This is a genomic window from Paenibacillus sp. J22P51, assembly GCF_059692215.1.
Genome location: NZ_JCAUAZ010000001.1, coordinates 57672 through 115342, shown reverse-complemented (window position 1 = coordinate 115342; position 57671 = coordinate 57672). Strand labels below are relative to the sequence as shown.

General features: G+C 41.8%; 36 protein-coding genes (2 of these 36 cut by a window edge). 32 read left to right on the top strand and 4 right to left on the bottom strand.

What is annotated here, in order from left to right; all coding sequences use genetic code 11:
• The 3 genes from AC58QC_RS00365 to AC58QC_RS00355 all read left to right on the top strand — a co-directional run.
• Positions 1-1370: the 3' portion of a glycoside hydrolase family 36 protein gene (locus tag AC58QC_RS00365; protein ID WP_497413226.1), read on the top strand. 412 nt of this gene lie to the left of the window's left edge; the window shows 1370 of its 1782 coding nt (coding positions 413-1782); its start codon lies off the left edge, out of view; the stop codon is at positions 1368-1370.
• 38 nt (positions 1371-1408) lie between these two features.
• Complete coding sequence (locus AC58QC_RS00360; RefSeq protein ID WP_497413225.1) at positions 1409-3763, top strand: glycosyl hydrolase family 95 catalytic domain-containing protein; 2355 nt, start codon at positions 1409-1411, stop codon at positions 3761-3763.
• Between the two features lie 322 nt (positions 3764-4085).
• Complete coding sequence (locus tag AC58QC_RS00355; RefSeq protein ID WP_497413224.1) at positions 4086-8012, top strand: discoidin domain-containing protein; 3927 nt, start codon at positions 4086-4088, stop codon at positions 8010-8012.
• A gap of 81 nt (positions 8013-8093) precedes the next feature.
• Here AC58QC_RS00355 and AC58QC_RS00350 read toward each other — a convergent pair whose 3' ends face one another.
• The gene (locus tag AC58QC_RS00350; RefSeq protein ID WP_497413223.1) at positions 8094-8804 is read right to left on the bottom strand and encodes a FadR/GntR family transcriptional regulator; all 711 of its coding nucleotides are present in this window, start codon (positions 8802-8804) and stop codon (positions 8094-8096) included.
• 121 nt (positions 8805-8925) lie between these two features.
• Between AC58QC_RS00350 and AC58QC_RS00345 the strand changes: the two genes are divergently transcribed.
• The 22 genes from AC58QC_RS00345 to AC58QC_RS00240 all read left to right on the top strand — a co-directional run bounded on the left by AC58QC_RS00345 (position 8926) and on the right by AC58QC_RS00240 (position 44950).
• A complete protein-coding gene (locus AC58QC_RS00345; protein WP_497413222.1) occupies positions 8926-10080 on the top strand; it encodes an ABC transporter substrate-binding protein in 1155 nt (384 codons plus the stop codon).
• Entirely contained in the window at positions 10077-11234 is a 1158-nt protein-coding gene (locus tag AC58QC_RS00340) for a CaiB/BaiF CoA transferase family protein (RefSeq protein ID WP_497413221.1), read from the top strand. The genes AC58QC_RS00345 and AC58QC_RS00340 overlap by 4 nt, the downstream gene beginning before the upstream one ends.
• A 12-nt stretch (positions 11235-11246) precedes the next feature.
• Positions 11247-12413, top strand: coding sequence for a CaiB/BaiF CoA transferase family protein (locus AC58QC_RS00335; RefSeq protein WP_497413220.1), 1167 nt, complete (start codon positions 11247-11249; stop codon positions 12411-12413).
• Positions 12406-12930: a MaoC family dehydratase gene (locus AC58QC_RS00330; RefSeq protein WP_497413219.1), complete on the top strand. Its 525-nt coding sequence runs from the start codon at positions 12406-12408 to the stop codon at positions 12928-12930. Before AC58QC_RS00335 ends, AC58QC_RS00330 begins: the two co-directional genes overlap by 8 nt.
• Before the next feature lie 6 nt (positions 12931-12936).
• Positions 12937-13770: an amidohydrolase family protein gene (locus AC58QC_RS00325; RefSeq protein WP_497413218.1), complete on the top strand. Its 834-nt coding sequence runs from the start codon at positions 12937-12939 to the stop codon at positions 13768-13770.
• A 22-nt stretch (positions 13771-13792) separates the two neighbouring features.
• A complete protein-coding gene (locus tag AC58QC_RS00320; protein WP_497413217.1) occupies positions 13793-14233 on the top strand; it encodes a MaoC/PaaZ C-terminal domain-containing protein in 441 nt (146 codons plus the stop codon).
• A 17-nt stretch (positions 14234-14250) separates the two neighbouring features.
• Positions 14251-15351, top strand: coding sequence for a Gfo/Idh/MocA family protein (locus AC58QC_RS00315; protein ID WP_497413216.1), 1101 nt, complete (start codon positions 14251-14253; stop codon positions 15349-15351).
• 309 nt (positions 15352-15660) lie between these two features.
• Positions 15661-19203, top strand: coding sequence for a discoidin domain-containing protein (locus AC58QC_RS00310; protein ID WP_497413215.1), 3543 nt, complete (start codon positions 15661-15663; stop codon positions 19201-19203).
• A gap of 221 nt (positions 19204-19424) precedes the next feature.
• A complete protein-coding gene (locus tag AC58QC_RS00305; protein ID WP_497413214.1) occupies positions 19425-21773 on the top strand; it encodes an AraC family transcriptional regulator in 2349 nt (782 codons plus the stop codon).
• A 338-nt stretch (positions 21774-22111) separates the two neighbouring features.
• Complete coding sequence (locus AC58QC_RS00300; RefSeq protein WP_497413213.1) at positions 22112-22891, top strand: ABC transporter permease subunit; 780 nt, start codon at positions 22112-22114, stop codon at positions 22889-22891.
• A gap of 10 nt (positions 22892-22901) precedes the next feature.
• A complete protein-coding gene (locus AC58QC_RS00295; RefSeq protein ID WP_497413212.1) occupies positions 22902-23795 on the top strand; it encodes a carbohydrate ABC transporter permease in 894 nt (297 codons plus the stop codon).
• 34 nt (positions 23796-23829) lie between these two features.
• Positions 23830-25635 (top strand): glycoside hydrolase family 36 protein, encoded by a 1806-nt coding sequence (locus tag AC58QC_RS00290; RefSeq protein ID WP_497413211.1) that lies wholly within the window; start codon positions 23830-23832, stop codon positions 25633-25635.
• A gap of 94 nt (positions 25636-25729) precedes the next feature.
• Positions 25730-27304, top strand: a complete 1575-nt coding sequence (locus AC58QC_RS00285; protein WP_497413210.1) for an ABC transporter substrate-binding protein — start codon at positions 25730-25732, stop codon at positions 27302-27304.
• Between the two features lie 274 nt (positions 27305-27578).
• Entirely contained in the window at positions 27579-29357 is a 1779-nt protein-coding gene (locus AC58QC_RS00280; protein ID WP_497413209.1) for a glycoside hydrolase family 36 protein, read from the top strand.
• 129 nt (positions 29358-29486) lie between these two features.
• Positions 29487-31805 carry a DUF5703 domain-containing protein gene (locus AC58QC_RS00275; protein ID WP_497413208.1) on the top strand — a complete coding sequence of 773 codons (2319 nt, stop codon included), beginning with the start codon at positions 29487-29489 and terminating at the stop codon, positions 31803-31805.
• A gap of 342 nt (positions 31806-32147) precedes the next feature.
• Positions 32148-35654, top strand: coding sequence for a discoidin domain-containing protein (locus tag AC58QC_RS00270; protein ID WP_497413207.1), 3507 nt, complete (start codon positions 32148-32150; stop codon positions 35652-35654).
• Between the two features lie 232 nt (positions 35655-35886).
• Positions 35887-38241 carry a glycoside hydrolase family 95 protein gene (locus tag AC58QC_RS00265; protein WP_497413206.1) on the top strand — a complete coding sequence of 785 codons (2355 nt, stop codon included), beginning with the start codon at positions 35887-35889 and terminating at the stop codon, positions 38239-38241.
• A 249-nt stretch (positions 38242-38490) separates the two neighbouring features.
• Positions 38491-40851: an AraC family transcriptional regulator gene (locus AC58QC_RS00260; RefSeq protein WP_497413205.1), complete on the top strand. Its 2361-nt coding sequence runs from the start codon at positions 38491-38493 to the stop codon at positions 40849-40851.
• 209 nt (positions 40852-41060) lie between these two features.
• Positions 41061-42038, top strand: a complete 978-nt coding sequence (locus tag AC58QC_RS00255; RefSeq protein ID WP_497413204.1) for an ABC transporter permease — start codon at positions 41061-41063, stop codon at positions 42036-42038.
• Between the two features lie 24 nt (positions 42039-42062).
• Positions 42063-42950 (top strand): carbohydrate ABC transporter permease, encoded by an 888-nt coding sequence (locus AC58QC_RS00250; protein WP_497413203.1) that lies wholly within the window; start codon positions 42063-42065, stop codon positions 42948-42950.
• Positions 42951-43025: 75 nt separating this feature from the next.
• Positions 43026-44579, top strand: a complete 1554-nt coding sequence (locus tag AC58QC_RS00245; protein ID WP_497413202.1) for an ABC transporter substrate-binding protein — start codon at positions 43026-43028, stop codon at positions 44577-44579.
• A gap of 41 nt (positions 44580-44620) precedes the next feature.
• Positions 44621-44950, top strand: a complete 330-nt coding sequence (locus tag AC58QC_RS00240) for an L-rhamnose mutarotase (RefSeq protein ID WP_497413201.1) — start codon at positions 44621-44623, stop codon at positions 44948-44950.
• 85 nt (positions 44951-45035) lie between these two features.
• Here AC58QC_RS00240 and AC58QC_RS00235 read toward each other — a convergent pair whose 3' ends face one another.
• Entirely contained in the window at positions 45036-45926 is an 891-nt protein-coding gene (locus AC58QC_RS00235) for a helix-turn-helix domain-containing protein (protein ID WP_497413200.1), read from the bottom strand.
• Positions 45927-46070: 144 nt separating this feature from the next.
• Between AC58QC_RS00235 and AC58QC_RS00230 the strand changes: the two genes are divergently transcribed.
• From AC58QC_RS00230 to AC58QC_RS00215, 4 genes are all read left to right on the top strand, one after another.
• Positions 46071-47354: a DUF455 family protein gene (locus AC58QC_RS00230; RefSeq protein WP_497413199.1), complete on the top strand. Its 1284-nt coding sequence runs from the start codon at positions 46071-46073 to the stop codon at positions 47352-47354.
• Positions 47347-47661 carry a 2Fe-2S iron-sulfur cluster-binding protein gene (locus tag AC58QC_RS00225; RefSeq protein ID WP_497413198.1) on the top strand — a complete coding sequence of 105 codons (315 nt, stop codon included), beginning with the start codon at positions 47347-47349 and terminating at the stop codon, positions 47659-47661. Before AC58QC_RS00230 ends, AC58QC_RS00225 begins: the two co-directional genes overlap by 8 nt.
• Positions 47662-47715: 54 nt before the next feature.
• Positions 47716-49962, top strand: coding sequence for a hypothetical protein (locus tag AC58QC_RS00220; protein ID WP_497413197.1), 2247 nt, complete (start codon positions 47716-47718; stop codon positions 49960-49962).
• Positions 49963-50266: 304 nt separating this feature from the next.
• Complete coding sequence (locus AC58QC_RS00215; RefSeq protein WP_497413196.1) at positions 50267-51523, top strand: S8 family peptidase; 1257 nt, start codon at positions 50267-50269, stop codon at positions 51521-51523.
• Positions 51524-51613: 90 nt separating this feature from the next.
• Here the strand turns inward: AC58QC_RS00215 and AC58QC_RS00210 are convergent, their stop codons facing one another.
• Together AC58QC_RS00210 and AC58QC_RS00205 are read right to left on the bottom strand one after the other, a co-directional pair.
• Entirely contained in the window at positions 51614-53167 is a 1554-nt protein-coding gene (locus tag AC58QC_RS00210) for a response regulator (RefSeq protein ID WP_497413195.1), read from the bottom strand.
• Positions 53164-54993, bottom strand: a complete 1830-nt coding sequence (locus tag AC58QC_RS00205) for a cache domain-containing sensor histidine kinase (protein WP_497413194.1) — start codon at positions 54991-54993, stop codon at positions 53164-53166. Before AC58QC_RS00205 ends, AC58QC_RS00210 begins: the two co-directional genes overlap by 4 nt.
• A 190-nt stretch (positions 54994-55183) precedes the next feature.
• Between AC58QC_RS00205 and AC58QC_RS00200 the strand changes: the two genes are divergently transcribed.
• From AC58QC_RS00200 to AC58QC_RS00190, 3 genes are all read left to right on the top strand, one after another.
• A complete protein-coding gene (locus AC58QC_RS00200) occupies positions 55184-56509 on the top strand; it encodes an ABC transporter substrate-binding protein (protein ID WP_497413193.1) in 1326 nt (441 codons plus the stop codon).
• A 125-nt stretch (positions 56510-56634) separates the two neighbouring features.
• Positions 56635-57513 carry a carbohydrate ABC transporter permease gene (locus AC58QC_RS00195; RefSeq protein WP_497413192.1) on the top strand — a complete coding sequence of 293 codons (879 nt, stop codon included), beginning with the start codon at positions 56635-56637 and terminating at the stop codon, positions 57511-57513.
• A protein-coding gene (locus AC58QC_RS00190; protein ID WP_497413191.1) for a carbohydrate ABC transporter permease crosses the window boundary here: on the top strand, positions 57510-57671 show its beginning. The gene runs 654 nt beyond the window's last position; 162 of the gene's 816 nt are visible here — the first part of the coding sequence; it begins with the start codon at positions 57510-57512; its stop codon lies off the right edge, out of view. The genes AC58QC_RS00195 and AC58QC_RS00190 overlap by 4 nt, the downstream gene beginning before the upstream one ends.

The following is a 57671-nucleotide window of genomic DNA, read 5'->3' as shown; positions in this document are numbered from 1 at the left end:
GAGAATTTCGTATAAATGAAGATCGACTTGAGATTGTTCTTGATTTAGAGGGTCTAACGCTTCAGCCAGGTCAAAGAGTAGAGCTTGAAGAGTTTCAAGTATTTCAAGGAACGGATCGTGAACAGCTGCTAATCGATCTAGCTACGCAGCTCGACCAGCGACATCCGAAGTTGGATTATGCTGAACCGCCGACTGGTTGGTGCTCGTGGGCCTGTTATGGTCCAGGAGTTACGGAACAAGATGTTGAGGCTAATTTGAAAGCGATTACGGAACGAAATCTAGATCTGGAATTTATACAAATTGATGACGGATATCAGGCATATATGGGCGATTGGTTCACTAAGCATCCGGACTTTGGGAACGATGTTAAACAGATTTGCGACAAGATATCTGCTGCAGGATTCAAGCCAGCCATCTGGGTTGCTCCTTTTATTGCGGAAGAGCAATCGGCTTTATTTAAGGAACATCCGGATTGGTTTGTTATGGATCAAGAAGGCAAACCGCTGCCATCCGACCGAGATTCTTTCGGAGGCTGGAGAAGCGGCCCTTGGTATATGCTCGATGGTTCGCATCCGGAGGCGCGGGAGTTTCTCCGAAACTTGTTCAAAACCATGAGAGAAGAGTGGGGATGCACCTATTTCAAGCTGGATGCGAACATGTGGGGAGCACTTCCATTTGGGAAGAGATATGATCCTTCCTATACAAGTATTCAAGCTTATAGGCATGGCATGGAAGCAATTCTCGAGGGAGCTGGAGTCGATAGCTTCGTGCTCGGTTGCAATGCACCGATGTGGCCTTCGCTAGGATTGGTGCATGGGATGCGAATCGCCAATGATATTTTCCGGACGTGGAACAGTTTTCATGATGTCGCGAAGGAGAACTTTTGGCGGAATTGGCAGCATAATAAGCTGTGGATCAACGATCCAGACTGTGTACTGCTCCAGAACTTAGAGATGGATCAACTAGGTCCAGACGGAAATATGGTGAAAGTCAGATCGGAAATGACCCCAAGTGAGTTCATTTTCCATGCGACATTTATTTATGCGACAGGAGCTATGGTACTGTCAGGTGACAAAATCGTTGATTTGTCAGATGTGAATACGGCTCTATTGAAAAAAATGATTCCTCCAACCCGTACAGCTGCGAGATTTGATGATTTGAGCTTTCGAATTGGCAGAGTGCAGCAGATGGATAGAGTTCTCGTGTTCCTTTTTAATTGGGAGGATCAACCTAGTAGCTTTGAAGTGCAGTTAACGAAAAATAACTGTTGGATTGAAGATTTCTGGACTGGTAAATTCTTAGGTGTTCATAATAAGAGAATAAAGATCGAACTCGGAAGCCATGAAGCGAGATTGTTGATATGTTCTTAGGCTCGTAAGTCAGTACTAGTAGTGATAGGAGTGAAAGTATGCCCAGAAACTTATTGAAGAATATGTATCCATCATCGTATTGGGGAGCTAAATGGCGAGAGGCTATACCCGTTGGCAATGGAGTGCTTGGGGCTTCTGTGTACGGCGGCGTTTATAAAGAGACGGTTTTACTGAATCATGCGGATTTATGGACACAAGGAATTACGGCGGAACTCCCCGACATAAGCGGCAAGCTCCCGCTAGCTCGGAAACTGTTACTTCAGGGAAAAGCTGAAACGGCTGACCATGTGCTATCCCATGCTTTAACCGAAGCTGGATATAACGCTGAACATGCGCTGCCTCTGCCTTTAGGTGATTTACATATCATCATGCATGAAAGTAAAGGTTTTCAAGATTATAGCAGGACGTTAAATATGGAGACGGGTGAAGTAACCGTTTCTTGGCTAGAAGGCACCGCTAGATATGAACGGGTTTTATTTGCATCCCGTACGGATGACATCCTTGTGTATGAACTTCGTTGTTCAGAGCCTGGTCATATCTCATGTATCATGAAATTTGATTTACATGGCAATGGAGAACCCGAGCAATTCAGAACGGCTTTGGAGCTTTCATTAGCGGAGAATAAACAATCTTATAGCGAAGAAAACAATCTCTACTATGCCGTGAAAAATGATAACGGAGCAGATTTTGGAGCCGTTGCTAGAGTTGTGTTGGATGGCGGAAGCATGTCTGATAAGAATGGTTCCTTACAAATCAAAGATGCAAATCGGGTGTTGATAGTAATTCAATTATTCGTGGAGGGTGAAAGGAAACAGCGTTGGCAAGAGTTGAGAAATGAATTGAATGGCATTGTTGCTGATTATTCAACTCTTTTGGAGCGCCACGTTCGTGAACATTCTCGCTTATTTCATGCAATGAAGTTTGATCTACATGCTGGGGACAGAGATCGATGTAATGAAGAATATCTGATGGATGCATATAAGGGCAAACAATCATTGGCGTTGATGGAAAAAATGTGGTCATTTGGACGTTATCTGCTGATTTCCAGCACTCGTGAAGGCGGACAGCCTTGCCATTTGTATGGATTGTGGTGTGGCGAATATAACGCAATGTGGGCGTTCCATATGGTCAATCTAAATCTACAAATGATTTATTGGCAAGTGCTAAGCGGTAACATGCCAGAGCTGCTGCATCCAGTATTTGATTATATGGATGGTAAGTTGGAAGATTTTCGTACCAATGCTAAGCAATTATTCGGTTGCAGAGGGATCTTTGTTCCAGCACCGACCACACCTGAATCCGGTTTGTTGAAAATTATATACCCCCACATTATCCATTGGATTTCGGGTGCAGGTTGGATTGCTCAATTCTATGTGAAATATTATCAGTATACGTTAGACGAAGAATTTCTTCGTGGGCGAGCCTTGCCGTTTCTCTATGAGACAGCACTGTTCTATGAGGATTATTTCACGATTGGCGAGGATGGATTCATTGTCATTAGTCCGTCCGTATCACCGGAAAACACGCCGCGTAATTACGTGAAAGAGTCGAATCTGGACGGTTATGAATCTGGCGGTGTTATGGAAACTACGATGAATGCGACTATGGACTTTGCAGTTGCTAAGGAGGTTCTAACGAGTTTAGTTACCTTGGCCCCTTTGGTAGGAATGTATGAGGGTGAAATTGCGAAGTGGAGCGATATGTTGGCACGAATTCCGGCTTATCAAACGAATGAAGATGGGGCGATTCGTGAGTGGATGCATCCTGATTTTGACGATAATGATCAGCATCGGCATTTGGCGCACATCTATCCGTTATTTCCAGGTTCTGAAATCGATATGGATAGTTCTCCAGCGCAGTATAATCCTTTCGTTAAAGCGGTTGAAAACCGTTCAAATGATGTAACGCTGAGAGAGCAATGTGCTTGGTCGTTTATGTATATAGCAAATGCTTATGCGCGTATGGGGAAAGGCGAGGAAGCAATCCAGTGTTTTGACAAGCTAAGCAGAGCCAATTTATTGAGTAATCTATTTACGCTGTGTAATGATTGGCGAGATATGGGTCTGACGTTTGAATTACCAATGGCACCTTTTCAAATTGACGCAAATATGGGGTGGTGCGCTGTCGTACAAGAAATGCTGATGCTCTCCACGCCAGGGAAAATTCGTGTTCTCCATGCTTTGCCTCAAAGCTGGGAGCGGGGAGAGGCAGGACCGATGCTGGCGCATGGCAGTATAGAAGTTACACTTGCATGGAATCTAAGCCGTAAAGAAGTGCAAGTAAATCTATGTGCAACGAAGACAGATCAGACGATTGAGTTGATTGTGGTGGATCAAAGAACACAGGTTGAGCTTAAAGCCAATTCTCCTGTGCAATTAAAGTTCATCTTGTAAATTAGGGATTATCGATTACTCAGAGGTTATTCCAAGAGGTCTGAAAGGATCTAGGGGATAGCCTCTATTTCAGCCAAAATAATTAGACAAATTAACCAAAATTTTTAAAATATGAAGCGTTAAATCCTTCGTATATAATGAGTCTTGTCAAAAACTTTATTAGAGGAAGGGGGATGATACTACGAAAGGGAAAGCGTGAAATAAAAGTTTTTTTCTTTTTTATTCATTATTGTAACCGCTTACATTATACGCAATACTTCACATGGAGGTTCGGTAATGATGGCTGATGGTTCAATATTATGAGTAAAGGGAGCGAAATTAAATGAAATTTAAAACACTTTTCACCGCATTCTTAGCTTTTATGCTATGTATCACTATGAATTTAACGGTAAGTGAAAAAGCTAATGCGGCTGTACAGTCTACATATTACGTTTCTCCGACGGGCAGCGGCACGAGTTGTACGCAGGTCAGCCCTTGTTCGCTTCAGGGTGGGCGAGATAAGGTCAGAACTGTAAATCAGAGTATGACCGGAGACATTGTAGTCTATCTCTTGGATGGCACCTACTCGCTGACGTCAACGTTTCAATTAACTGAAAGCGGATCCATTCATGACTCTGGTACTAACGGATATAACATTATTTATCAAGCATATCCAGGTGCCCACCCTGTTATTAGCGGCGGGAAGTCTTTGACAAATTGGGCGCTGCATGACTCGAACAAAAATATTTATCGTACCTATGTAGGATCATCCACAGGAATCCTACAAATGTACGTCAATGGCGTTCGTACAACTGTTGCGCGCGGTGAATCGAAACCAAGTGGCTTTACATTAGCTTCAGATACCACGAATAGTAATGTAAAATACATGCTTTTGGACGCCTTTAAGGTATATAACGGGTCAACAGTAACCACTGTCAATGATGACGCCCCAGGCATTACCTACACGGGAACGGGGGGATGGACGGATGATAATAATCGGAGTCAGTTTGGTGATTTCAACGGTGATTCACATCATACGCCCTATCATGCACATTCAGCGCAATATACGTTTACGGGAACAGGTATTGATATAATTGCCGGAAAGAATTCGAACTTTGCAAGTCACATTCAAGTATTTATTGACGGAGTACTGGATCAAACGGTCAGTGAATACAACAGTACATTATTATCACAACAGACCATATTCAGCAAATCGGGTTTGTCCGCTGGTCAGCATACCATTAGAATGCTTAGCTATTCCGATGCCGATTTAATTGTCACGAACCCAAACTACGCGAATATGTCAACATGGAAAAATGTGAATCAAATTAGATTTCATAACACCCAAACATTTCAGAACCATTCGTGCCCCATATCATCTATAACATCAGATGGATTGATTTACTTGCAAAACCCTTGCGGGACGGGCTTGATGAACGCGAATCAGCAGTCATTCGGTCCAATGTTAGTCGCTTTTGCAAGCAGTTACGGCTACTGGATTGAAAATGCCTACGAGCTTTTGAGTAACCCGGGTCAATTTTATTACGATGTTTCCGATCAATACATGTATTACATTCCAAGAAGCTATGAGAACTTATCTACGGCGAGTGTGATTGTTCCACAAGTAGAACAGCTTGTTAGCGGTCTGGGCACTGCTGCAACCCCTCTACACAATGTTCAGTTTATCGGGTTGACTTTTGCCTATGGGACGTGGTTAGATCCTCTATCTAGTAATGGTTTTGTCGGTTTTCAAGGCGTTAATTATTGGAATGCCGCTTACAATACGGCAGCCAATCATAATGAATTTTGGGAATCGATGAATCATATCGGTGGCAACGTCAATTATAAATATGCCAACAACATCGTCATAATAGATAATGCCTTCACCCACTTGGGCGGGACGGGTCTTGTATTTGAGAACGGGACTCAGAATAACAATATCATCGGAAACAGCTTCTCCGATATTTCTGGCGCTGGCATTCAGATCGGGGTCGTGAATGATTTCTGGCAAACAAGTTCTTCTGAACAAACGGTGGACAATACGATATCGAATAACTATATTACCAACGTAGGCGTACAGTATCCTCAGGCGACGGGTATTTTTGCAGGCTACAACAAAAATCTGCAGATCCTTCATAATGAATTGGATAATTTACCTTACTCGGGAATTTCAGTCGGCTGGGGCTGGGGTCAGGAATCAACCTATTCAACACACCAATCAGCAACACCTTATTCCCAGAATAATACGGTCAGTTATAACAAAGTTTCTAATGTCTTGCAAACACTATCTGATGGAGGCGGGATCTACACGTTAAGCCGGCAGCCAGGGTCAACGATGTCTAACAATTTCATTACAGGTGTATGGGGTTATTTAACGGGAATCTACTTGGATAACGGTACAAATAATTATAATGTCACCAGCAATGTTATTAAAAACTACGTTCAACAATGGATTTATATTGCTAGTGGAACCTGGGGGGCTCCTAACAATACGACAGCCAATAACTACTCGGACAACAGTTCGATTACTGGTTGGGGAAATGGGAATACGTACGTCAGCGATGGTAATTGGCCAACTGCAGCAGTTAACATCATGAATAACGCTGGGCTGGAACAGGAATATCTATATTTAAAAAACAGTGCCGGTGTCTCGGTCGATGACAGTAATTCGAATATAATTTACACCGGGAATTGGACATTTGATGAAAATAGGAAAGCATCGGGAGCAGTCGATTATAGAAATACAGGGCATTATACGACAGCATCGGGTGCTTATCTGCAGTACAAGTTTGTTGGAACGGGTATCGATGTCATTGCCGAAACTAATTCTAATTATTCGAATAATGCACAGGTATATATCGATGGAACGCTACAAACGTCTACCATCAACGAAACTAGCTCTAGTCTGTTAAGTCAGAAGAAAGTGTTTCGTGTATCGGGCTTAACGCCGGGGCTGCATGAGATTAAAATCGTGAATGGCGCGAATCAGAAATGGCTTCTGGACGCCTTTGTTGTGTATGGAAGCCGAGCTTCGCTCTCGCAAGGAAAATCTGCAACAGCATCCGATACGTATTCCAGCACCTATGATGCTTCTAAAGCTGTTGACGGCGATTCCTCTACGCGTTGGGCGCAGCAAGCTGGCGTGTTAGGTTCTCCATGGTTAAAGGTAGACTTGGGTGCCAATTACGCAATCTCTAATGTTAATACGAATTTCCACCAGGGGTCTGGACTAGGATTTAAGTATAAAATCGAGTATTCCACGAATGATGTAGACTACACCATGTATGCGGATAAAACGGCAAGCTATACGTCACAGGCGGTTAACTGGGATACAAACTTCGGATCGATCACGGCAAGATATATGAGAGTCACAATAACAGATTCTCAGAGTCAAGGTGGAAGTATTTCACAATTTGATGTGTTTGGTTCAGTGGCGCCACCACCGACACCTATCTCCCAAGGTAAAACGGCAACAGCATCCGATACATATTCGAGCACCTATGATGCATCCAAGGCTGTTGACGGCGATTCGTCTACGCGCTGGGCACAGCAAGCTGGCGTATTAGGTTCGCCTTGGCTCAAGGTAGACTTGGGTGCCAATTATGCGATCTCCAGCATTAACACGAATTTTCATCAAGGGGCTGGACTAGGATTTAAGTATAAAATCGAGTACTCAGCGGATGATGTAAATTACTCAATGTATGCGGATAAGACGACAAGTTTTACATCGCAGCCGTTTAACACAGACACAAACACTGGATCGATCACGGCAAGATATATGAGAGTCACAATAACAGATTCTCAGAGTCAGGGTGGCAGTATTTACCAATTTAATGTGTATGGTTCACCTTCGTCGCCGCCGCCAACACTGATCTCCCAAGGAAAAGCGGCAACGGCATCTGACACTTATTCAAGCACCTATGCGGCATCCAAAGCCGTTGACGGCAGTTCGTCTACGCGCTGGGCGCAGCAAGCTGGCGTGTTGGGTTCGCCTTGGCTTAAGGTAGATTTGGGAGCCAATTATGCGATCTCCAGTATTAACACGAATTTTTATCAGGGATCGGGACTAGGATTTAAGTATAAAATCGAGTATTCCACGGATGATGCAAGCTACTCGATGTATGCGGATAAAACAGCAAGCTTTACGTCGCAAGCGTTGAACACGGACACAAACACTGGATCGATCACGGCAAGATATATGAGGATTACGATAACGGATTCTCAGTCTCAAGGCGGCAGTATCTATGAATTTCAAGTATTTGGACAGTAAGATGAGCTAAACTGCAGTATCAAATTGAAAACGGAGCCCGCAAACCGCGGTGCTCCGTTATTGTGCGATAGGCAATGCATTTTAGGCTTTGCCGATAATGTTGTCATAGAACCGTTTTGATTTTTCGAAAAAAGCTTGGACCGAGTTTTTGATCAGTTTCTTATCCTTGGACTGTATAGCATACATCAATGAGCTGCGTATTTCTGTGCTGCTTTCGATCGCTCCAGGTACTTTCAATAGCTTCAAACTTGTTTCTCTACGTAAATGAACAACGGTTTGCATCAATTTGGCATAAATGCGATTACCGCAAATTTCTCCCATGTAAATATCAAACTGATCTAAGAGATCTAAAAACTCAGCTGGATTTTGTTGATTTTTTGCTTCGACAAGAGCATCAAGAATCAGGAGAAGATGATCTTGTTCATCTTGTGTTGCGCTTTGAGCAGCAAGGAGATATACCTCGGATTCAATTAGTTTTCGAGCTGCATACACTTCATGCAAGTTATGAATTTCACTATAAAACATCCAAGTAATCGTTTCAGGTGAAAAAGGCGCTTGTTGTTCGTTTACGAAGCTGCCTTCACCTGCTTTTATGGTAAGCAGACCGACAAGAGACAATGCGCGAAGTGCTTCACGAACGCGGCCCCTGGTTACCTTGAATTGCTCAGCCAGATCTCTCTCATTAGGGAGTTGATCACCAGGTTGAAGTTGACCTGAAGTAATGAGAGCGGCAATTTGCTCCATAATTTGCTCAGTGACTGTCACTTTTTTGACTGCTTTTATATCTAACATTTCGGTAGGACCTCCAAATGTTGAAATTCATTCTTTGTAACTCAACTATACAGAAAATGATTGAGGATAACAAGGAGTTGTGGTATTGTGGTACTACCAGATAAATAAAGGAGCTAAACCGATGACAAAAAAACTTCGTGGCATTACTTGGAACCATACAAGAGGTTATGTTTCAGTTGTAGCTGCTTCGCAACGATATATGGAGCTGCATACAGATGTAGAAATTACGTGGGATAAACGTTCACTACAACATTTTGCGGATTATCCGATTCAAATGTTAGCCGAGCAATATGATTTATTAATTATTGACCATCCATGGGCTGGGTTTGCTGCGGATAAAAACATTTTGGTTCCCTTGGATCAGGTGCTTCCACGTGAGTTTATGGCTGATCAGGCCGCAAATTCAGTTGGTAAATCACACTTAAGCTATAATTTTGACGGTTATCAAAGTGCATTAGCTGTTGATGCAGCAACACCTGTAGCATCCTATCGCCCGGATTTATTCGCAAATGATGGGTTAAATTTGCCAGATACGTGGGATGACTTGATTGGATTAGCTAAGCGAGGTAAGGTTGCTTTTGCTGGAATTCCGATTGATACACTTATGAATTTTTATATGCTTTGCTACACGCAAGGGGAAGAGCCTTTTATCAATAAAGAAAGCGTTGTCAGTACAGATATGGGGCTTAAGGTGCTGGATCAGCTTCGAGAACTTACGAATTACTGTACAGAGGAAATGTTAGATTGGAATCCAATTAAGGTCATGGAAGCGATGTCTACGCGTGATGATATTTATTATTGTCCTTTTGCTTACGGATATTCCAATTATGCCAGACGAGGTTACTCCAAATACGCAGTGCGATCTACTGACATGGTATCTATCGGGGATCATGGGAAACTAAGATCAACCTTAGGCGGAACGGGGCTCGCTATTTCAGTCAATTGCAAGCAAATGGATGATGCATTAGGCTTTGCTATGTTTACAACAAGTAGCGATATCCAAAAAACTATTTATTTCGAGAGCGGCGGTCAGCCAGGACACAGAGAAGCATGGTTGGATGAAGAGGTTAACCGTCAAACGCAGAATTATTACAAAGATACGTTGCCCGCATTGGATCGCGCTTATATGCGTCCTCGATACAGTGGATATTTTCACTTTCAAGATCATGCAGGTGATGTAGTCCGAGATTATATTCGTCATGGCGGTAATCCCAAAGAAGTATTGGCAAAGATGGATATTTTATATCGTGAATCGCTGAAGGAGGAGCATCAGTGAAACCGCTTGAAGGACTTTTAGTGCTGGATTTCAGTCAATATCTTTCCGGACCATCTTCTGCACTGCGTCTTGCGGATCTTGGCGCCAGAGTGGTTAAGGTAGAAAGACCAGGAACCGGTGACGCTTGCCGCCAATTGTCATTAAATAACTTATTGTCGGATGGTGATAGCGTGCTATTCCATTCGATCAACCGTAATAAGGAAAGCTATGCAGCGAATTTAAAAGACCCTGATGATCTCATCAAAGTTAAAAGGTTAATTGAACAAGCGGACGTGATGATTGAAAATTTCCGCCCTGGCACAATGGAAAAGCTAGGTTTAGATTATGAAAGTGTGAAACAAATCAATCCCAAAATCGTCTATGGCAGTGTTACCGGATATGGGAAAGAAGGACCTTGGAATGGCAAGCCAGGCCAAGATTTGTTAATCCAATCGTTATCCGGTTTAGCTTATCTCAATGGAAATGCGGATCAACCTCCGGTTCCTTTCGCACTTGCTGCAGTAGATTTGTTTACAGGGGCACATTTAGTTCAAGGCATTCTTGCTTGTCTTGTACGTCGTGGCCGCACAGGTATTGGCGGGCTGGTGGAAGTTAGTCTGCTTGAATCGATTTTGGATTTCCAGTTTGAGGTACTGACCACACATCTCAATGATGGCGGGCAACCTCCTGTGCGTAGCTCCGTGAATAACGCACATGCCTATTTAGGGGCTCCATACGGAATTTATGAAACAGCGGATGGTTATCTTGCGCTTGCCATGGGTTCGATTATCCGGGTTGGAGAGCTTCTGGAATGTGAGGCATTAGCGACATATACCGATCCGAAAACCTGGTTCACGCACCGAGATGAGATCAAGAGTATCTTAGTAAACCACCTCAAGACGCGAACAACACAGGCATGGTTAGATAGGCTAGAACCTGCTGATTATTGGTGCGCAGATGTTTATACATGGGATCGATTGCTTGAGCACGATGGATTTAAAACGCTTAACATGATTCAGGAAGTCACGAGACCCGGATCCCCTAGCCTACGAATGACACGATGTCCGATTCGGATTAACGAAGCCCGACTTGAGTCAGACAAATGGGCCCCGCGTATCGGTGAGGATAACGAAAGATTGGATAAAGAATTTCTTCTGAGCGAAGTGAGTCAATAGGGAGTTGGCACCATGGCAATAACAACAACACATAAACCTCTTGAAGGTATTCTCGTACTGGACTTCAGTCAGTTCCTCTCCGGACCTTCTGCTGCTTTGCGATTAGCGGATCTCGGCGCAAGGGTGATCAAAATTGAGCGTTCCGGATCAGGTGATATATGTCGAACTTTATATATTTCCAATATGGAAATGGACGGAGATAGCACGTTATTTCATTCCATTAATCGGAATAAAGAAAGCTTCGCTGTGGATTTGAAAAATCCAGATGAACTTGAAATCGTTAGAAGCTTAATTCGTAAAGCGGATGTACTTATTGAAAACTTTCGGCCGGGTGTAATGGAACGACTTGGACTGGATTACAAGCGAGTTCATGAAATAAACCCTACTCTTATCTATGGTGAAATTACAGGCTATGGCCACGAAGGTCCATGGCGCGACAGACCCGGGCAGGATTTACTCGTACAATCGTTATCTGGTCTCGCATGGCTGAACGGTGATGCTGACCAGCCCCCAATGCCTTTTGGTTTAGCGGTTGCGGATATGATGGCAGGCGCACAACTGGTGCAAGGTATTTTGGCTTGCTTAGTGCGACGTGGGATTACAGGTGAAGGGTCTTTCGTCCAAGCAAGTTTGCTTGAAGCTACGCTGGATTTTCAGTTCGAAGTGCTGACAACGTATTTGAACGATGGCGGAAAGCTTCCCGAAAGAAGCGGCATTCATAATGCGCATGCTTATTTAAGGGCCCCTTACGGTATCTACAAGACGGAAGATGGCTTTATCGCACTAGCAATGGGGTCCGTGCTAGAACTTGGCAAGTTGCTTGAATGTAAAGCTTTATTGACCTATACCGATCCGAATGAATGGGCAACGAAGCGAGATGAAATCAAGCGAATCCTTGCGGAGCATCTACAGAACGAATCAACACAGCGATGGCTCTCCGTCCTTGAACCCGCAGATTATTGGTGTGCTGACGTGATGTCATGGGATAAGTTATTGCTGCACGAAGGTTTCCAAACATTAAACATGACACAGCAGGTCACTCGTAATAATGGCACAAGCCTCTTAACTACAAGGTGTCCGATCCGAATAGACGGGCAAATTTTCACATCATCCATAGGCTCACCGATGCTAGGTGAGGATAATCACTCAATCATGAAGGAGCTGGCAGGAAATGACTGAAATTAAAAATGTTAACCGTCCACATCAAGATATCCCTTTGTTTAATACGGAAGATTGGATGTATGAGGAGTTTGAAGTAGGTAAAAAGATCCGTTCCATGCGTCGTACGCTTTCCGAAGGGGAAAGTATGCAATTTAACGCTTTAGTGATGGATATGCACCCTTACGTGGCTGACGAAATTTTTGCCAAAGAAGAAGGCCTTTTTCAGCGTAGATTAGTTGCCGGGGCCTTTGTGTTCAGCGTAGGTCTAGGATTGATGGCACATAATAATATTCACACATTTAGCTATGGGTATGATAAACTTCGTTTTATTAAACCCGTATTTATTGGAGACACCATCTACACCGTGCGTACCCATATGGAAAAGCGTCCTAAGTACAAAGAGTTAGGGTTAGTCAAAGTCAGTTACGAAGTGTATAAAAATGAAGGTGAGCTCGTCCTCTATTGTGAACATTTGCAAACGGTAAAGTACCGAAATCCGGAACAATGGCAAGATCAAATCGAGAAAAAGGGATGATGAGAGATGAGAATTGATGCCCATCAGCATTTCTGGAATTTGGATAAAGTTTCCTATCCGTGGCTTGTACCTGCTTATGGCCCTTTATATCGCACTATTGAAGCTGCTGAGCTCGAACCGTTAATTAGGGCGGCTGGCATCGATAAAACAGTTCTCGTACAAGCAATGGATTCATATGAAGATACTGATTATATGCTTGAAACCGCTTCCCAATTTGATTGGGTAGGCGGTGTTGTAGGATGGGTACCGCTGAATAAGCCCGATGAAGCTGCGAAAAAGCTGCAACTATATACCAAAAATCCTGTATTTAAAGGTATCCGCCATCTGATTCATGAGGAGAAGGATCCGGATTGGGTAGTTCAGGATGATGTCATAGAAGGTTTGAAGGTGTTGGCATCGTTTGGCTTGACGTTTGATGTCGTAGCTGTTTTACCAAGACATCTGCAACATGTACCGACGCTTGCTGAAAAAGTACCTAATCTAAAAATCGTCATTGATCATTTGGCAAAACCGCCCATTAAGGATGGGCAGATGGAGCCTTGGGCAAGTCAGATGAAGAAAGCGGCTTCTTATCCGAATGTATACGCCAAATTATCTGGGCTCAATACGGCTGCAGATTGGGAAAACTGGTCGGCTGCAGATATTAAACCATATATAGATTTTGCTTTCGAGATATTCGGAGCGGAACGTCTCATGTTCGGCAGTGATTGGCCTGTAGCGAATTTGGCTGGTGATTATGCTAAAGTATGGAATGAAACGAACATAGCACTAGAAGGTCGATCGAAAGCCGAAATTGATGCCGTTCTTGGACATACAGCTGTAAATTTTTATCGTTTATAAAAGCTGAATGGAGGCTAATGAAATGATCCAGTCTACGTTTTTCGAGGATTATGAAGTAGGCTCTTCACGGATGACCTTTGGTAGAACGATTACCGAAACAGATATTGTTATGCATGCAGGTCAAACGGGTGACTTTTTCCCGCATCATATGGATGCCGAATGGTGTAAAACGCAGGAATTTGGGCAGCGCATCGCTCATGGCACACTCATATTTAGTGTAGGAATCGGAATGTCTGCCGGCGTAATGAATCCAGAAGCTTTCTCGTATGGTTATGATCGGCTTCGGTTTGTTAAACCTGTGCATATCGGGGATACGATTCGTGTTCGAACTACTATTTCCACCAAAGAAGAATATCCGAAGCGTCCGGCTTACGGACTCGTGACTGAACAAGTAGAAGTACTCAATCAACATAATCAGGTAGTCTTGGCTTGCGCTCACTTATTGTTGGTGAAGAAAAAATAGGCGAAGGGGTGATCACAATGGAACTGAAGCAAAGTGCTTTGCTAGATTTAGACTACAAACCTAAGGTGCCTCAGAATAAAAGCAAGGGAATCGGCATTGTTGGTGCAGGTGCTATTGTGCAAGCCTGCCATCTGCCCGCCTATCGGATTGGTGGACTGAATGTTGTTGGGATTTATGACACGAATCGTAGTCAAGCAGAAATAGTTGCAGGTGAATTTGGACTTAAGAACATATTCGGAACACTAGATGAGTTATTGGATCATCCCGAAATTGAAGTTGTTGATATTGCCATCCCTGCTAAATATCAACTAGAAGTGGTAGAGCGTGCAACAGCGAAAGGCAAACATGTACTTTGTCAAAAGCCGCTTAGCGAATCGTACGCAGATGCCAAACGTATTGTGGAAGTATGCGAGTCAGCGGGTATTAAAGGCGCCGTTAATCAGCAATTGCGCTGGGCACCGGGGATTCGTGCAAGCCGTACCATCATTCAAAGAGGTTGGTTAGGGCAGGTTACACAAGCCTCGATACAAGTGAATGTGAATACAGATTGGTCACTTTGGCCTTGGATTACGAAAATTGATCATCCGGAGTTGATGTATCACAGCATCCATTATGTGGATGCCATCCGCTCCTTATTAGGAACACCAGATTATGTTTACGCTGACGGAGCCAAATTCCCTGGTCAAGTATGTAAAGGGGAAACCCGCACGTTGATCCATATGAAATTTCCAGGTGACGTAACAAGAGGACTCATTCACGACAATCATAATAATATTGCTGCTCAAGATGATTGGTATGCAACCTTCCGTTTTGAAGGAACTGAAGGTGTGATCAAAGGTACTAATGGGGCGTTATATAATTACCCAATCGGTCAGAAAGATACATTGAGCTTTACTTCTCGACAGATCGATCCAGCCTACTGGTTTACACCGGAACTTGAAGGCAGATGGTTTCCGGATGCGTTTTTAGGCACGATGGGGGAATTGTTGAGTGCCATTGAAGAAGAGCGCGAGCCGGAAAACAGTGTTCAAGATAATTTACTAACGCTGCAGGCAGTGTTTGCTGCTTATCGGTCGATGGAAGAAAATCGCCCGATTTGGCTAAAGGAAATTGATTAAGTAAAAAATACAAGATGAGATAATTGAAGTTATAAAGCACCACGTAATCGTTTATAAGCGATCGGTGGTGCTTTATTCACTTCAATTCCGTCTGAAAAGTAGAATAATCCAAAATAATTCAACGAAACTACCAAAATTTTTCTCGATATGAAGATTAATTAACTTTAATATAATTAAAATGTAAGCGCATGCAAAGGAGGTGATAGGAATAATAGTCCATTTTAAAGAGGACTAAGTTAATAGAATGGCATATTTCATCTCTGTTACTGTAAATCATCACAAATGATCGTAACTTAAGGAGGGAAAATGATGAAAAAATGTATTTCTAATCTTCTAATTGCATGTATGCTGCTATCCATGATTAATTTGATAAGCTTCACACAAAACGCATCCGCAGCCGTTCAAGCGACCTATTATGTATCGCCTACGGGAAGTGACAGTAATCCAGGCACCCAAGCCGCTCCATTTCTTACAATTGGGAAAGCACAAACTGTTGTACGTACGGTTAACACTGCGATGACAGGCGATATCCTAGTTTACCTTAGGGGAGGAACTTACACCCTTACATCAACCCTAACATTGACATCACTGGATTCAGGTACGAATGGCTATAATGTCATTTATAAAGCTTTTACTGGAGAAACTCCGATGATCAGTGGTGGAACTCCTATTACTGTATGGACCTTGCATGATGCGGCAAAAAATATTTATAAAGCTAATTACGGAACATCGAAACAAACTAGACAGTTTTATGTTGATGGCGTTAGGGCCATTCGTGCAAAAGGTGATACGCCTACGGGGTATGGTTCGTACACTTCTACCGGGTTTACCTTGCCAACAAATGCTACTTACGCAAATATGGCAAGTTGGGGCAATATCAGCGATATTGAAACGGTAAACAAGCAAAACTGGATGAGTAAAAGGTTTGGCTTCAGTTCCATTACAGGCAATACGGCAACTATGAAAAACCCTGGATGGACGGACGCAACCATGAACGGTAATAGTCGTGGAGCTATAAGTTGGATTGAAAACGCTTATGAATTATTGGACTCAGAAGGAGAATGGTATCATAACCGCACAGATGGCTACATGTATTACAAGCCACGTGCCGGGGAAAACATGTCCACTTCTACCTTCGTCGCTGCCGAACTCGAAACATTAGTCAATGGTGCAGGCACATTAGATCTACCTGTAACTAACATTCAGTTCGATGGGATTACCTTCGCTTATAATACGTGGCTTGAACCGAGCGGGAATAACAGCTATGCGGATTTTCAATCGGGCGTCATGTATCGTAATCTCGGTTTGCCATACACGACGCATCAATGGAGTACGAATCAATATAAGACACCTGCAGGTGTAACCTTTAAAGCAGCAAAAAATGTGGTTATTAAAAACAGTACGTTTACGCATATGGGTAACGCGGCATTGAATTTTGAATATGGCAGTCAAGACAACCAGATTGACTATAATACGTTTACGGATATTTCGGGGAATGGGATTAACATTGGTGGGATCGATCCTAATGTCGACCATCACCCGACCGATGCTAGAGTTATTGTAAAGAATAACGTGGTGTCGAATAACACGATTACCAAAATAGGCGCTGAGTTTATGGGTAATGTCGGCATATTTGTTGGGTATACGGATGGTACGGTTATCACACATAATAAACTTTACGATTTGCCTTACTCAGCTATCACCGTTGGTTGGGGTTGGGGCTTTATTGATACGCTGGGCACATCGGTTGCCAAAAATAACGTCATTGATCACAACCTCATCTATAATTTTAATCATACTTTGAATGATGGTGGAGGGGTATATACATTAGGAAGTCAACCAGGATCCATGGTGTACAGTAATTATATTTATGATGACAAAAACCAATATGCTTTTCTTTATCGAGATAATGGCTCGGTCGGTTTTTTTGATACAAACAACGTCTTAAGTAAGCAAAACTCAGGCACAAACAATTGGTATTATACGAATGTTGGCAGTGGAGGCTATTGGAATGCCCATGACAACAATGCGCATTATAACTTCTATACTTCAGGTATGGGAACCTATATGACAGGTGGCACTAACGTAGTTTCGAATAATACGGCAGTTGTTAGCGATGCTTGGGATGCTACGGCACAAGCGATTTTAGCTAACGCGGGTGTGGGTCTCGGCGATGGGCCAACACCGAATTTCCAAATTCCAGGAAGCACAACTCCTGCCTTACTCTCTCAGGGGAAAACAGCTACTGCTTCATCCATAGCTTCAGGTACGTATGATGCTTCCAAGGCTGTAGATGGTAGTTCTACGACACGATGGATGCAAGCCAGTGGAGCGGCAGGTGCTGCATGGTTGAAGGTAGACTTAGGCGCCAATTATTCAGTTACAAGTGTGAATACGGATTTTTATGTGGCTTCTGGCAGCGGAGTTAAATACAAAATCGAGTATTCAACCGATGATGCTAATTACACCATGTATGGAAACAAAATTGATAATTTCAAGCTTTCAAGCACAGATTCCAAGGTGGCAGTAACAGCTAGGTATATGAGAATCACATTTGCGGATACGCAAGGACTTGATGCAAGTATAAAAGAATTCAGCGTATATGGAGATCCGACGTCAATTCCGAGTGAGACGCCAGTTTCACAAGGGAAAACGGCTACAGCATCAACGATTTATTCAAGTGCATACGATGCTTCCAAGGCTGTCGATGGCGATACGTTGACAAGATGGGCACAAGTCAGTGGTGGATCAGACCCACAATGGTTGAAGGTCGATCTGGGAGCGAATTATGCGATAACCAGTACGAATACGACTTTTCACATGCCTTCGGGACTTGGTATGAAATACAAAATTGAATATTCAACAGATGATACTACTTATGTTATGTATGCAGACAAAACAGCTAGTTTTAACGGTTCAGGCACAGATACGAATGCAGGCGCCATTGCAGCAAGGTATATGAGAATCACATTAACAGGTACGCAAGGACAAGGAAGCAGCCTATATGAATTCAAAGTATTTGGAAGCTTAATTCCCATTTCACAAGGGAAAACGGCAACGGCTTCCTCGATCTATTCAAGTTCATACGATGCTTCCAAAGCAGTGGATGGCAATGCCACATCGCGTTGGGCACAAGCAAGTGGAGCCGCAGATCCATCCTGGTTGAAGGTAGATTTGGGAGCGAACTATTCGATTTCGAGTGTGAGTACGACGTTATATCAACAATCAGGCTTAGGAGAAAAGTACAAAATCGAATATTCAACAGACGATAGTACTTACTCTATGTACTATGATCATACTGGAAGCTTTACAACACAGGCTGCCAACACAGATACCAATGCAGGATCGATTACAGCTAGATATATGAAAATCACACTTACAGCTACACAAGCGCAGGGCGGCAGCATTTACGAGTTTGCTGTGTATGGAAATCCGATAGCTCCACCAGTTCCGCTATCCCAAGGGAAAACGGCTACCGCTTCATCGATTTATTCAGGCACTTACGATGCATCCAAAGCTGTGGATGGGAATGCCACAACGCGTTGGGCACAAGCGAGTGGAGCTGCAGATCCATCCTGGTTGAAGGTCGACTTGGGAGCTAACTATTCGATTTCCAGTGTGAGTACGACCTTTCATCAACAATCGGGATTAGGAGAAAAGTACAAAATCGAATATTCAACAGACGATAGTACTTACTCCATGTATTATGACCATACGGGAAGCTATACGACTCAAGCGGCTAATACGGATACCAATGCAGGATCGATCACAGCTAGATATATGAAAATTACACTTACAGCTACACAAGCACAAGGCGGCAGTATTTATGAATTTAAAGTTTATGGTCAATAATTAAGGAATGAATTGAAACTGCACAAAAGTTTATATGAGCCCTCTGTCTATATGTATAGACAGGGGCTTTGTAATGAATATTTCGCCAAGTTTGTGCAATAAATCAACATTTCGGAGCAAATTAGCTAAACTATAAGTTGGAAGTGTAAAGTACAATTGCTTTATAGGGTGAGAGGCAACAAGTAATAGTAGATGCGGGGTAAACGATGAGAAAATACTTTATGTTTAATAAAGGAAAATATTTCAACAATATATTCTTATGGTTTTCTGCAACCATATCGATTTTAATCATCTTATCCTTAAGCGGAGTCTATTATTATATTGAAAAAGCTGCGATAAAAAACGAATTTATAAATAACGAAAAGATTCTTAAACAAGTAAGCTACAATGCAGAATATATGGATGCCACGGTAAAGAATATTTGTAAGCTTTTATTTTCAAGTCCGGATATTCAAACCATACTATACGATAAACATACCGATGATGATATCATCGATATCATGCAAAAACTGAATAATATCGGTACGCCACTTCTTGCGGCCAATCCTAATATTGATTCCATCTACATCTATAATGGTCAGGATAAGACATTTTATACGAATCGAGATAGGCTCTTATTTGACGACGGTGTGTTAAAACAGTACATAGAGAACGCGATTACAACCAATCAAGCGCTTCCCCTGTTAAAGCCAGTTTCAAGAATAATTCAAAATCAATTGGGGCAAGAAAATCGCGAAGAGGATGTCTTTACTTATTTTATGTATGACGCTCTAGGGAAAGGGATCTTGGATGGCGGAGTCATTGTGAATGTCAAATCAGATTGGTTACTAAGTAATATTAAATTGATAAGCTTACAAGATGATCAACCTGACCAGTCCATTTATTTATTAGATGGAAGAGGTAATATTATTGGAGATCAAACGGTGACACCTGGATTAGCCGTTGCTTTGAAAAATATTTATAAAGATTACCATAAGAATCAGGACTACTTAACGAATATGGGCTCCAAAGAAATATCCGTAGATAATAAAAAATACTATACCTCCTACGTCTATATTCCAAAAGCTGATATTTATATCATAAAAACGCAGCGGGATAATCTAATTCTGAGTTATATAGGTAAATTAAGATTCGTTACAATCATTGTTGGCTTAATTTTCCTTGTTATATCTTTAATCGTCTCTTTATCAATCTCAAGAAGAGTATATAAACCAGTCGGCAAGCTACTGGAACAGATTAAACCTAGACATCCAAAAATCCACAATGCGCGGGATGTCCAAGATGAGTTTTATTATCTAAATGAAGTGTTTAATCAATCATCAGACCAAATCAGTCGTTATGAAAATGAGTTGTCCACCCACAAATTAAGTATGAAAAATATGTTTTTGAGAAAGCTCATCCTTGTAAGCTACAGCATGTCATACGAAGAAATTCAGCGTGCAAGAAATGAGCAGCATACGATACTAGGTAGTAATGGTTATTATACGGTTTGCATAGCAAAGATCGATGGATACGCTATTTTTAAGGAAAGCTATGATATCCAAGATGGGGAGCTTATCAAATTTGCCATTGCAAATATTTTGAGTGAGGTACTTGCAGAGGATTACTTGAACGAAGCTATTTATTTAAATGATGATAAAATTGTTGCTTTGATTTATACGCCTGAAAGCAGTGTGTCTATAGACAATCTAGAGAAGACATTGAAAATCGCACAAGAAAATATTATGAAATACCTGAAGGTTTCGGTCAGCTTCTCTTTAAGTGACAGTGGGAAAGAGTTTAAGCAAATTACAGACTTATTTAATCAAGCATTAGAAGTATCCATGTATCGATTTGTCTATGGAAAGAAATCTATTCTGACTACAGAGAAGATCAAGATCCATACGACTAGTTCCCAAATGGATTATTCTTTTTCTTATGAGAAAAAATTAGTTGAAATCGTTAAGTCAGGCTCCATTTTGAATTTAAATGAGACCTTATCGAAGATTGTAGAGGAGATTTCACAAAACAGCTTTAACAATATCATTCTGTCACTGATGCATCTTGTTAATACAACTCAAATTACGATCAATGAAATTAATAAAAATAGGTTGGAACCCAGCCTAATCAACTTTACGCCTTTATATCATGCCATACATGAACTTGATACGATGGAGGAATATTTCCTACAAATTGTTGAGGTTATGACAGACTATATAGTAAATAATAATCAAAGTGAAACGAATACGAAGCATGCTTTGCTTGCTGAAGCGACGTTAGATTTGATTAACACGGCATACGCAGATAATGGATTAAATATTGAAATGATGGCTTCCTCGTTTAAGGTTTCATCCAAACATTTAGGACAGGTGTTTAAAGAGTATAAAGGGGTTTCTATTTCGGAGTACTTAATGGAACTTCGCTTAAGTCATGCGGTTGATTGGCTGGAGAAGTCAGATCTATCCATTGGTGAAATTGTAAACAAGGTTGGAATGGGAAGTGATACCTACTTTTACAATGTATTTAAACGAAAATTCGGATGCACGCCAAAGCAATATGTGGTGAACAAAAGATTGAAGAATCAATCATAGCGAGAAAAACACCCCGGTTTATTGAAAAAAAAGGGGTGTTTTTTTGTTTCTATTCTTCAAATCATAGTTATTTACGTATATTTGAGTCCGAATCATAAGAAATTCCGTTTTTTTGAATATCAACTTTGGCTTAAATCCGATAATGTGAAGCTTACAGAAAACAAAAAATATAGAGAAGACAGGAAGGTGCATCATTGGCGATGAAGGCCGTATCGAGATTTTCAAAACATAGTAGAGATATCAGTTTATTATTTCTAGGACTCCCATCACTTATTCTGATATTAGTATTTAATTACATCCCATTGCTGGGTTTAATCATTCCGTTTAAGGATGTACGATTGGGTAATGATATCTTCACCAGTAAATGGATTGGTTTTGACAATTTTAAGTTTTTATTTACATCACCCGATTTTTATATCATCACACGAAATACGATTGCTTATAATGTGGTTTTTATTATTCTTGGAACCATAGTAACCGTAGGTATAGCCTTAATGATGTTTGAACTCACTAAAAAATATGTGAAAATATATCAAACGGCGCTGTTCTTTCCTTACTTTTTTTCATGGATCGTTGTTGGTCTTATTTTTATGGGATTATTCGATATGAATTATGGATTACTAAATGTCATCTTGAATTATTTTGGTTTCAATGAGATTGCCTGGTATAACGAATCTCGTTACTGGCCGTATATCCTTGTATTTACCGCTGTATGGAAATCGGCAGGTTACTCGGCACTGATCTACTATACAGGGTTACTAAGTATCGATCCGGAACTATATGAAGCCTCTTATCTAGATGGAGCCACTAAGTTTCAACGAATCCTATATGTATCTATCCCGCTTTTAAAGCCATTGATTATTATGCTAACACTCTTCTCAATCGGAAGAATTTTTTACAGCGATTTCGGGTTGTTCTACAGTCTGCCTAATGATTCCAAACTGCTTTATGATGTAACGCAAACGATTGATGTGTATGTGTACAATTCACTCAAAGGTGTTGGAAGTATAGGAATGTCAGCTGCTGCAGGGTTTTACCAATCCCTTTGTGGTTGTATCCTAGTCATTGTTACTAATGCAATCGTAAGGAAAGTCGATAAGGAAAATTCATTGTTTTAGGAGGATAGAAATGGAAAGAGAAGAGAAAAACAAATTTACGTTATCGCATATATGGATCCACCTCATATTAATCATATTTTGTTTATTGTGTATTATCCCTTTTGTACTTGTCATATCTATTTCTTTTAGCAGCGATGGTTATATGTTGAAAAATGGATATTCGTTAATTCCAAAAGTATACAGCCTGGCGGGCTATCGGCTTGTATTTTCGGATCCTTCGATCATTCTTCGTTCATTCGGGGTATCCATGTTTAATGTTATCGTAGGAACATCATTGAGCATGTGGTTCACGGCTACATTGGGGTATGTTATTTCGAGGAAGGATTATCGATTTGCCAATAAGACCTCATTATTTATTTTCTTCACGATGCTTTTTAATGGAGGTTTAATTCCTACCTATCTGCTAATAGCCAAATACCTACATCTTAGAGACAATATCTTCGTGATGATCCTTCCGCTCTTAGTTAATGCATGGAACGTTTTGTTGATGAAAGGATTCATGCAAAGTATACCCATGACAGTCATCGAGTCGGCCAAAATCGATGGCGCCGGTGAGTTAAGAACATTCATACAAATTATTATTCCGATGGCTAAATCGGGTATTGCGACCGTGTCATTGTTTTCTGTACTTATGTTCTGGAACGACTGGTTTACTCCGCTGCTGTATATTCAGAACCAGAAATTAGCCCCATTGCAGCTGCTATTATATAGGTTGATGTCGCAAGTGAATTATCTGGCTACCAATATAGGCCCTAATGTTCGTGATTTCAAACTGGAAAACTTACCCACAATTTCTGCTCGGATGGCTATGGTTGTTGTTGCGATTGGACCTATGCTTCCTGTATTTCTTTTCTTCCAGAAATACTTTGTCAAAGGTTTGACGGTTGGAGCCGTGAAGGGCTAAATATTAAAGGAAGTCGAATAAGGAGATGTTTATTATGTTAAAGAAGGAACACCTTATGACGTTACCTGCTGAAATTAGGGTAAATGAAACTGAACTAGACTATGCAAAAGACATTGTGGTCACCAGAGAATGGCATGGGGAAATTTGCTACAGCAGCATAATTAACAATGGCAAGAGTAGCGTTAGACTGAAAGAAGCAGTTCTGTTCGCAGGCTCACATCTACTTGATGTCGATACTTCCTTGTACAGTGAAGGATATAGCATGTTATCACAATATGGCGGGACTATTGGTGACCCCAAATTTATTGGTTGCTATAATGATCAGGATGTATTTAAGATACCGACTGTTGAAGATTTTTCTACAACCTATAATATGCTGATATTATCACCTACATCGTCAAATCATATTTTGTTAGCTTTTGTTTCCTCACACAGATTCAGAGGTGAGTTCCGTGTAAATAACGATCAACTTGAGATTGCTCTCGTTTTAGAGGGTTTAAAGCTCGAGCCAGGACAAACATTAAAGCTTGAGGAGTTTCTATACCTTCAAGGAACGGATCGTGATCAGTTGCAAGCTGATTTGGCAGCGCAGCTTGACCAACGCCATCCGAAGCTTGATTATGCACAGCCGCCGACAGGCTGGTGCTCATGGTACTGTTATGGCCCCGAAGTTACAGAACAAGATATCGAAGATAATTTAAACGCAATATCTGAGCGTGAGCTTAACCTGAAATTTATTCAAATCGATGATGGCTATCAGGCATTCATGGGTGACTGGCTAGATAAACATCAAACATTTGGAAAAGACGTTAAACAGATTTGTGACAAAATATCTGCTAAAGGGTTTCAGCCAGCCATCTGGGTAGCCCCTTTTATTGCCGAAGAACAATCGACTTTATTTCATGAACATCCAGAATGGTTTGTGAAGGATGAAGATGGAAAGCCATTGCCTGCCGATCGGTATTCGTTTGGAGGTTGGAGAAACGGTCCTTGGTATATGCTCGATGGATCGCATCCGAAGGCTCGGGAATATCTCCGTCATGTTTTCAAGACGATGAGAGAAGAGTGGGGATGCACGTATTTCAAGCTGGATGCGAATATGTGGGGAGCGCTACCATATGGGAAGAGATTTGACCCTACTTATACAAGTATTCAAGCTTATAGAGAAGGAATGAAGGCTATTCTCGAGGCAGTTGGACCAGATAGCTTCGTGCTCGGATGCAATGCGCCTATGTGGCCTTCGATTGGAGTGGTGCATGGGATGAGGGTTTCTAATGATATTTACCGGAAGTGGAAGAGTATTCATGATGTGGCTAAGGAGAATTTTCAGCGGAATTGGCAGCATAATAAGCTCTGGATCAACGATCCGGACTGTCTGTTATTCGAAAATTTAGAGGACTATTGTACGATCGTAAATTCAGATATGGAACAATTAGTCCCGGACGGAAAAATAGTGAGAATTAAATCGGATTTAACCAGCAATGAATTCATTTTTCTTGCGACATTTATTTATGCAACTGGAGCAATGGTGTTATCAGGAGACAGAATCGTTAACATATCAGATGAGACAACGGCTTTATTGAAAAAAATGCTTCCTCCTACCAATGTAGCTGCGAGATTTGATGACCCGAGCTTTCGGATCGGAAGAGTGCAAATGATGGATAAAGAATTAGTGTTCCTATTCAACTGGGATGACCAGTCTAATAGCTTTGAAGTAGAGTTAACGAAAAATAACGGTTGGATTGAAGATTTCTGGACTTCTGAATCTCTTGGTACGCACAATGGGAAAATGAATATTGAGCTCGGAAAACATGAAGCGAAATTGTTGATATGTTCATAGGAGCTTAATAAGATGAGCTAACAGCATGACTAATTTTGGTTGTAACTGGAAACAGTTAACAATAAATAACACATATTATTAGGAGGGTTTAGACATGAAAAATTCCAAGAAAGTAAACGTATCGAGTGGTTTACTCGTTATGGCAACCTCGCTCGCGCTTCTCGTTACGGGATGCAGTTCTTCAAAACCATCAGAGTCCACAACGCCAGCAACACAATCTGCAGCACCAACTGCTGCAGCGACAGTTGATCCATTGAAGGAAAAGGTTACCCTTACTTGGTATATCGACGGTACTCCTCAAAAAGATACAGATGCTGTATTGGCGGAGGCAAACAAAATCCTCGAACAAAAAATTAATGCTACTCTTAAGCTGGTTTACGTGGATTGGGGTAGTTATGACGATACAATGAAATTGAAGGTTGCATCTGGCGAGGAGTTTGATCTTGCATTTACCGCCGGTTGGGCGTTCAATTTCACTCAGAATGCTGTGAACGGCGCATTCATTCCAGTGGATGATTTACTGAATAAATACGGAAAAAATATATTAAATCAAGTACAGCCCGCTGATCTATGGAAAGCTGTGACATTCAAAGGGAAAAAAATGGGCATACCTCACTTTGGTAGTTACGTTAACGGCACTGGGCTTTCATTTGATAAAGATATTCTAACAAAAACAGGTTTTGACGCAAATAGTATTAAGAAATTGGCAGATTTAGAACCGTTTCTTGCAAAAGTTAAAAGCACAATGCCAGAAAAAGTTGCTTTCTCTCCAACTGCAGGAGGCAATTTCATGAATATTGTGAATGGTACTAATAATAAAAATGCCGAATCCATTGATCCAATACTTTCTTATAACTATAGTGATAGTAAGGTTGTCCCTTATCCAACTTTACCTCTGAATGTAGAGGCATACAAGCTACTTAGAGATTGGTATAACAAGGGTTACATTAGCAAGGATGCTGCTAGTGTTAAGGATTGGATCGGAGATATCAAAACAAGAAAATATGCAAGCTGGATTCAAAACTATGCTTTGGGTGATGCTGAAATTGACAATGCGAATGCGAGCAGTCAATTTGGCGGTCCAACTACGGTTGTCAAACTAAATGACGGTAGTTTTGTAACCGGAAGTGTAACATCTAAGTTAACTGGTATTAGCAAGACATCCAAGCATCCGGATCGGGCTATGATGCTATTGAACCTTTTGAACGATGGATCTGACAATAAATTGTTTACTATACTTGCTCATGGTATTGAAGGGAAACATTACAAAGTGACGGGCAAGGATCCTATAGATGGAAAACCAGTTATTGAAACGATTGCTGGTGCTGGATACGATGCTCAATTGAGTTGGGAAATGGGACCAGACACAACAAGACCTTATACCGCAGGGACAGGTGCCAAATTTCTTGATATTGCGCTGAAGGCTAACAAAAGTGCCTCACTATCTCCTCTTTTAGGGTTCACTTATACCCCGGATAATGTTAAAAATGAATACGCAGCAATTAAATCAGTGTATGACAAATACAAGCCGATCCTTGAAACAGGTTCTGCTGATGTGGATGCTACTTTAACGAAATTGAATGATGAATTAGCAAAAGCAGGAATCGATAAAGTTGTGGCAGATGCTAATAAACAAATCGCTGATTGGAAAGCGGCTAATGGTAAATAACTGTCTTGTGAATTGACTCTTATTTGCACAGTAATAATGGATTTTAAAACAGTCTAAAGGCATTATTTCGTCATCTGCCAGGCCTTTTACAGAAATAATAGTAAAGGGCTTGGCTTTTTGTTTTCCGAAACGAGAATGGTTACTCACGCAAATATCGTACCTCATTTAATAGAGTGGTTTATCAACTCAATAAACCGGGGGATATAGAATAGCAAGGTATAATCTAGTCAAAATGAACGACTTCAGAACAGTGCAGTAAAGAAGGAGCGAGATTATGTTCGGTAAAGAACAATTAATGATTATGCATACTGAAACAAGATTACATCAAGAGGAACATGTCAGTACGGAGCTACTTAGTATTTCAAGAGAATGGCATGGGGATATTTGCAGCAGCAGTATAACAAACAAGGGCAAGAGCAGTGTTCGATTAAAAGAAGCAGCGATTTTCTTAGGTTCACATACATTTGATGAGAATACTCCTTTGTATGGGGAAGGATATAGCAAGTTATCCCAATACGGCGGAACCATCGGAGAATCCGAATTTATAGGCAGCTATAACGATCATACGCATTATAAAATGCCTACTGTTGAAGGATATTCCACAACTTATAATGTGCTGCTTATATCACCTTCCAGATCTAAACATATTTTATTTGCATTTGTGTCCTCTTATAGATTCAGAGGAGAATTTCGTATAAATAAGGATCATCTTGAGATAGTTCTCGATTTGGAGGGATTAACACTCCATCCGGGAGAAAGGTTGCAGTTGGAGGAGTTTCTAGTCCTTAATGGAACGGATCGAGAGCAATTGCTATCTGATCTCGCAGATCAGCTTGACCGGCACCATCCGAAGTTGGATTATGCTCAGCTGCCGACAGGATGGTGCTCATGGGCGTGCTATGGTCCAGAAGTCACTGAGAAAGACGTCGAGGCTAATTTGAATGCGATTTCTGATCGGAATCTAGATTTGGAATTTATTCAAATTGATGACGGATATCAGGCTTTTATGGGCGATTGGTTCATTAAACATCCGTCCTTTGGCAACGATGTAAAGCAAATTTGCGAAAAAATTAAGGATAGGGGCTTTAAGCCTGCGATTTGGGTTGCTCCTTTTATTGCGGAGAAAGAATCTGTATTGTTTATGGAACACCCGGATTGGTTTGTGAAAGATGAAGATGACCTTCCCTTGCCTTCCGATCGATATTCTTTCGGAGGCTGGAGAAACGGCCCCTGGTATATGCTCGATGGATCGCATCCGGAAGCACGGGAATTTCTCCGAAGCCTGTTTAAAACCATGAGAGAAGAATGGGGATGCACGTATTTCAAGCTGGATGCTAACATGTGGGGAGCACTTCCATTGGGTAAGAGATATGACTCTACGTATACAAGTATTCAAGCCTATAGGCATGGAATGGAGGCGATTCTCGAGGGGGCGGGAGCGAATAGCTTCGTCCTCGGTTGCAATGCGCCAATGTGGCCTTCACTTGGATTGGTGCATGGGATGAGAATCGCAAATGATGTTTTCCGAACATGGAGCAGTTTTCATGATGTGGCAAAGGAGAACTTTAGGCGGAATTGGCAGCATAATAGGCTGTGGGTCAACGATCCAGACTGTGTTCTACTCCAGAACTTAGAGTTGGATCAACTAGGTCCTGACGGAAATATGGTGAAAGTTAGATCAGAAATGACCCCTAGTGAGTTCATTTTTCATGCGACATTTATATATGCGACTGGTGCTATGGTACTGTCGGGAGATAAAATCGTTGATTTGTCGGATGAGAATACGGCTTTATTGAAAAGATTGATTCCTCCAACCCGAATAGCTGCGAGATTTGATGATTCGAGCTTTCAAATTGGAAGAGTGCAGCAGTTGGATAGAGAATTAGTGTTCCTTTTTAACTGGGAGGATCAACCTAGAAGCTTTGAAGTGCAGTTAACGAAAAATAACTGTAGGATTGAAGATTTCTGGACAGGTGATTTTTTAGGTGTTCACAATAAAAACATGAAGATCGATCTCGGAAGTCATGAAGCGAGATTGTTGATATGTACTTAGGCGTTTAGGAAGTCAGTGTTTGCAGTGACAGGAGTGAACGTATGTCCAGAAACTTATTGAAGAATATGTATCCATAATCCTATTGGGGAGAATAGTCAGGAAGAAGCATTCCAATTTGGAGGAGTATCCATGAAAAATTTAGAAAAGTATAATGTCATCTGGCACTGTCAGAGTCAAAACTCCAGTGAAAATATGCCCGTTGGAGGGCATGACATAGGTTTGAACGTATGGGTGGAGCAAGGGGATATTCTATTCTATATCGACAGAAGCGGCAGCTTTGATGAAAATAATCAAATGCTTAAATTAGGTCGTGTCCGAATCAGGCTGCACCCCAATCCATTCGCAGATAAGCATTATTTCCGTCAGGAGCTGAAGCTGAGAGAAGGGTATATTGAAATTCGTGGCGCGAATCAAGACGGGCTCGAAGCGAAGCTGGACCTATGGGTTGAAACTGATAAACCTGTTGCCCATATCGAAGTATTCGCAAGTCAGCCTATTCACGTCGAAGCGATCTATGAAAATTGGCGAATGGGGGAAAGGGAAATCCCGTTCGACAAACGCATGCCTTGTATAAGTTATCGGGGATACCCCGGAAAGGTAACTACCAAGCCGGACACGGTTACTTTTGCGGCAAACGATATTATGTTCTATCACCGTAATCAGAATGAGGGACTCTTATTTGACCAGTTGGTTGAGCAGCAAGGGTTGAATCATATGAAGGAACAGATGTGGAATCCACAATCCGATCTAACCTTTGGCGGACTAATGTTAGGAACGGACATGATTGCAAATGGGATCATAGATGGCACTTATATCCAAACACCCTTCACAGGATGGAAAATAAGTAGTCAAGCCCCAAAGGAATATCACGCTGTCTCGATTAGCATGAATACGAGTCAAGCCGCTGCCATCGAAGAATGGAAGGAGCAGGTTTACGCTTTGAAAGCGAAGACGCTGGCAGAAATTGCAGTAGCACGCCAAGCGGCACGCGATTATTGGGAAGCATACTGGGAGCGAAGCTTCATAAGTATTCAACCTGATGAAGCGAATCATACGAGTAAGCCATGGCAGGTAGGCCGAAATTATAACCTTTTCCGATATATGCTGGGCTGTAATCCAAGAGGCAAATATCCGACCAAGTTTAACGGAGGTCTGTTCACCAGTGATCCTTCTTATGTTGTACCGGAAAAAGATCTGCATTCGGAAACGCCTGATTTCCGTCTTTGGGGTGGAGGAAGCTTTGTTGCACAAAACCAGCGGTTGGTCTACTGGCCGATGCTGAAAAGCGGCGATTTCGAGCTCTGTCTGCCGCAATTCGATTTCTATCTGAATGCATTATCGAATGCTGAACTGCGAACCAAGGAATATTGGGGACATGAAGGCTGCTCCTTTACAGAGCAAATGGAGAATTTCGGACTGCCGATTGGCTGGGGCTGGGGTTGGCTGGACAGTTATGATAAAACGCACCTGAGAACACCCTATTCCGATCCCACCGAGCTAATTGGTCCTTGGATTCGTTACTATTATACAAACCAGCTGGAATTCGCTTTCATGATCATGAAATACCATCAATATAGCGGACAAGATATTACGAAATATCTGCCTTTGATTGAAAGTGCTATTCGCTTTTTTGATCAGCACTACCAGTATCGGAACTATTTGAATACCTGCAAAAAATTGGATGACAACGGGCATTTGGTGTTCTCTCCTTCAACCGCATGTGAAACCTATAAGAATGCCGTGAATCCTGCGGATCTTATAGCGGCCATGCAAGCAACCGTCGAGGCTGTTTTGAAACTGCCTGCTGAATATCTCAATGACGAGAAGCACGCTTACTATGTAGGGCTTTTGAAGCGTATTCCGCCGTTGAATTATCGGGATATCAATGGACGAACTACAATTGCTCCAGCCCAATATTGGACGGATATTATCAATCTTGAAATTCCGCAATTGTATCCGGTATTCCCATATGAGCAATACGGAATTGGCAAGGATAATGTACAGATTGCCATTAATACATGGCATTATGGTGTAGAGAAAGAGGGTCAGAAAAATCACATCAGCTGGCATCAGGATTCTATCTTTTGCGCAAGAATGGGGTTAACGGATGAGGCGGCTGAACTAGCGATTCGTAAATTAGAGGATTCCGGAACACGCTTTCCAGCTTACTGGGGACCTGGGCACGATTGGCTGCCGGATCATAACTGGGGCGGCTCGGGCATGATCGGTTTACAGGACATGCTGATGCAGTCTTACGGCAAAGAAATCTACTTGCTTCCTGCTTGGCCCAAGTCATGGGATGTAGATTTCAAGCTGCACGCACCTTTTAGTACGACGGTTGAGGGCAAGGTAAGAAAAGGCAGTTTGGTGGAGTTAAAGGTAACACCTGAAACAAGGCTTACAGATATTGTGAATATGTGGGAAACAGTTCTTTCATATCAGACTTAATTTGGATGGAAAAAGAGTTCCTTTTCTTTGAGAAAAGTGCTCTTTTTGTCAAGATTCCAAAAATCAGAGGTATATTCGTAAATTTGAGTCCAAATTAAGAGTACTTTCCGTTTTTTTGAGTTTAAATATGAACTTATTTCAGATAATGTGAAGCATGTAGATTAATCTCAAGATACGAGCCATGTCTTTTACAGTAATTATTGTACAAAGGCATGGTTTCTTCTGTTTTTCATTCTAAGGAGGTGGTGTGGAAATATACATCCTAAAAATGGAGAGATAAAGATTCGAGGCATGGAGAGAGAATGCTGGTAAGATCTATCGAAATCAAAGGAGGAATAACGTTTGAAGAAATTAATTACTTATGTTTTATTAGGTTGCATGATACTCTCCCTTATCAATTTGATGAGTTTCTCAAAGAACGCATCTGCAGCCGTACAAGCAAATTATTATGTATCGCCAACTGGAAGTGACAGTAATGATGGCTTATCCCTTGCCTCACCATTTCAGACAATTGAGAAAGCGCAAGCTGTTGTACGTACGATAAATAGTGCTATGACAGGTGATATTGTAGTTAACCTCAGAGGCGGAACACATACCTTTACATCGACTTTGGCACTTACATCTTTGGATTCGGGAACGAATGGCTATAATGTCATTTACAAAGCTTATAATGGAGAGACTCCTGTTATCAGCGGCGGAACCGAAATAGCGGGAACGGCATGGCAGTCAGACGTTAACGGCATTTACAAGGCAAACGTGGGAACAAGCTTACAAACGCGTCAATTATATGTGAATGGAGTTAGAGCAACGCGTGCAAGAGGAGTGGCAAATCCTGCTGGATTTGGTACCCCGGATTCAACTGGATATACGATCCCAACAACAGGCACCTATGCTAATATGGGAAGCTGGGGGAACGTATCAGATATAGAGATTGTAAGTTATATGAATTGGAAATCATTTCGAATGGGTATCTCGTCTATTTCGTCAGGCAAAGCCATAATGAAGCAGCCAGGCTGGAGCTATGCCCTGGCTCAAACTTTGACATATGGTCCCAAAGCACCAGCTTGGATAGAAAACGCATATGAACTGCTGGATTCCCCCGGTGAATGGTACTTGAATCGTACAACGGGATGGCTTTACTATAAACCGCTTACGACCGAAAATATCGCAACTTCCTCAGTAATCGCTGCGACTCTCGAAACTCTTGTAAGCGGCACGGGCACACTGGGAAGTGTCATTCATAATATCCAATTTGATGGCATTACCTTCGCATATAATACATGGCTGGAACCAAATGGGAATTTAAGTTATCCGGATGGCCAAGGGGGGAATGTTTATAAAGGAACAGGGTGGTTGGATCACGCAAAAACTCCTGCTGGTGTTACCTTTAGCGCCGCAAAAAACATAGTGGTGAAAAATAGTCTTTTTACACATATGGGAAATGCTGCCTTGAATTTTGAATACGGTAGCCAGGATAATGTCATCGACCACAACACCTTTACAGATATATCCGGAAATGGTATCAACATCGGAGGAATAGATAGTGCGGTTGATCATCATCCGACCGATGCAAGAATCATTGTGAAAAATAACCTGATTTCTAACAATACCATCACTAAAATTGGCGCTGAATATTTTGATAATGTAGGGATTTTCGTTGGTTACACGGAAGGTACAATTATTACGCACAATTCGTTGTATGATCTCCCCTATAGCGGCATATCAATGGGTTGGGGTTGGGGTACAGCAGATACGCTTGGGGTACCCGTGGCTAAAAATAACATCATTAACCACAACCTGATTCACGATTATATGAAAACGATGAATGATGGTGGAGGCATATACACGCTTGGCAGCCAACTGGGATCGGAAATTTACAACAATTACATTTATGCAGACAAAAATAATTATGCTTATCTTTACCATGATAATGGATCAGCTGGATTTTTTGATTCAAATAATGTCATAAGTTCGTTAAATTCCGTTAGCGGGCCATGGTGGATTTTCACAAGTACGGGTAATGGATATCCTTTAGACGCGCATAACAACAGTGGTTATTATAACTACTATTCAACAGGATTGGTATCCAACGGTACGGGTGGAAGCAATCCAGTAACTAATAATACTTCAGTAACGAGCTATGCTTGGGATACAACAGCGCAAGCCATCATTGCTAATGCAGGTGTAGGTGGAGGGGATGGGCCAACCCCTAATCTTCAAACGCCAGGAGCCACTACGCCAGTCTTGCTTTCCCAGGGGAAAACAGCGACAGCTTCATCCAGTGCTTCAAGTTACGATCCATCCAAGGCTGTAGATGCCAATACGGCAACACGATGGATGCAAGCCAGTGGAGCGGCAGGCCCAGAATGGTTGAAGGTAGACTTAGGCGCTAACTATTCGGTGAATAGTGTGAATACAGATTTTTATGTTCCTTCTGGCAGTGGAGTAAAGTATAAGATCGAGTATTCGACCGATGATTCGATTTACAACATGTATGTAAACAAAATAGATAAATTCAGGACTGCAAGCACAGATACAAGAGTTGCGGTTACAGCCAGATATATGAGAATCACGTTTGTGGATACGCAAGGACTCGATGCGGCTATAAATGAATTCAGTGTTAAAGGAGATCCTACGCCAATTCCGACTGAAACACCAGTTTCACAAGGGAAAACAGCTACTGCTTCATCGACTTATTCAAGCACATATGATGCGCCTAAAGCAGTGGATGGAGACATGGGAACACGCTGGGCACAAGCCAGCGGATCGGGAGATCCATCTTGGTTGAAAGTAGATTTAGGGGCGAACTACGCCATTACCAGTGTAATTTCGAATTTCGTAACAACAGGTCTTAAATATAAGATTGAATATTCAACAGATGATAGTACGTACAACATGTATTATGACCATACGGGAAGCTTTACGACTCAGACTTCAAGTACGGATACCAATGCAGGCAGTATTACGGCAAGATATATGCGAATCACGTTAACGAATACGCAATCGCAGGGTGGAAGTATTTGGGAATTTAAAGTATATGGTAGCTTGATTCCGATTTCTCAAGGGAAAACGGCTACCGCTTCATCGATCTATTCAACTTCATACGATGCTTCCAAAGCAGTGGATGGAGACATGGGAACTCGCTGGGCACAAGCTAGTGGAGCGGCAGATCCGTCATGGTTGAAAGTAGATTTAGGGGCGAACTATTCCATTACCAGTGTAAATACGAATTTCGTATCAACAGGTCTTAAATATAAAATTGAATATTCAACAGACGGTACTAATTACAGCATGTATGTTGACCATACGGGAAGCTTCACGACTCAGCTTTCAAGTGCAGATACCAATGCTGGGAGTATTACGGCAAGATATATGCGAATCACGTTAACGAATACGCAATCGCAAGGTGGCAGTATTTGGGAATTCAAAGTATATGGAAACTCAATTCCGATTGTTCCGATTTCTCAAGGGAAGACGGCTACCGCTTCATCGACCTATTCAACTTCATACGATGCGCCTAAAGCAGTGGATGGCAATATAGGAACACGCTGGGCACAAGCAAGTGGAGCAGCAGATCCGTCATGGTTAAAAGTAGATTTAGGCTCGAACTATTCCATTACCAGTGTAAATACGAATTTCGTATCAACAGGTCTTAAATATAAAATTGAATATTCAACAGATGATAGTACGTACAACATGTATTATGACCATACGGGAAGCTTTACGACTCAGACATCAAGTACGGATACCAATGCAGGAAGTATTACGGCAAGATACATGCGAATCACTTTAACGAATACGCAAGGCCAGGGTGGAAGTATTTGGGAATTTGCGGTTTATGGCAATTAAGATGAGTCTTATTTAATCAATAAGCAGTAAGCACTTCTTATTGCCTTTGGCGATATGAAGTGCTTATTGTCTATTCCCTGTTGTTCTGAAAATCGGAGTTTTTTACGTGATTTTGAGTCCGGTTAACAGCACTTTCCGTTTATTTGAGTTTAATCATTAACTTAAATCGGATATTGTGAAACATATAGATAACAAACAGTAAGTCAGTACTAGTAGTGATAGGAGTGAAAGTATGGCCAGAAACGTATTGAAGAATATGTATCCATCATCCTATTGGGGAGCTAAATGGCGAGAGGCTATACCCGTTGGCAATGGAGTGCTTGGGGCTTCTGTGTACGGCGGTGTTTATAAAGAGACGGTATTACTGAATCATGCGGATTTGTGGACACAAGGAATTACAGCTGACCTCCCCGATGTAAGCGGCAAGCTTTCGCTTGCACGTGAATTGTTACTTCAGGGAAAAGCTGAAGTAGCTGACCACGTTCTTTCTAATGCATTATCAGAAGCTGGATATAACGCTGAACATGCGCTGCCACTGCCTCTTGGTGATTTACATATCATCATGCATGAAAGTAAAGGTTTCCAGGATTACAGTAGGACGTTGAATATGGAAACGGGCGAAGTAACCGTTTCATGGCTGGAAGGAACAGCTAGATATGAACGTGTTTTGTTTGCCTCCCGTACGGATGACATCCTTGTGTATGAACTTCGTTGTTCAGAACCTGGTCAACTATCATGTATTATGAAATTTGATTTACATGGCAATGGAGAACCCGAGCAGTTCAGAACGGCTTTGGAGCTATCATTAGCAGAGAATAAACAGTCTTATAGTGAAGAAAACAATCTCTACTATGCCGTGAAAAATGATAACGGAACAGATTTTGGAGCCGTTGCTAGAGTTGTGTTGGATGGAGGAAGCATGTCTGATAAGAAGGGTTCCTTACAAATTAAACATGCAAATCGGGTGTTGATCTTCATTCAATTATTCGCGGAGGGTGAAAGAAAGCAGCGTTGGCAAGAGTTGAGAAATGAACTTAATGGCATTGCTGCTGATTATTCAACTCTATTGGAGCGTCACGTTCGTGAACATTCTCGCTTATTTCATGCAATGAAGTTTGATCTAAATGCTGGGGACAGAGATCGATGTAATGAAGAATATCTGATGGATGCTTATAAGGGCAAGCAATCATTGGCGTTGATGGAGAAAATGTGGTCATTTGGTCGTTATCTGCTGATTTCCAGCACCCGTGAAGGCGGACAGCCATGCCATTTGTACGGACTGTGGTGCGGCGAATATAACGCTCTATGGGCGTTCCATATGGTCAATTTAAATCTACAAATGATCTATTGGCAAGCACTAAGCGGTAACATGCCAGAGCTGCTGCATCCTGTATTTGATTATATGGATGGTAAGTTGGAGGATTTTCGGACCAATGCTAAGCAATTATTTGGATGCGGAGGGATTTTTGTTCCGGCACCGACTACACCTGAGTCCGGTTTGTTGAAAATTATTTATCCTCACATTATCCATTGGATTTCAGGTGCAGGTTGGATTGCTCAATTCTATGTGAAGTATTATCAGCATACGCTAGACGAAGGATTTCTTCGTGAGCGGGCCTTGCCGTTTCTCTATGAGACAGCCTTGTTCTATGAGGATTATTTCACGATTGGCAAGGATGGATTCATTGTCATTAGTCCGTCCGTATCACCGGAAAACACGCCGCGTAATTACATGAAAGAGTCGAATCTGGACGGTTATGAATCTGGCGGTGTCATGGAAACAACGATGAATGCGACTATGGATTATGCAGTAGCTAAGGAAGTACTAACGAGTTTAGTTACTTTAGCACCAATAGTAGGAATGTATGAGGGTGAATTTGCGAAGTGGAGCGATATGTTGGCACGAATTCCGGCTTATCAAACGAATGAAGATGGAGCGATTCGTGAGTGGATGCATCCTGATTTTGACGATAATGATCAGCATCGCCATTTGGCGCACATCTATCCGTTATTTCCAGGTTCTGAAATCGATATGGATAGTTCTCCAGCGCAGTATAATCCTTTCGTTAAAGCGGTTGAAAACCGTTCAAATGATGGAACGCTGAGAGAGCAATGTGCTTGGTCGTTTATGTATATAGCAAATGCTTATGCGCGTATGGGGAAAGGCGAGGAAGCAATCCAGTGTTTTGACAAGCTAAGCAGAGCCAATTTATTGAGTAATCTATTTACGCTGTGTAATGATTGGCGAGATATGGGTCTGACGTTTGAATTACCAATGGCCCCTTTTCAAATTGACGCCAATATGGGGTGGTGTGCTGTGGTACAAGAAATGCTGATGCTCTCCACGCCAGGGAAAATCCGTGTTCTCCATGCCTTGCCTCAGAGCTGGATGCAGGGTGCGGCTGGACCGATGCTGGCACATGGCAGTATAGAAGTTACACTGGAATGGGATCTAAGCCGTGAAGAAGTGCAAGTAAATCTATGTGCAACGAAGACAGATCAGACGATTGAGTTTATTGTGGTGGATCAAAGAACACAGGTTGAGCTTAAAGCCAATTTTCCTGTTCAATTAAAGTTCATCTTGTAAAACATTGAATAAAACGAACTTCTGAGGTAAGCGCCATATAAGCAACCATAAATAAGCACCGCTTTAGCATGTTTAGTGCCCGAAGCGGTGCTTTTACTTTAATGTTGCATTGTAAATTTAGCTTCGCATAGAAATTATTGAATTGAACAATAACCTATGGTAAATTTGGTGTGATGGTACTACCAAAAATTTACTTTCAGCTGATAATTTTTAGATTTCTCACAATATCTATCAGTCGAGGTGACAAGCATGAACATCATTCGGAATCAGAAGCAACGTAAGTTCTTAGGCAGCATGTATCAATGGATTACACTCGCCATGTTGCTTCCGTTAACTTCATTTGCCTTGATTGCCTATTGGAACGCAGGACAAGCGATATTGAATAATGAATACCAAGCGAACAAGAAAATTCTATCTCAAGTCAAATTCAACATCGATTATATGAACGATATGATTCTCAATTCCGTTTTTTCACTGTATTACAATTCGGATATTCAAACGATCATGTACAGCAATGATCTAGATTTTGGGGAAACGTTAAAAGAAATCAATACGATCAGGGCATCTATTGTCAATACGAATCCGTTTATTCATTCCATTTATTTCTACAATGCTTATTCAAAAGTTTACTATTCCACGCAAGGCGACTTTACGTTTAAAGACATCAACTTGGATGCGCTGCTTCATTCAGGCAAGGAGCTGCCGACACTGAAGCCTATCTCCAGGAAAATAGAATATAACGTTGGTGGAGATAAGAAGAGATTCGAGAATGTCGTCACGTATTTGATGTATGATTTTAGAGACGAACAAAACCAGCCCAAAGGAGCTTTGATCGTTAATGCAAGCACGGAGTGGCTGTTAAATAATATTAAGAATATCAACTTAGTGGATGAGCAAAAGCAAGACAAAATTATGATCTTGGATGCAGATGGCGAAATTGTCGGTGACAACTCGTCAGAGTCACCATTCCTCTCTTCGTTAAAAACTACGTTTCAGCGCCAACAAGAAACACAGAAGAATACGTTACAAGATCAGACCAATTATTTTATCAGTCATTTGAACGGGCGAAAATATCTCATTACTTATACTTATGTTGATAAAATGAACTGGACGCTAGTTAAAGCGCAACTCTATGACGAGGTATTCCAGAAAATCAATACGATAAAACAAACCTTTTGGTTGATTACTGTGGTTTTTTTGTTAATTGGCTTCTTCGTTTCTATCATCATATCGCGTAGACTGTATACGCCAATCGATCGATTGGTACGTCAAATCGTATCGGCCGATAATGAACCGAAACTTCGTCAGGGTAAAGATGAATTCTCTTACCTAAATGAAGCTTTCCAACAGTCGATCGAGCAGATACACCAGTATAAACAACGCAGATACTCCGAGCAAGAAGTGATGAAAGCGTATTTTTTAAGAAAATTGCTCATTGATAGCCAATCTGTATTAACCCAAGAGTTTGAACAAGCGCAACGAGACTTGCTTATTCGTTTAGAGGTGGATCGTTCGTTCGTCGTTTGTATCGTGAAAATTGACGAATATAGCCAGTTTAAACAGAAGATCAGCTCATGGGATCAAGCGCTTTGTTTGTTCGGGATCATGAACATTGCTTCGGAATGTATCAGTCAGGTATATAGCTGCGAAGCCGTGGAAATGAAAAATGACTATATTGCGTTTGTGATGAATGTGGGTGACGCGCCGGAAACTGTCGCTGAGTTGATTGAGCTATGGAAGCAAGCCCAGAATTATATAATGAAGTATTATCATATTTCCATTTCAGTATGTATTAGTGAGCCTGCGTCGAATCATACACAAATGACCGAAAAGCATTATGCCGCAATAAACAACTCCTTATATCGTTTGATTTATGGTAAGTCGTGTATTATAACTAGCCGCATGATTCAAACGCATACGGATAACCCCCAATTGGGGTATTCCGCAATGCTAGAAAAGAAGTTGATTGATGCTTTGAAAAGTGGAAGTCTCTCAGTTGCAGAAGAAATGCTGGAGAAAATTTTCAATGAAATTGCAGCGCTGAACTACAATAACGCAATGCTTTCCGTGATGAACTTGGTCAATACGTTGAAAACGACCGTAGACGAGATCAGCCGAGCGAAGGTGGAGCCGATCCGAGTTAATTTCAATTTGTTGACCGAACGCTTGTTTTTACTTGAAACGTTGTTCGAGTTACAGGAGTGCATAGCGCAATTATTTAAGGACATTATTTCTAAAACGGAAAGTATGGAAAACGAGAAACAGTTAATCGTTGTTGACACAATAAAGGATTTAATCGAGGCGGATTATTCGAATACGGAATTATGCTTGCAGTATGTCACTGATAAGCTGAACCTTTCGCCAAAGTTGGTTAGCAAACTGTTCAGCAGTAGGACGAACATGTCAGTGGCTGATTATATTAACGAGGTACGGCTGAATAAGGCGATTGAGTGGCTGGAAAACTCTGGACTCAGCATCAAAGAGGTTTTGTTGAAGATAGGAATGGAAAATGAAAGTTATTTTTATAAGTTGTTTAAGAAGAGGTTCGGGACAACTCCGAAAGAATATATGTTAAATCAGAATATAAAGCAGATTCAAAATAAACTGTAACTATGGAACCTTATTTTTTCACGTTTTATCTGTTTTTTTTGTCCGGGCGCGCACTGTACTTGATTGAAAAGTACAGTACACGCCTTTTTTTACAGTGAAAAATAAACTAAAGGCCCGTATTTACACTATTGTTTTTGGGTTGAAGTAAGTAAGATTTGTTTGTAGGCAGTGAATGAATAAAAAGAGACTAGGCATAGGAGAGATTCGGTATGGTTTACTCAGCTGAACAACACGTCGCAAGCCCTAAAAAGGCTTTGCGTGTTCGTAAGAAAAAAGAAAGTAATTTTTGGAAACAATTTTTGCGTAACAAAGGACTGGTCAGTTTGGCGGTTCCAGGTTTACTGTTTGTCATCGTATTTTATTATTTGCCAATGTTCGGTTTGGTATTGGCGTTTAAGGATTTCAACTTTGCCAAAGGCATATGGGGCAGCGACTGGATCGGTTTGAAAAACTTTAAATTCTTTTTCAATTCGGATGCAGCTTGGCAGGTAACACGAAATACGATTTTGTTGAATTTTAGTTTTATTGTCATAACGAATACGGTGTCGATTGGGTTTGCGCTTATGCTTTTTGAACTCAACCGTAGAGCCGTAAAAGTATATCAAACGACCTTGTTTTTTCCTTACTTTTTATCTTGGGTCGTTGTCAGTTACGTCACGTACGCCTTATTGAATCCGGAGCTTGGTGTGATCAATCACCTGCTTCAACAGTTTGGTTGGACTGGTATCAATTGGTATTTTGAACCTAAATATTGGCCGATCATATTAAGCTTATCTTATTTATGGAAAAATGTCGGTTATTCGACGCTCATCTTCTATACAGGGCTTATGGGGATCGACAAAAGTTATTTTGAAGCAGCCTCGATCGATGGCGCCTCGAAGTGGCAGCAAATTCGCAACATTTCAATCCCGATGCTGACGCCGCTTATCATACTGATTACGATCTTACAAATTGGCCGAATTTTTTATTCGGATTTCGGGATGTTTTACTTCCTGACCGCAGATTCCGGAGCGTTGTACCAAACGGCGGATGTCATTGATACGTATGTATATCGTGCGTTGCGAGTATCTGGGGACATCGGAATGGCAACGGCTGCGGGGCTATATCAATCGGTTGTCGGTTTTGTACTTGTCATTATTGTGAACTTTATCGTCCGCAAGTTTAATAAAGAGAACGCAATCTTCTAATAGTAGAAGGGGGGGAGGGGTACTATGAATGCGCTGAGAAAAATGACTCCGTCGAAATGGCTTATTCATGCTTGGTTTATTGTGTTTTCCATCTTTTGCATCATTCCATTTCTATACGTGATTGCGATATCATTTTCGAAAGAATCGGATATTGCGACAGAAGGATATAGACTCATTCCGAAATCGTTCACTACGTTCGCGTACAATTTCCTACTGCAAAGTCCAGGCACGCTGATCAACGGTTATGCAGTTTCGATCACGGTTACGGTGATAGGGACAGCATTTAGTCTGCTGTTAACAGCAAAACTCGCATACACTATGTCACGCAAAGATTTTCGCGGTTCGAACGCGTTATCATTCATCGTATTTTTCACGCTCTTGTTTAATGGAGGCTTGGTCCCTTGGTATATTTTGGTGAAAAAGTATTTGCATATCGACGATACACTGCTTGCCTTAATTTTACCTTATGCCATTATTCCTTGGCACGTACTGTTAATGAAAGGATTTCTATCTGATATCCCACTGGCGCTGATCGAATCGGCGAAAATCGACGGGGCAGGGGAATGGAAAATTTTTTATAAAATTATACTGCCGATAACCAAGCCGGCCATGGCTACAGTTGCATTATTCATCGCCTTTATTTATTGGAACGACTGGTGGCTGGCGATGCTGTATATCGACAATCAGAAGCTTATTCCTCTGCAATATATGTTGTATCGAATTATTAACAATATTCAGTTTTTGTCAACTTCTATGCAGTCGAACAACATAAGGATTGATATTAGCCAAATGCCGAATGAAACGGCGCGGATGGCGATCGCTATACTTGCGGCTGGACCGGTTTTGTTCGTGTTCCCGTTCTTCCAAAAATATTTCATCAAAGGATTAACGGTTGGCGCTGTAAAAGGCTAAGCAATTATCCATGGTTTTAACGGGTAACTCCGTTGCAATATATATAAAAAAATTCTTAGGGAGGTTTAAAAGAACATGAGAAATGTCAAAAAAACTGGTTATTCACTTTTAACTGCTGTATTCGCCCTCTCCGTCCTGATAACGGGATGTGCCAGCAAGACCAATGAAGTAGGAAGCCCTACTCCTGCGCCCACCACGGCAACGACAGTGGTTCCTGTAAGTTCCGAAGCGCCAAAGCTTAATCCTGTTGAGTTGACTTGGTATTTCGATGGAACCCCGCAAGCGGATGTTGCTTCTGTAGAAACAGAAATGAACAAGATTTTAAAAGACAAGCTGAATGTCACGATACACTTAAAGGCGATTGACTGGGGCAACTTTGATCAAAAAATGCAGGTAATTAATGCTAGTGGTGAAAATTACGACCTTGCTTTTACCGCCAACTGGGCAAACAATTACTATCAGAACGTAAATAAAGGAGCGTTTATCCCGCTGGACGATTTACTTCCAAAGTATGCGCCGACGATTATGCAAACGATTCCGAAAATAGGCTGGGATGCTCTAAAAGTGAATGGGAAAATATATGCTGTTCCTAACTACCAAATATGGGCAATGACCAATGGATTTGCCGTTCAAAAAGATTTAGCTGACAAGTACGGCTTCAAACCAGAGGTCTTCCAAAACCTGGATTCTCTGACTCCGTTTTTGGCGCAGGTAAAACAAAACAATCCAACAATGATTCCATTCCAAATGGACAAAAGCGGTATGTTTAGTTTTGGATCGCAGATCGTTGCTTCCGGACTCGACGAAGTGGCAGGACGCAATGTTCCCGGAACGATTAAATTAAACGATACTTCATTGAAAGTTATCAATCAGTTTGAGACGGATGAGTATAAAAACTTTTTGAAAACAATGAAAGATTGGTTCCAAAAAGGCTATATCCGCAAAGATGCGGCAACATTGGCGGATTCATCTGCGGATGCAAAAGCCGGTAAATTCGCAGTGTCACCTTTAGGCAACATTAAACCAGGCGGCGATGTGGAAGCTCAAGGATTGAACGGAGGAAAACCTGTTTATCAAGTGACAACGTCCAAGTCATACTTACTGACAAGCTCAATTATTGCTACCATGACCGGTGTTAGCAAATCATCGAAAAATCCGGAAAGAGCAGTCATGCTGCTAGATCTCTTATTTAAAGACAAACAATTATATAACCTACTTTCTCATGGTATCGAAGGTAAACATTATAAGAAAGTGGACGATTCGACTGTTGAAGCGATCAAAGACAGCGGATATGATCCAGTTACAGATTGGGAATTCGGCAATCAATTCAACGGGTTTTATCGTACGGGTCAAAAACCGGGAATTTGGGATGAAACTGTGAAAATCAACCAGACTGCGACCGCGTCTCCGTTGCTAGGCTTCAATTTCGATCCAACGCCGGTGAAAACTGAAATCGCTCAATCAAGTACGGTTACCGCACAATACATTCCATTGCTCGAAACCGGTTCCGTCGATCCGGACAAAATGTTGCCGGAATTCCTTGACAAGTTAAAAAAGGCAGGCAGTGACAAAATTATTGCTGAAGAACAAAAGCAAATCGACGCTTGGAAGCAATCCCGAGGTAAATAGTCATATTTTATGGCGAAATTTACGATGAGAGAAGGGATAAAATGCAAAGAAGGCGATTTGGGTGGGTAATCCAAGTGAAACCTGAAAAAATAACCGAGTATAAGCGGCTTCATGCGGCTGTATGGCCTGAGATCTTGGAGATCATCAAGGAAAGCAATATTGAAAACTATTCGATATATCTTAAAGATTGTTTGCTCTTTTCCTACATGGAATATGTGGGAAATGACTTCGAGAAGGACATGATTAAAATGTCAAACCATCCGAAGAATCAATCATGGTGGGAGGTATGCAAACCATGCCAAGAACCTTTAAGTACAAGAGGCGAGGGTGAGTGGTGGGCGGAGATGGAGGAAGTATTTCATCTGGATTAAATAGGCATTATTTCGAATGTAATGATAGGGCGATCTATAAATCGCCCTATCTATTTTTTTTCGATTTCTTGTAAGAAATGGATTTCTAACGGACTTGATGTTTTGGCCGGTAATTTAACGGTGAGACACCTGTTAATTTTTTAAATTGTCTGCTGAAATGGCTTAATGATGCAAAACCAAGCTCTTCCGCGATGGATTCAATGGGTTGATCGGTTTGAATCAGCTTTTCTTTGGCCTGAAGCAGTCGCTGGGAAGTGATATATTGTCGTGGTGACATGCCAAATATTTTGGCGAATTGTTTGGATGCTTGACTGCGGCTCATGCCTATTTTGTTATAAATATCTTGCACGGATAAGTTAGGCGTATTAAGTGAATCTTGAAGCAGCTGCTCCATGCGATTAGCCAAATCCATTTGGTAAGCATTTACGTCTTTTGTTTCTTTGTTTTTTGTTTGGTGATTCTTCAAAACCAATATAACGTCTTTTAGCATGAGCAGAATATATGCCTGTAAAGCAAGCCGATCATGAATAGCAAGCTGTAGAAGGGTTGTATTTGCATCTTCGGAAGCCATTTGACTCTGAATGATTAGATCTAGTTGTTGTAAATAAACAGGAAGCTGTGTTTGCAGTGCATCCTCATACGTAACCAATGAGTTCGAGAGTTGTTTAAGTTCACGGCGGAAATCGGGATCGTCAATATCAAATATAAAAGATACATAGGTAAATGACGAGGTTGAATGGTTTTTGGACTTATGTTTAATGCCAGGAGGAATCAAAAGCCAATCCCCCGTGTTAAAAAAAATCGGTTGTCCATCCAGCCATTGTGTAATTGTACCGTCCCAACAATAGAGTAGCTCGAACGAATGATGGAAATGACTTTGATATGACCAACCAGGCTCAACGACCTCGATATGAAAAGCATTTATTTGCAAGGTAGTTGTGATATCTGGAATGGAGAAGTAAATAAACGGTTTCATTTCATTGAACTCCTCACTTTGGAATGCTTTAATTATACGCTACAAAAGGTCAAAAAGGTGAGTGTTTTATCTATATAACCTAATGCAATCTTATGTGACAATAGTCTCATAAGTAGCAAACATAATTGAAAGGGGTAATAACTTATGAATGAACAAGTTCTTGTAATGGGCCAACCTGGGAAAAGAACCGTTGAAGAAGCGTCCGATATTTTAAAAAAATTATATTTTGTGGAACGGGAATTAATGAGAACCTTAGGAGGTTTCCATGTCAATGTTTCAAATTGGGAAGTCAAAAAGAAGCTACCGCATCACATTTGGCAGGATTCATTACGGGCAGATGCACTAAGAACTCGCGTTCTAGAGATGAGATATCCACGTAGGGATGTCGATAAAGATCACAACCCCAAGCTTTCTCAATATCTAGCTTCGCTAATCAAATGTAATAATGATGCTGAGCTTTTAAGCGGCGTATATTTTGTTACTAAAAAAGCATTGATTACCGCATATGAAAATTATTTGCAGGATGCAGATCCGCTTGATGACGCGCCGACCGTCGCTTTTATGAAGGGATTTGCTAGTCAAATTCAAGAGCAAATTGAGGAAGCTGAACTTCTTTTCGCAGGGCTGCCAGAGAGTAAAGTCCAAGATGAATATGTGAAATGGGAAAATGCTTTGCAAACCTACTTATCAGATATTGGTGGATTATTAGCAGAGGCAAAAGGACCAAGAGATTTACCTGCAGAGATAGTCAATAGGAGTGAATACACACCACCACTCGTTCCCAGACGTGATCCTAAGTTTACGCCAGCCATTTATCATTTACCGGAAGTTGATCCGAACAGATTTATTGAACTTCAAATATTTCAAGGAATTAATCATGTCAACGAAATCTGGGCTGCAGAAATTCCTGCACTCGTCATGTGGAAATGGAACGATATGCCATGGGAATTTTACTTGAATTGTTCGCGATGGGCGTTTGATGAGAGTCGGCACTGCATGATGGGCGAAGAAAGAATGAAGGCGTGGGGCTTCGAAGTTGGGATCGATTATCCGGTTGTAGCAGATCATTATATCTCCGTTTCCGATCAAGGGGAATTAGCGGTACTTGCGCTCTTACATCGTTTTGAAACAGGAGGCGGAGTTTGGAAGTCAGGTTTAAAGGAAAAGTTTGAAAAGGTTGGCGATACAGCAAGTTCTCAGGATTTTGATTACGATTGGGCAGACGAGAGCATTCATTTAGCTTATGGACATAAATGGGTATTACATCGTCTTGGCGGGGATATGGATGCTTTGGAAGATATGAAGGAAGAGACTATTGATCGTTGGAATAATTGGATCACCAAGAAGAAAAAAGAGCATAATTATGAACCTTTTGCTAGTCGAATTAAAGCCAAAATTGTCGAGATTGAGGGGAAGAAGCATGGCTGATTATTCGATCACCTTGACACACAGTGCAGAATCCTTTTCTGTAAAACCTAATGAACTCATTCTTGAGGCGGCAATTCGGCAGGGTGTATCTATTCCTTATGTCTGTCGTAACGGAACATGCCGCACTTGTATATTTCAGGTTACAGAAGGGGACGTTCAGCAATTAGATGCAGATGAATGCTCAATTTCTACGCAAGAGCTTGAAGCGAATATCCGATTAGTTTGTTTGAGTACCTGCAGAAGTGATGCTGTGTTGGAGAAAGTAGTATCTCGAAAACGTCCCAAACAAAATGAAACTGCTATTTGAATTTGTATATATCGGTTCAGGATCTATGGAATAATACGCGGGAGGAGCTTAATTGTGCATATTGGTCAGTTTCTAAGGGAACATCGCTGCTCCGTGCAAGCGAAAGTAAAGCAGTACAATAACAATGAAGTACACTCGGAATCCTTGTTTGATCTTGACAGCCCTCTTCAAACGATCCGTACGGAAGGGGGGCTGTGGAGCTGTAAGATCAAGGCAGAGCCGGTTCCGGCGCAGAACCCGACCTTGGACGTTACACTAACCTTAGAGCTGGCGGAAGGGGAAGTTTCGGAGCAAGGTTTCTCCTTAGAATTCACGATGGAGGAATGGTCGGAAAGTCATTATTTACTTCTGCCGGGTGCAGTCTACAATGGCAACCGATTCGAAGCGAAGTCACTTACGTACCCACCTTTCCTCTCAAATAATGAAGAAATGAAAGTTGAGGGACCTGTTACGATTACTGACGTTCCGCGATTATCAAACCGCTTGGGGGAGGCCTCTTCGATTGATTTGCTATCCGGAGATTTGTCTACGCCCGCCATAGGCTTCCATTCTCCAAAGTCGCAAACGGGATGTTGGATTTTGACGACACAAGAAACGGCTGCTGGCCAAACGGGACTGCATATCAAAGAGAATGCAGAGAGAAGTCGGGCTGTTATCATGCTAACCTTTCCGGGGAAACGGGAAGGTAATGTCTACAGTATTTGTAATAGGAAAGGTGCGCTTTCACCTGATCGGGCTGCCGATTTCAAGAAGGGTGAGACAATTGATATCCGGTTTAAAATTTGCTTTTTCCCCTGCCCATCCGTTCAAACGTTGTTCGATTCCTTCGTAACCATACGCAAACAGTTGACGGGTGATCCAGAGTTAGTAAATAGTATCCCGTTCTCAGCCGGCTGGAAGATTCAGGAGGAAGCTTATAACCAACGATGGAATGAAGAAGGGGAGTATTTTCCGAGCTTCAGCGGCGGTTTAATGGACAACCAAATCGGTTGGGTCGGCGGAACAATGGCTACTTATGCTTTACTAGCCGAAGGCAACGAAAAGTCAAGAAATCGAGCAATTCGAAGCACGAATCGTTTGTTGACCAAGGGACAAGCACCTACGGGCTTCCTCTATTCAAGCGGAATAGATGGAAACATTGTAAGCGATGGGATTTGGGAACCATGGCCAAACAATATGTTCGCTATCCGAAAGAATGGGGATGCACTTTATTTTCTGCTCAAGCAGTGTATGCTGCTCAAGAGAGATGGCGGGTTCGAAGCTGTGGTTGAAGCTTGGAAGGAACCACTTTCGAAGTTAGCGGATGCTTTCGTTCGTCTTTGGAAAGCTAACGGACAATTGGGTCAATACGCTGACATCGAGACGGGTGAGCTCTACGTTGGCGGTTCGACAGCAGGGGCAATCGTGCCAGCAGGACTGGCTTTGTGTGGTGCGTTTCTAGACCGACCTATATATACTGAGGTAGCGGAAGCGGTAGCTTTGCACTATTATGAGCGCGACGTCCAGTTCGGTTTGACGACAGGCGCTCCATCGGAAATTCTGCAATGTCCGGACAGTGAATCTGCTTATGCGATGCTCGAAAGCTTCGTTATCCTATACGAAACGACTGGCAAAAGGCACTGGGTCGAGAAGGCTTGCGAGATGGCACACCAGTGTGCGACGTGGAACGTGTCTTACGATTACCATTGGCCAACGGGAGCAGAATTCGGGCGACTCGCCATTCAAACAGCGGGTTCAGTTATCGCTAACGTGCAGAACAAACATAGTGCTCCAGGTATATGTACGTTGTCGGGGGATAGCTTGTTCAAGCTATTTCGTTATAGCGGCAATGCCTTCTATCTTGAAATGATTCGAGAGACAGCCCATAATCTCCCGCAGTATTTGTCAAGAGAAGATCGCCCGATCTTGTCCTGGGACGAAACTCCGGTTCAATTGCCAGCTGGCATGATGTGCGAACGGGTGAACATGAGTGATTGGGAAGGACATTCTAACATCGGAGGGGTCTTCTGCGGTATCACATGGTCTGAAGTAGCGAACATGCTTACCTTTTCAGAGATTCCTGGCGTGTATGTTCAATTGGATACTGGCCTTGTTATCGCCATCGATCATGTGGAGGCGGTTAAGGTTTCCGATTTCCCCTTCCTCGTTCGCTTGTCTAATTCCACACCGTTTGAAGCAGAGGTTAAAGTGCTAGCGGAACACTCTAGTAAGGTATCAGAGGCTAAGGAGTTGAATGTCCGGCTAGAATGCCGCAGTGTTCGCTTACAACCTGGCGAGAATAAGGTTATATCTTTTACATGATAATGTAAGGTCGATTTATTTAGAGCCCTCTGTCTATTTTTATAGGCAGGGGGCTTTGTGCAATAAATCATAGTAGGGGATACTTTTCCACAACAAGGATTAAATGATGCTGCGAATGAAGTTACAATTTTGATGAGGGGAAACAAAAAATAGCCAACATTTGATGAGTGCTTATTGGTCGCACAATGTGCCCCTCTCGGTGCATTGTCGTTCGTAAGTATGTAATAAACGGAATCAAAGAAAATTAGAACGCATAAGATAGTACGAGTCGTAAAAACAACTTTTTGCATTGAGGAGGGTTTTTTTGAAGATTAAAAAGTGGGGAATATTTTCACTATTATTAGTTGTTCATATGTCACTATTTGTTTCTAGTGTTACAGCAAGCAGTGGAGAACAACAGATTCGAGTTCTTATAAATACGAATAAACAAATTGTGAAGGAAGGATTAAAGTCAAAGTATGGTGTCCGTCATGACTTTCAAGAACAAGGGTTTACAACGGAGGTTTCCCAGCAAAAATTAGAAGAAATACGAAAACGCAAGGATGAGGGTATTATTGTTTCAGAGGTTGGAATCGTGCATACGATGGAAACCAATAGGACTCAAGGGAAAGTAACAGTAAAGGGTCCAAGCGACTCGACTCCTTGGGGAATCGAAAAGATTTATAATAATGCGTTGATTACAAATACTTCTGGAGGAAACGGCATTACAGTTGCTGTATTGGATACTGGTGTATATAAAGATCACCCTGATTTAACGAGAAGGGTAAAAAGTTGTAGGGACTTCAGCAATATGAAAAAACCTATTGTTGAAGGTAGTTGCTCAGATGGGAATGGACATGGAACCCATGTCTCGGGGACTATTTTGGCCGATGGTGGAGTTTCCGCTGCAGGAATATGGGGAGTTGCTCCGAGTACCGATCTTTGGGCATATAAGGTTCTAAATGATAGAGGGTCAGGGTATTCGGATGATATCGCCAGAGCTATTGATGAGGCTGTAAAACAATCTGTTTCTACGAATAAAAAGTTAATTATCTCAATGTCATTGGGTTCAAGTACAAAGGATAGCTTGATTGCATCTGCGATTAATAATGCCGTAAATAAAGGCGTTCTTGTGATAGCGGCAGCAGGAAACGAAGGACCTAATCCTGGTACCATTAGTTATCCTGGGGGATTATCGAATGTAGTAGCCGTAGCCGCACTTGAAAATGTAATTGAAAGTAGCAGCTTACGAATAGCCGATTTCTCTTCCAGAGGATACTATTTAACAGCAGGGGATTATATCATTCAAGAGGGAGATGTCGAAGTAAGCGCACCTGGTCGAAATGTTGAATCCACCTGGAATGATGGGGGATATAATACACTAAGTGGCACATCTATGGCAACTCCTCATATTTCCGGTCTTGCGGCAAAGATTTGGAGCACAAATCCATCTTTTGCAGCCCTAGAAGTACGTTCACAATTACAAAATATCGCTAGTAGAAAAGAAAACGATATACTCGGTGGAATATCTGCATCTTCAGGAGATGATATTGCTTCCGGCTTTGGGTTTCCACACCAATAAAAGAATTAACTAAAGTAATTCCATCAAACCATGGACTATAAGTCCATGGTTTGATTTGCGTATTTTGGAACCCCTGCCCTCCTCATGTGTTTATCCTTGTTTATACTCAGACAAATTAATGCCAGTTGAGTTTTTAAATATACGGCTAAAATAATTGGGGTCAGCGTAGCCTACAATAGCACCAATTTCCTTAAAACTCAGCTCCGGCGACGAGGCAATCAGTCTTTTCGCTTCTTCGATGCGAAGGGAGATGAGATATTTCAAGGGCGTGGTGTTCTTGTATTTTTTATAAACTTTGATGAGATAAGTAGCGTTAAAATGAAACTTGTCTGCAATCTCCTCCAAGGTGATAGATGAGGAATAGTTTGCTTTTAAATAAGCTTCTATTCGGTTTGTAAGTTCAAGCCCGCCTTCGCTTTCTTTTTCAGCATTCACGAAAAGAGCTGCATCCAAGATTAACCAAATACCTTCCAGAATGGATGTTAGATTAGAGCTGAGCGGAATTTTACTCAAGATATCGTATTCCAAATGAGAAAGCTCATCATCGGATACGAGAATGGCATGTTGATGAAACAGTTGAAATAAATGCTGAAGGGTTCTTTCTACCCAACGCTGGGGACGTTGTTCATCTTCCCATAGTTGGAATAGCTCACTGATTTCCTTATAGACTTGTGATTTATTAGTGGTTTGAATAAGCTGCGACAGCCTTTGTTGGGTGATTGCATCGATGCGTGGCGGTAATCCTTGGGTTTCCTTGAAGGCTGAGAGAACCGTAGAATGTCCAATAACGAGCTGCTTATCTACTTCGCAGATTAACTGTTGGCTCTGATCCCATAACTGATCAACAGGTATTGGGCTAGCGCACAAACTTATGGTAACCGGAAAAGGGGCAATTTGCATGTGGATGGCACTTAGTAAATTTTCCGCCAGTTCCTGTATGTGATATTCCGAATTCACTTGTGTCCGCAGGACAATGTACTTTCCGAATACTTGCTTAGGCTCTATCATCCACCAGGAATCGAATTCTTTTAATTGCTCTGTGAGAACACCGCTATGTTCAATTCGACCCCATAATTGCTCGAAATGTTTGACGGCTTCTGGCGAAAACTGGCTTCCAGGAAGGTGACCTGGGTGAATGTATACCAATTGAAAAAGTTGATTGTGAAGAGAGTAGGCGATGTCGGCTCGAGAGAGCGGGTTAAGGAGTGCTTCCCGAAGTTGTTCCCTCTCGGTAAGCTCGAGCCTAGCATCCAACATGCTGCTAATCCGTAGCAGTGCTTCTTGGACATCATCTGCATCAATCGGCTTTAACAAATAATCTTTAACTCCGAATTGCATAGCTCCTTTTGCATACTCAAAATCATTGTATCCACTGACAATGACAATCGCGATCGTAGGAAATTGCTTGGTTACCTGCTCAATGAGCTGCATGCCATCCATTTTGGGCATTCGAATATCGGTAAAGAGAACATCAGGTTGAAGCTCACGAATTGCTTCTAATGCGTCCAAACCATTGTAAGTGGATGCGACAACTTGGAAGCGAGTAGAATTGTCTTGAATTTTTGAGACGATATTTTTTAAAATCCTTGGCTCGTCTTCGGCCACAACAACTCGGAATGTAGACGATCTGTTGAACTCTGTCATGCTGATACACCGTCCTTGTGTACTAGTTTCATGTTATTTAAGGTCAGAGGTCCTCCAATTGTAACGCAAGCTCCGCCTTCAGCAAGGTTGAACGCCGTAAATTCAGCCTGACTGCCATACAATAAGCGAAGTCGCTCGGCTATATTTTTGAGACCCATTCTGTCCGTTCGTTCAGAATCTTTGGATGCTTGCAGAGCTTCTAGAGCTTCTGAAGTAAATCCGCTGCCATTATCTAGAATTCGTATGCGCCATCGATCTCCATCCAATTCTCCAATTAACTGGATTTTCCAAGGGGGATCCACGTGAATGGCGTATTTGATACAATTCTCTACAATCGGTTGCACCACTAACTTGGGAACGCTTTCAATCATTATTGTTGGATCAATTTGAACTTCAAATTGGAGCATGTTCTCATAACGGTTTTGCATCAAAGTCATATAGCTTTTCGCGTAATCCACTTCGTCTGCCAGGCTGACATGCATGTCTTTGTCCGATAAAATGTAGCGTAACATGCGTGATAAGTGACGGCACATTTGTACGATGTCTTGATGGTCCTTTTCCTCTGCCATAATGCTGATAATCGTAATGGTATTGTATAGGAAATGCGGATTCATTTGAGATTGAAGGGCTAACATGCGAGCTCGCATTTCTTGCGAACGGGAGATGAAGGTTTCCTCGATCGAGCTTTGCAGGCGAGCACACATCTTCTTGAATGCGTTATTCAAGCTCTCCAGCTCATTCACAGCGACACTGGATTCTATCTGGGATGCGGGCTCGAGCGTATCAATTCGGAGCGCACGGATCGATTTATGCATCTGCTTGATCGGTGATGTAAGTCCGCGGGCGGCAAAATATGAAACAATTAACGTGATAAGCAGTAATCCCAATACGGCTAAGAAAATCGTATTTCGAAATACCTTCACGGGATGGAGCAATATGCTTTCAGATTGCACAGTGACAACTGTCCATTTCGAGTATCCGGATCGAAAATAAGCTAGGATTTCACTTTCATTACGAACTGAGTTTTTAAATGTAAGCACATCAGATTCGCTCTTTTTCAATTGTAGCGTATCCCAATATAGCTTCGTATTTTCTTCTGATAGTGAATCAACGGGGTAAATGACGCTTCCCTGATCGTTATAAATATAAACGGACTTCTTAGAAAAGGTGGATTCGGATGGTCCAGCCATGAGTTTGGCAATTAGCCTTTTTACGGTTTCGTAGTTCAACTGAACTTCCACAATACCTCGCTGCTTGGAACCGATCTCCCAAGGAAACATCCTAGCTAAGGAGATTACTTCTTTACCCTTTGTGCTCCAATCATCGGGATGCGGGGCGGTTACGAATTTTCTGCCGTCTCGATCCAGTGATTCTTTGACCCAATCTAACGTTTCCGGCTTGTTTCCGAAAGAGGTGGTGAAAGAATTGTTGCCGATTCCGACAAAACGACCGTTGGTATCAAATAGGTTAATCTGCCAATCCAGTTGAAGAGGCCCCATAATGGAATAAATGATCTCATTGATTTGTCGCTGAATCCCCAGCGATATCGTAGTATCAATGAAATCTATATTTTGAAAAAACAGATCCCTTACTTTTCCCGAAGAAATGACTTTAACAGCTGTGTTATCCATATTTTCTATCTGAGAATCTAATTGAGTCGAAATGTAGGAAGCGGACTGGTAAGCGGATTCAGATGCTCTTTCTTTCAGAATATGAGCTATGTAATAATAGAACGGCGTGGCAAGTAACATCACAATGCTGACAATAAGAATCGAAAAAGTGACAAACAATTTAGATTGGATCGTCTTGATCGCTAATTTTGGCATGGAACCGGCCATCTCCTGAGGTTCTATTTTGGTTCTCATTATAACATGTAAGGGATAGAACTCAATCAAAATATGGAAGTGAATTTTGTCCAGTTGAAAGGTGGATTTTGTGCATCGCAATTAAAATGAAAGCGTTTTATACTAATTTTAGACACTCGAGGGTCTCATAATATTACTAGGGGGAATTGCAATGAAACGCAAATTACTAACCGTTTTCACGATCGCTACTGCATTAACTGTCATTGTAACAGGTTGCAGTACTAAAACAGAAGTAGCGACTCCGGCGGCAAGTGAGAAGGCACCAGCAAGCACTCCAGCAAGCACACCAGCTGCGAAAAAAGATGTGACACTTACAGTAGGCTCTTCGCAAAACTGGGTGAAGGACATCGATCGTAAATTGGCTGAAGCTTTCACGAAAGAATCGGGTATTAAAATCGATTTTCAAGTAAATCCGGACGATCAGTATATGAACATAGTGAAAACGAAAATATCCACGCATGAAGCACCAGATGTCATCTATATGCCTTCAGGTATCGGAATGGACAATTTCCAACCGGATAAAAATTTCTTGGATTTATCCAATGAGCCTTGGGCAGCGAATTTGAAAGGTTGGGCTAAGAGCGGAGCGTCCATCAATGGCAAGCTGTACGGTTTCAACACATGGTCTGTCGACGGGTGGGGCGTACTGTATAACACGGACTTGTTTGCCAAATATAGTTTAACACCTCCGAAAACTTACGCAGAATTCGCAGCGTTATGCGATAAATTGTTAGCGAACGGCATCACGCCAATCTACGAAAACGGAAAAGATGAATGGCATTTGCCGCTTTGGCTGTCTGGTGTGTCTACGTTAACGGCAGCTGGGCCTGGCCTTACCGATAAATTAAACAAAAACGAAGCCAAATTTGCTGATCAAGCCGTATTGGAAACGGCGATGACGCAATTAAATGACATGAACAAAAAAGGTTATTTCGGAAAAAATGTTCTATCTAACGATTGGGACCATGGCTATGAAGCAATAGGAACTGGTAAATCCGCGATGTTTCTTGCTTATACGACCTATCAACAAGAAGTACTTGCAAAGTTTCCTAATTCGGGTGCAGATAAATGGAAAATGTTCCCTATACCACTAGGGGATAATCAAGGGTTCGCAACTTCTTCAGGAGGTATCGTCCGCGTTGTTAACAAAGAAAGCAAAAATATTGACGCTGTAAAACAATACTTTGCGTTCCTTTCCAAACCAGACAACTTGAAAGCCTTCTATACGGAGAGAAAAGATTTGGGAGAGCCTTCTTTTAACGGTATTGATGTGGCGCCGCCAACCGCAGCTCTGAAAAGCATCAATGAAATTGCAGGTAAAAACATTAGCCAAGCTTACGAGGTTTCCCTAAAGTTCTGGGATGGCGGACTGGTAGGTAAGTCAATTCAGGATATGATTGCAGGGGCATCGGCGCCGAAGCAAGTGCTTCAAAAGCTGGATGAAAGCCGCGATAAATCCTTTAAAGTGGCTAAGTAATGACGTAGTTAAATACGGGGGGAATTGTCGGACATAAGGCGATGTCTTATCAGGGCATTCCTCCTTTTTTTCACCTTGAAAACCAACAACATAAGCTATGCGGAGGCAAGAGGAGTGAGAATACGATGAATATGAAGAAAATTTATCCCATGTACTTTTTAATTGTTCCAGTAGGTATTTATACGCTGTTGTTTTTTATACCTAGTTTGTTCAGCTTCTATTATGCTTTAACGGATTGGAATACGTTCAACGATGATGTGAATTTCGTAGGCTTGGATAATTTCAAACAGATGATCACGGAAGGAAGAGTATTCGTTAAATACCTTGAAAATACCGCGGGATTTGCCTTGTTCACCACGCTGCTAAAAAATGTGCTGGGGTTATTGCTCGCGCTTCTGTTGCATGAAGGGCTGAAGTCGAAGAATGTGCTCCGCACGCTGTTTTACTTGCCGGTGACGATTTCTCCGCTTATCATTGGACTTATTTTTTCATCTGTCTTCGATGCGAATCATGGCATTATCAATTCAGTTCTTACCACAATTGGCTTGGAATCTTGGACGCAAGGATGGCTAGTAGATATCCGGTTTGCTTTGGCCTCGGTTATTTCCGTAGAAACATGGAAATTTGTCGGCTTCAACATGATTATTTATTTGGCCGGCTTGCAAACGATCGATAAGTCCTACTACGAGGCCGCTTCCATGGATGGCGCTAATGCGTGGAACAGATTTTGGAACGTAACGCTACCCTTGATTTTTCCGGCTTTAACGATCAATTTAGTCCTGAACCTAATTAATGGATTTAAAGTATTTGATTTGATTTTCGTGTTGACAAAAGGGGGGCCTGGCAACGCTACGGAAGTGCTGAACACCGCCGTATTCAGGGAGTTCTCCGCTGGCAGGTACGGACTCGCCACCGCATATGGTGTGCTAGTATTCCTGTTAACTACGATTGTCGCGCTTTCCGCACTCTCCATTTTAGCTAGAAAGTCTGAGGTGGAAGCATGAGAGGCGTGAAAGTTGTCCTAAAGGAAGTTTGGGTATGGATCATTACGTTGATCTTTTTAGTTCCGTTATTTTTAGTGATTGTGAATTCATTCAAAACGTCAGCGGAAGCAGATCTAATGAATTTACGTCTGCCGCTTGAATTTCAATTTAAAAATTAT

What these genes read in the sequence shown, in the direction of transcription:
- AC58QC_RS00360 (WP_497413225.1), top strand. Translation starts at nt 1,409, where the DNA reads ATGCCCAGAAACTTATTGAAGAATATGTATCCATCATCGTATTGGGGA.
- AC58QC_RS00355 (WP_497413224.1), top strand. Translation starts at nt 4,086, where the DNA reads ATGAAATTTAAAACACTTTTCACCGCATTCTTAGCTTTTATGCTATGT.
- AC58QC_RS00350 (WP_497413223.1), bottom strand. Translation starts at nt 8,804, where the DNA reads ATGTTAGATATAAAAGCAGTCAAAAAAGTGACAGTCACTGAGCAAATT.
- AC58QC_RS00345 (WP_497413222.1), top strand. Translation starts at nt 8,926, where the DNA reads ATGACAAAAAAACTTCGTGGCATTACTTGGAACCATACAAGAGGTTAT.
- AC58QC_RS00335 (WP_497413220.1), top strand. Translation starts at nt 11,247, where the DNA reads ATGGCAATAACAACAACACATAAACCTCTTGAAGGTATTCTCGTACTG.
- AC58QC_RS00330 (WP_497413219.1), top strand. Translation starts at nt 12,406, where the DNA reads ATGACTGAAATTAAAAATGTTAACCGTCCACATCAAGATATCCCTTTG.
- AC58QC_RS00325 (WP_497413218.1), top strand. Translation starts at nt 12,937, where the DNA reads ATGAGAATTGATGCCCATCAGCATTTCTGGAATTTGGATAAAGTTTCC.
- AC58QC_RS00320 (WP_497413217.1), top strand. Translation starts at nt 13,793, where the DNA reads ATGATCCAGTCTACGTTTTTCGAGGATTATGAAGTAGGCTCTTCACGG.
- AC58QC_RS00315 (WP_497413216.1), top strand. Translation starts at nt 14,251, where the DNA reads ATGGAACTGAAGCAAAGTGCTTTGCTAGATTTAGACTACAAACCTAAG.
- AC58QC_RS00310 (WP_497413215.1), top strand. Translation starts at nt 15,661, where the DNA reads ATGAAAAAATGTATTTCTAATCTTCTAATTGCATGTATGCTGCTATCC.
- AC58QC_RS00305 (WP_497413214.1), top strand. Translation starts at nt 19,425, where the DNA reads ATGTTTAATAAAGGAAAATATTTCAACAATATATTCTTATGGTTTTCT.
- AC58QC_RS00295 (WP_497413212.1), top strand. Translation starts at nt 22,902, where the DNA reads ATGGAAAGAGAAGAGAAAAACAAATTTACGTTATCGCATATATGGATC.
- AC58QC_RS00290 (WP_497413211.1), top strand. Translation starts at nt 23,830, where the DNA reads ATGTTAAAGAAGGAACACCTTATGACGTTACCTGCTGAAATTAGGGTA.
- AC58QC_RS00285 (WP_497413210.1), top strand. Translation starts at nt 25,730, where the DNA reads ATGAAAAATTCCAAGAAAGTAAACGTATCGAGTGGTTTACTCGTTATG.
- AC58QC_RS00280 (WP_497413209.1), top strand. Translation starts at nt 27,579, where the DNA reads ATGTTCGGTAAAGAACAATTAATGATTATGCATACTGAAACAAGATTA.
- AC58QC_RS00275 (WP_497413208.1), top strand. Translation starts at nt 29,487, where the DNA reads ATGAAAAATTTAGAAAAGTATAATGTCATCTGGCACTGTCAGAGTCAA.
- AC58QC_RS00265 (WP_497413206.1), top strand. Translation starts at nt 35,887, where the DNA reads ATGGCCAGAAACGTATTGAAGAATATGTATCCATCATCCTATTGGGGA.
- AC58QC_RS00260 (WP_497413205.1), top strand. Translation starts at nt 38,491, where the DNA reads ATGAACATCATTCGGAATCAGAAGCAACGTAAGTTCTTAGGCAGCATG.
- AC58QC_RS00255 (WP_497413204.1), top strand. Translation starts at nt 41,061, where the DNA reads ATGGTTTACTCAGCTGAACAACACGTCGCAAGCCCTAAAAAGGCTTTG.
- AC58QC_RS00250 (WP_497413203.1), top strand. Translation starts at nt 42,063, where the DNA reads ATGAATGCGCTGAGAAAAATGACTCCGTCGAAATGGCTTATTCATGCT.
- AC58QC_RS00245 (WP_497413202.1), top strand. Translation starts at nt 43,026, where the DNA reads ATGAGAAATGTCAAAAAAACTGGTTATTCACTTTTAACTGCTGTATTC.
- AC58QC_RS00240 (WP_497413201.1), top strand. Translation starts at nt 44,621, where the DNA reads ATGCAAAGAAGGCGATTTGGGTGGGTAATCCAAGTGAAACCTGAAAAA.
- AC58QC_RS00235 (WP_497413200.1), bottom strand. Translation starts at nt 45,926, where the DNA reads ATGAAACCGTTTATTTACTTCTCCATTCCAGATATCACAACTACCTTG.
- AC58QC_RS00230 (WP_497413199.1), top strand. Translation starts at nt 46,071, where the DNA reads ATGAATGAACAAGTTCTTGTAATGGGCCAACCTGGGAAAAGAACCGTT.
- AC58QC_RS00225 (WP_497413198.1), top strand. Translation starts at nt 47,347, where the DNA reads ATGGCTGATTATTCGATCACCTTGACACACAGTGCAGAATCCTTTTCT.
- AC58QC_RS00210 (WP_497413195.1), bottom strand. Translation starts at nt 53,167, where the DNA reads ATGACAGAGTTCAACAGATCGTCTACATTCCGAGTTGTTGTGGCCGAA.
- AC58QC_RS00205 (WP_497413194.1), bottom strand. Translation starts at nt 54,993, where the DNA reads ATGCCAAAATTAGCGATCAAGACGATCCAATCTAAATTGTTTGTCACT.
- AC58QC_RS00200 (WP_497413193.1), top strand. Translation starts at nt 55,184, where the DNA reads ATGAAACGCAAATTACTAACCGTTTTCACGATCGCTACTGCATTAACT.
- AC58QC_RS00195 (WP_497413192.1), top strand. Translation starts at nt 56,635, where the DNA reads ATGAATATGAAGAAAATTTATCCCATGTACTTTTTAATTGTTCCAGTA.